The 57222-nt window shown below is 72.3% G+C and carries 49 protein-coding genes (1 of these 49 only partly in view); 30 read left to right on the forward strand and 19 right to left on the reverse strand.

The features are described 5' to 3' along the window. Positions 1–64 precede the first annotated feature (64 nt). Together ACFUJ1_RS23225 and ACFUJ1_RS23230 are read right to left on the reverse strand one after the other, a co-directional pair. Positions 65–1192: an acyl-CoA dehydrogenase family protein gene (locus tag ACFUJ1_RS23225; protein WP_378648728.1), complete on the reverse strand. Its 1128-nt coding sequence runs from the start codon at positions 1190–1192 to the stop codon at positions 65–67. A gap of 10 nt (positions 1193–1202) precedes the next feature. Then, on the reverse strand, positions 1203–2375 hold the full coding sequence (locus tag ACFUJ1_RS23230; RefSeq protein ID WP_378648730.1) for an acyl-CoA dehydrogenase family protein: 1173 nt from the start codon (positions 2373–2375) through the stop codon (positions 1203–1205). 183 nt (positions 2376–2558) lie between these two features. Between ACFUJ1_RS23230 and ACFUJ1_RS23235 the strand changes: the two genes are divergently transcribed. Beyond that, positions 2559–3329 (forward strand): hypothetical protein, encoded by a 771-nt coding sequence (locus ACFUJ1_RS23235; protein WP_378648732.1) that lies wholly within the window; start codon positions 2559–2561, stop codon positions 3327–3329. A gap of 54 nt (positions 3330–3383) precedes the next feature. Here ACFUJ1_RS23235 and ACFUJ1_RS23240 read toward each other — a convergent pair whose 3' ends face one another. Further along, positions 3384–4262, reverse strand: a complete 879-nt coding sequence (locus tag ACFUJ1_RS23240; RefSeq protein WP_378648734.1) for an SMP-30/gluconolactonase/LRE family protein — start codon at positions 4260–4262, stop codon at positions 3384–3386. Between the two features lie 65 nt (positions 4263–4327). Between ACFUJ1_RS23240 and ACFUJ1_RS23245 the strand changes: the two genes are divergently transcribed. From ACFUJ1_RS23245 to ACFUJ1_RS23260, 4 genes are read left to right on the forward strand one after another with little or no spacing between them, the layout of a single operon-like run. Then, entirely contained in the window at positions 4328–4957 is a 630-nt protein-coding gene (locus tag ACFUJ1_RS23245; protein ID WP_378648736.1) for an alpha/beta hydrolase, read from the forward strand. Between the two features lie 48 nt (positions 4958–5005). Continuing rightward, a complete protein-coding gene (locus ACFUJ1_RS23250) occupies positions 5006–5380 on the forward strand; it encodes a hypothetical protein (RefSeq protein WP_378648738.1) in 375 nt (124 codons plus the stop codon). Further along, positions 5373–6674, forward strand: coding sequence for a hypothetical protein (locus ACFUJ1_RS23255; RefSeq protein ID WP_378648739.1), 1302 nt, complete (start codon positions 5373–5375; stop codon positions 6672–6674). The genes ACFUJ1_RS23250 and ACFUJ1_RS23255 overlap by 8 nt, the downstream gene beginning before the upstream one ends. After that, entirely contained in the window at positions 6671–7438 is a 768-nt protein-coding gene (locus ACFUJ1_RS23260) for an ESX secretion-associated protein EspG (RefSeq protein ID WP_378648741.1), read from the forward strand. The genes ACFUJ1_RS23255 and ACFUJ1_RS23260 overlap by 4 nt, the downstream gene beginning before the upstream one ends. Here ACFUJ1_RS23260 and ACFUJ1_RS23265 read toward each other — a convergent pair whose 3' ends face one another. Both ACFUJ1_RS23265 and ACFUJ1_RS23270 read right to left on the reverse strand, forming a co-directional pair. Then, on the reverse strand, positions 7439–8086 hold the full coding sequence (locus ACFUJ1_RS23265; protein WP_378648743.1) for a phosphoribosyltransferase: 648 nt from the start codon (positions 8084–8086) through the stop codon (positions 7439–7441). A 12-nt stretch (positions 8087–8098) separates the two neighbouring features. Continuing rightward, complete coding sequence (locus tag ACFUJ1_RS23270; RefSeq protein WP_378648745.1) at positions 8099–8914, reverse strand: carbon-nitrogen hydrolase family protein; 816 nt, start codon at positions 8912–8914, stop codon at positions 8099–8101. Positions 8915–8975: 61 nt separating this feature from the next. On the opposite strand from ACFUJ1_RS23270, the gene ACFUJ1_RS23275 reads away from it, so the two are divergent. After that, a complete protein-coding gene (locus tag ACFUJ1_RS23275) occupies positions 8976–10919 on the forward strand; it encodes a DEAD/DEAH box helicase (protein WP_378648747.1) in 1944 nt (647 codons plus the stop codon). A gap of 85 nt (positions 10920–11004) precedes the next feature. Then, positions 11005–14130: an AAA domain-containing protein gene (locus ACFUJ1_RS23280; RefSeq protein ID WP_378648749.1), complete on the forward strand. Its 3126-nt coding sequence runs from the start codon at positions 11005–11007 to the stop codon at positions 14128–14130. Between the two features lie 104 nt (positions 14131–14234). Here the strand turns inward: ACFUJ1_RS23280 and ACFUJ1_RS23285 are convergent, their stop codons facing one another. Together ACFUJ1_RS23285 and ACFUJ1_RS23290 are read right to left on the reverse strand one after the other, a co-directional pair. Further along, a complete protein-coding gene (locus ACFUJ1_RS23285; protein ID WP_378648751.1) occupies positions 14235–15437 on the reverse strand; it encodes an amino acid deaminase/aldolase in 1203 nt (400 codons plus the stop codon). Between the two features lie 47 nt (positions 15438–15484). Continuing rightward, complete coding sequence (locus tag ACFUJ1_RS23290; RefSeq protein WP_378648753.1) at positions 15485–15964, reverse strand: TetR family transcriptional regulator; 480 nt, start codon at positions 15962–15964, stop codon at positions 15485–15487. 395 nt (positions 15965–16359) lie between these two features. Between ACFUJ1_RS23290 and ACFUJ1_RS23295 the strand changes: the two genes are divergently transcribed. Next, the gene (locus tag ACFUJ1_RS23295) at positions 16360–17112 is read left to right on the forward strand and encodes a tyrosine-protein phosphatase (RefSeq protein WP_378648755.1); all 753 of its coding nucleotides are present in this window, start codon (positions 16360–16362) and stop codon (positions 17110–17112) included. A gap of 8 nt (positions 17113–17120) precedes the next feature. On the opposite strand, the gene ACFUJ1_RS23300 is transcribed toward ACFUJ1_RS23295, so the two are convergent. Further along, positions 17121–18368, reverse strand: a complete 1248-nt coding sequence (locus ACFUJ1_RS23300) for a class I adenylate-forming enzyme family protein (protein ID WP_378648757.1) — start codon at positions 18366–18368, stop codon at positions 17121–17123. A gap of 91 nt (positions 18369–18459) precedes the next feature. After that, on the reverse strand, positions 18460–19254 hold the full coding sequence (locus tag ACFUJ1_RS23305) for an enoyl-CoA hydratase/isomerase family protein (protein ID WP_378648759.1): 795 nt from the start codon (positions 19252–19254) through the stop codon (positions 18460–18462). A 53-nt stretch (positions 19255–19307) separates the two neighbouring features. Here ACFUJ1_RS23305 and ACFUJ1_RS23310 point away from each other — a divergent pair, with 53 nt between their 5' ends. From ACFUJ1_RS23310 to ACFUJ1_RS23335, 6 genes are all read left to right on the forward strand, one after another. Next, positions 19308–20336: a glutathione S-transferase family protein gene (locus ACFUJ1_RS23310; protein ID WP_378648761.1), complete on the forward strand. Its 1029-nt coding sequence runs from the start codon at positions 19308–19310 to the stop codon at positions 20334–20336. Between the two features lie 104 nt (positions 20337–20440). Continuing rightward, positions 20441–21226: a hypothetical protein gene (locus tag ACFUJ1_RS23315; protein WP_378648937.1), complete on the forward strand. Its 786-nt coding sequence runs from the start codon at positions 20441–20443 to the stop codon at positions 21224–21226. After that, positions 21223–22293, forward strand: coding sequence for an ATP-binding cassette domain-containing protein (locus ACFUJ1_RS23320; RefSeq protein ID WP_378648763.1), 1071 nt, complete (start codon positions 21223–21225; stop codon positions 22291–22293). The genes ACFUJ1_RS23315 and ACFUJ1_RS23320 overlap by 4 nt, the downstream gene beginning before the upstream one ends. Next, the gene (locus tag ACFUJ1_RS23325) at positions 22290–23072 is read left to right on the forward strand and encodes an ABC transporter permease (protein WP_378648765.1); all 783 of its coding nucleotides are present in this window, start codon (positions 22290–22292) and stop codon (positions 23070–23072) included. The genes ACFUJ1_RS23320 and ACFUJ1_RS23325 overlap by 4 nt, the downstream gene beginning before the upstream one ends. 115 nt (positions 23073–23187) lie before the next feature. Continuing rightward, positions 23188–27075, forward strand: a complete 3888-nt coding sequence (locus ACFUJ1_RS23330) for an ABC transporter transmembrane domain-containing protein (protein ID WP_378648939.1) — start codon at positions 23188–23190, stop codon at positions 27073–27075. 118 nt (positions 27076–27193) lie between these two features. Then, complete coding sequence (locus ACFUJ1_RS23335) at positions 27194–31132, forward strand: multifunctional oxoglutarate decarboxylase/oxoglutarate dehydrogenase thiamine pyrophosphate-binding subunit/dihydrolipoyllysine-residue succinyltransferase subunit (RefSeq protein WP_378648766.1); 3939 nt, start codon at positions 27194–27196, stop codon at positions 31130–31132. A 67-nt stretch (positions 31133–31199) separates the two neighbouring features. On the opposite strand, the gene ACFUJ1_RS23340 is transcribed toward ACFUJ1_RS23335, so the two are convergent. The 3 genes from ACFUJ1_RS23340 to ACFUJ1_RS23350 form a co-directional block, all read right to left on the reverse strand. After that, positions 31200–31925, reverse strand: coding sequence for a DUF3558 family protein (locus ACFUJ1_RS23340; protein WP_378648768.1), 726 nt, complete (start codon positions 31923–31925; stop codon positions 31200–31202). Positions 31926–32006: 81 nt separating this feature from the next. Then, the gene (locus ACFUJ1_RS23345; protein ID WP_378648770.1) at positions 32007–32354 is read right to left on the reverse strand and encodes a hypothetical protein; all 348 of its coding nucleotides are present in this window, start codon (positions 32352–32354) and stop codon (positions 32007–32009) included. 25 nt (positions 32355–32379) lie between these two features. Continuing rightward, entirely contained in the window at positions 32380–35352 is a 2973-nt protein-coding gene (locus tag ACFUJ1_RS23350; RefSeq protein ID WP_378648772.1) for an ATP-binding protein, read from the reverse strand. 108 nt (positions 35353–35460) lie between these two features. Between ACFUJ1_RS23350 and ACFUJ1_RS23355 the strand changes: the two genes are divergently transcribed. The 6 genes from ACFUJ1_RS23355 to ACFUJ1_RS23380 are packed head-to-tail and all read left to right on the forward strand — an operon-like array spanning position 35461 to position 39357. Next, entirely contained in the window at positions 35461–36531 is a 1071-nt protein-coding gene (locus tag ACFUJ1_RS23355; protein ID WP_378648774.1) for a class I SAM-dependent methyltransferase, read from the forward strand. Continuing rightward, the gene (locus ACFUJ1_RS23360) at positions 36528–36836 is read left to right on the forward strand and encodes a WXG100 family type VII secretion target (RefSeq protein ID WP_378648776.1); all 309 of its coding nucleotides are present in this window, start codon (positions 36528–36530) and stop codon (positions 36834–36836) included. The genes ACFUJ1_RS23355 and ACFUJ1_RS23360 overlap by 4 nt, the downstream gene beginning before the upstream one ends. Then, a complete protein-coding gene (locus ACFUJ1_RS23365) occupies positions 36836–37135 on the forward strand; it encodes a WXG100 family type VII secretion target (protein ID WP_233020239.1) in 300 nt (99 codons plus the stop codon). Before ACFUJ1_RS23360 ends, ACFUJ1_RS23365 begins: the two co-directional genes overlap by 1 nt. Then, positions 37132–38427, forward strand: coding sequence for a hypothetical protein (locus ACFUJ1_RS23370; RefSeq protein ID WP_378648779.1), 1296 nt, complete (start codon positions 37132–37134; stop codon positions 38425–38427). Before ACFUJ1_RS23365 ends, ACFUJ1_RS23370 begins: the two co-directional genes overlap by 4 nt. Before the next feature lies 1 nt (position 38428). After that, a complete protein-coding gene (locus tag ACFUJ1_RS23375) occupies positions 38429–38944 on the forward strand; it encodes a hypothetical protein (protein ID WP_378648781.1) in 516 nt (171 codons plus the stop codon). Next, positions 38944–39357, forward strand: a complete 414-nt coding sequence (locus tag ACFUJ1_RS23380) for a hypothetical protein (RefSeq protein ID WP_378648783.1) — start codon at positions 38944–38946, stop codon at positions 39355–39357. The genes ACFUJ1_RS23375 and ACFUJ1_RS23380 overlap by 1 nt, the downstream gene beginning before the upstream one ends. Before the next feature lie 7 nt (positions 39358–39364). Here ACFUJ1_RS23380 and ACFUJ1_RS23385 read toward each other — a convergent pair whose 3' ends face one another. Next, entirely contained in the window at positions 39365–40024 is a 660-nt protein-coding gene (locus ACFUJ1_RS23385) for a TetR/AcrR family transcriptional regulator (RefSeq protein WP_378648785.1), read from the reverse strand. Between the two features lie 60 nt (positions 40025–40084). Between ACFUJ1_RS23385 and ACFUJ1_RS23390 the strand changes: the two genes are divergently transcribed. From ACFUJ1_RS23390 to ACFUJ1_RS23410, 5 genes are all read left to right on the forward strand, one after another. After that, positions 40085–41608, forward strand: coding sequence for a flavin-containing monooxygenase (locus ACFUJ1_RS23390; protein WP_378648787.1), 1524 nt, complete (start codon positions 40085–40087; stop codon positions 41606–41608). Continuing rightward, the gene (locus ACFUJ1_RS23395; protein ID WP_378648790.1) at positions 41605–42438 is read left to right on the forward strand and encodes an SDR family NAD(P)-dependent oxidoreductase; all 834 of its coding nucleotides are present in this window, start codon (positions 41605–41607) and stop codon (positions 42436–42438) included. Before ACFUJ1_RS23390 ends, ACFUJ1_RS23395 begins: the two co-directional genes overlap by 4 nt. 5 nt (positions 42439–42443) lie before the next feature. After that, positions 42444–43370: an alpha/beta hydrolase gene (locus tag ACFUJ1_RS23400; protein ID WP_378648791.1), complete on the forward strand. Its 927-nt coding sequence runs from the start codon at positions 42444–42446 to the stop codon at positions 43368–43370. Positions 43371–43494: 124 nt separating this feature from the next. Further along, on the forward strand, positions 43495–45288 hold the full coding sequence (locus tag ACFUJ1_RS23405) for an AMP-dependent synthetase/ligase (protein WP_378648793.1): 1794 nt from the start codon (positions 43495–43497) through the stop codon (positions 45286–45288). Positions 45289–45361: 73 nt separating this feature from the next. Continuing rightward, a complete protein-coding gene (locus tag ACFUJ1_RS23410) occupies positions 45362–46891 on the forward strand; it encodes a molybdopterin-dependent oxidoreductase (RefSeq protein ID WP_378648795.1) in 1530 nt (509 codons plus the stop codon). 171 nt (positions 46892–47062) lie between these two features. Here ACFUJ1_RS23410 and ACFUJ1_RS23415 read toward each other — a convergent pair whose 3' ends face one another. The 3 genes from ACFUJ1_RS23415 to ACFUJ1_RS23425 form a co-directional block, all read right to left on the reverse strand. After that, entirely contained in the window at positions 47063–48541 is a 1479-nt protein-coding gene (locus ACFUJ1_RS23415) for a DHA2 family efflux MFS transporter permease subunit (protein WP_378648798.1), read from the reverse strand. Further along, positions 48541–49230, reverse strand: a complete 690-nt coding sequence (locus ACFUJ1_RS23420) for a PadR family transcriptional regulator (protein ID WP_378648799.1) — start codon at positions 49228–49230, stop codon at positions 48541–48543. The genes ACFUJ1_RS23415 and ACFUJ1_RS23420 overlap by 1 nt, the downstream gene beginning before the upstream one ends. A gap of 78 nt (positions 49231–49308) precedes the next feature. Continuing rightward, positions 49309–50355, reverse strand: a complete 1047-nt coding sequence (locus ACFUJ1_RS23425; RefSeq protein ID WP_378648800.1) for a transporter — start codon at positions 50353–50355, stop codon at positions 49309–49311. Between the two features lie 156 nt (positions 50356–50511). On the opposite strand from ACFUJ1_RS23425, the gene ACFUJ1_RS23430 reads away from it, so the two are divergent. The 4 genes from ACFUJ1_RS23430 to ACFUJ1_RS23445 are packed head-to-tail and all read left to right on the forward strand — an operon-like array spanning position 50512 to position 53887. Beyond that, entirely contained in the window at positions 50512–51435 is a 924-nt protein-coding gene (locus ACFUJ1_RS23430) for an ABC transporter substrate-binding protein (protein ID WP_378648941.1), read from the forward strand. A gap of 7 nt (positions 51436–51442) precedes the next feature. After that, complete coding sequence (locus ACFUJ1_RS23435) at positions 51443–52570, forward strand: ABC transporter ATP-binding protein (RefSeq protein ID WP_378648801.1); 1128 nt, start codon at positions 51443–51445, stop codon at positions 52568–52570. A gap of 4 nt (positions 52571–52574) precedes the next feature. After that, a complete protein-coding gene (locus ACFUJ1_RS23440) occupies positions 52575–53216 on the forward strand; it encodes an ABC transporter permease (protein ID WP_233020260.1) in 642 nt (213 codons plus the stop codon). Continuing rightward, positions 53213–53887 (forward strand): ABC transporter permease, encoded by a 675-nt coding sequence (locus ACFUJ1_RS23445; RefSeq protein ID WP_378614591.1) that lies wholly within the window; start codon positions 53213–53215, stop codon positions 53885–53887. Before ACFUJ1_RS23440 ends, ACFUJ1_RS23445 begins: the two co-directional genes overlap by 4 nt. 44 nt (positions 53888–53931) lie before the next feature. Here ACFUJ1_RS23445 and ACFUJ1_RS23450 read toward each other — a convergent pair whose 3' ends face one another. Together ACFUJ1_RS23450 and ACFUJ1_RS23455 are read right to left on the reverse strand one after the other, a co-directional pair. Beyond that, the gene (locus ACFUJ1_RS23450; protein ID WP_378648802.1) at positions 53932–54348 is read right to left on the reverse strand and encodes a PIN domain nuclease; all 417 of its coding nucleotides are present in this window, start codon (positions 54346–54348) and stop codon (positions 53932–53934) included. Next, on the reverse strand, positions 54345–54596 hold the full coding sequence (locus ACFUJ1_RS23455) for a type II toxin-antitoxin system VapB family antitoxin (RefSeq protein WP_378648803.1): 252 nt from the start codon (positions 54594–54596) through the stop codon (positions 54345–54347). The genes ACFUJ1_RS23450 and ACFUJ1_RS23455 overlap by 4 nt, the downstream gene beginning before the upstream one ends. Positions 54597–55101: 505 nt before the next feature. Here ACFUJ1_RS23455 and ACFUJ1_RS23460 point away from each other — a divergent pair. Then, positions 55102–56280, forward strand: a complete 1179-nt coding sequence (locus ACFUJ1_RS23460; RefSeq protein WP_378648804.1) for a helix-turn-helix domain-containing protein — start codon at positions 55102–55104, stop codon at positions 56278–56280. A 58-nt stretch (positions 56281–56338) separates the two neighbouring features. Here ACFUJ1_RS23460 and ACFUJ1_RS23465 read toward each other — a convergent pair whose 3' ends face one another. Continuing rightward, positions 56339–57222 carry the 3' portion of an NADP-dependent malic enzyme gene (locus ACFUJ1_RS23465; RefSeq protein ID WP_378614595.1) on the reverse strand. 328 nt of this gene lie beyond the right edge of the window, so the window shows 884 of its 1212 coding nt (coding positions 329–1212); the start codon falls outside the window, past its right edge; the stop codon is at positions 56339–56341.

Raw genomic sequence — 57222 nt, forward strand, 5'->3', positions numbered from 1 at the left:
CAAGCCCTGGTGCGGGCCGGGGGCGGCGGGCCCGTCGCCCGGCCGCCCGCGTCCGGACACCGATCTAGAGCTCGACCAGCGTGTGGTCGGCCACCCGGTCGCTGAGCACCCGCAGGTGCTCCAGCGTGCCGCCCAGCGTCCGCTCGATGGCGGTGAGCCGCGCGACGTAATGGCTCACCGGGTACTCGGTGGTCACGCCGATGCCGCCGTGCATCTGCACCGCCTCCTGCCCGACGTGCCTGGCCGAGCGGGCGATCCGCAGCCGCGAGCGGGACGCGATCACCGGGTCCTCCGAGCCGTCGGCGAGCGCGGCGGTGAGGTACAGGCTCATGCTGCGCGCCAGCTCCAGCGAGACGTACATGTTGGCGGCGCGCTGGGTCAGCGTCTGGAACTTCGAGAGCGTGACGCCGAACTGCTTCCTGGTGCGCAGGTACTCGCTGGTCAGCCGGAGCGCCTCTTCCATGGCGCCGATGGCCTCGGCGCTCAACGCGGCGTGTGCCCGCAGCTCGGCGGCCGCGATGGCCGCGCTCGCGTCGGTCGCCGTGCCGAGCAGCTCGGCCTGCGCGCCGTCCAGGACCAGCTGGGCGCCGCGGCGCTCGTCGAGCGTGCGGTACGGGGTGCGCTGCACGCCATCGCCCGCCGGGTCGATCAGGAACAGCCCGGTGCCGCCCTCCGGCAGCGCCGCGCTGACCACGATGCGGTCCGCGCTGTCGCCGTGCGGCACCGGGTTCTTGGTGCCGGAGAGGCGGTAGCCGTCGCCGTCCGCGGTCGCGGTGGTGCCGAGCTCCAGGTCCGGCCAGCGCGAGCCGGGCTCGCCGTGCGCGAAGGCGAGCAGCAGGCTGCCCGCGGCCACCTCCGGCAGGATCGCCTGCCGCTGCTCGGCGGTGCCGACGAGGGTGATCAGCGCGCCGGGCACGATCACCGCGTCCAGCAGCGGCTCGGGGGCCAGCCTGCGGCCCACCTCCTCCAGGACCAGCATGGCCTCGACGGGACCCGCCTCGACGCCGCCGTCCTCCTCGGAGAAGGTCAGCCCGAGCACGCCGAGCTCGGCCAGCCTGCCCCAGACGTCCCGGCTCCAGCCGAGGTCGGTCTCGACGACCTTCAGCCGCGACTCCGCGGTGTAATTCTTGGCGAGCAGGTCGCGCACGGTGTCGCGGAGCAGCGCCTGCTCTTCGGTGAGCTCGAAATCCATGGCTCGCCCCTCACAGTCCGAGGATCGTGGAGGCGATGATGGTGCGCTGCACCTCGCTGGAGCCTCCGTAGATGGTGGTCTTGCGGTAGTTCAGGTAGGCCGGGCCGCTGCGCTGCGCCCACTCGGGCGAGGCGATGTCACCGGCGCCGACCGGGAGGCCGTCCGGGCCGGCGACGTCGAGCAGCAGCTCGGTCACCTCCTGCTGCAGCTCCGAGCCGCGCAGCTTGAGCACCGACGAGGCCGGGTTCGGCTTGCCCTCCTCGGAGTGCGAGACCACGCGCAGCTGGGTCAGCTCCAGCGCGAGCAGCTCGTTCTCCAGCTCGGCGATCCTGGCCGCGAAGATCGGGTCGGTGAGCAGCGTGCCCGAGCCGGACTTGGTCTGCGCCGCGAACTCCTTGGCCACCGCCAGCTTGACCTTGCTGCGGCCGACCGCGGTGATGCTCGTGCGCTCGTTGCCGAGCAGGAACTTGGCGTAGGTCCAGCCCATGTTCTCCGCGCCGACCAGCTGGTCGGCGGGCACCCGGACGTTCTCGAAGAACACCTCGTTCACCTCGTGGCCGCCGTCGATCAGCTTGATCGGGCGGATGGTGACGCCGGGGCTCTTGACGTCGAAGAGCAGGAACGAGATGCCCGCCTGCTTCTTCGGGGCGCCCGGGTCGGTGCGGACCAGGCAGAAGATCCAGTCGGCGTACTGGGCCAGGGTGGTCCAGATCTTCTGGCCGTTGACGATGTAGGAGTCGCCGTCGCGCACCGCGGTGGTGCGCAGCGACGCGAGGTCCGAGCCTGCGTCCGGCTCGGAGAAGCCCTGGCACCACCAGATGTCGAGCGCGGCGGTGGGCGGCAGGAAGCGCTCCTTGATCTCCTGCGAGCCGAAGTGCGCGATCACCGGGCCGACCATCTGGGCGTTGAAGGTGAGCGGCTCGGGGACCGAGGCGAGCTGCATCTCGTCCTGCCAGATGTGCCGCTGCATCGGGGTCCAGTCCTTGCCACCCCACTCGACGGGCCAGTTCGGCACCGCGAGGCCATTGTCGTTCAGCAGCTTGTGCGTGGTCACGACGTCCTCGCGGGAGATCTCCCGCCCGTACTTGACCCGCTCCCGGATCTCCTCGGGGATCTGCGTCCGGTAGAACGTGCGCAGCTCGTCGCGGAAGGCAACCTCATCGGAGGACAGGGATATTTTCATACAAGGCTCCCGTTGTGTCTCGTTTCATCCGACTCGAACCCTACCCCCCGGTAATACACCGAGTCGATTGGATCACACGAGGTGCGGGCGATATCGCGGTTTGCGGTGCGGAGCGGCCCGGTGGAAACCAGGCCCACCTGGTACGTTGCTGGCGAAACGGGAGCCGCATCGAGGAGTGTTCGAGTGAAGCGCAAGTCCACCGCACGGATCGCCGCGACGGCGGCGTCGCTCGGCATGACGCTCGGCCTCGCCGGGGTGCTCGCCGGCGGGGCGACCGCCGACACCGAGGCGACGGTGCGCGACCGGATCGCCGAACTCACCGCGGCGGCGGGTGAGGACGCGAGCGCGAGGGCGGGCGTCGGCGCCCTGCGCGACTACACCGAGCTGGTCGACGTGGCCGCGCTGCGCGACATCGCCAGTAATTTCACCCCGTTCGCCTACGCCGCGCCGACCTTCGGCTGCGGCAGCAACGGCCCGATCACCACGATCATCGCGGCCGGGGTGACCGACGGCACCCAGGCCAACTCGGCAGGTGCCGACCTGCGCCCCGGCCAGCTGCGGTTCACCGCCTCCCCCGCGCACTCGGGCGCGCCGCTCGCCTCCGGGCTCGCCGTCGCCTGGGTGAACGTGAACACCGGCGTCAGCGGGATGGATCCGCTGGACGACCACACCGAGCTGAACCTGCCGACGCTGTCCAAGACGGTGAACAGCGGTCCCGGCACGGTGATCGCCTCCATGTGGGGTGTCATCGACTACCCCGGCGCGCACTGCGTGATGACGCCGACGGTCGGCACCTTCGTCGTGCCGGACGTGCCCGCTCCCCCGGCCCCGGCCCCCGAGCCGGCTCCGGCTCCGCAGCCTGCGCCGGCCCCGCAGCCCGCCCCGGAGCCCGCGCCCGCGCCGCCCGGCATCCCGCTGCCCGAGCTTCCGGTCATCCCGCTGCCCACCTTCTGAGCGCGCCGAGCCGTCCTCGGCTCCCCTGCGCTACCGACCCGGGGTGAGCGGGGGTTACTCGCCCGGCGTGATCCGCAGGATCGAGCCGGCCTCGGTGCTCGCCAGCAGGGTGTCCGGGCGGGCCGGGTCGGCGGCGAGCGCGGTCAGCGGCTGGGTGCCGAGCACCGCGCAGGTGCCGCCGGTGGCCGGGTCGACGCGGACCAGCCTGCCGGTGAGCGTCGCCGCGTACAGCGCGCCGTCGTGGTTCAGCAGGTCGTCCACGTAGTCGGGAAGCCCGGCAGCGGTGAGATCCGCGACGACGGTGTGCGCGGCCGGATCCGCGAGCGGAGCGCGGGAGACCCGGCCGAGGGCGTCGCCGTTGCTGGTCACGTAGGCGGTGTCACCGTCGATGGCGATGCCGTTGGCGGCGGGGGCATCGATCGACCAGCCCGGGTCGACCGTGCCGTCGGCCCGCAGCCGGACCACGCCGGTGGCGGTGGCGACGTAGAGCTGCCCGTCCGCGCCGAAGTCGGCGCCGTTGGGCATGGTCAGCCCGGTGACGACGACCTCGGGCACCGGGGTGGCGGCGGCCGGGTCGAGCCGGAGCACGCCGCCGCGGTCTCCCGCGACCGGCGCGTCGCCGAAGACCACGTAGAGCAGGCCGTCCGGCCCGAGCCGCGGCGCGCCCGGGTACTCGACCGGAACGGTCGCGGTGAGCGCACCCGCGGCGTCGTAGCGCTGCAGCTGCTGCCGCCACAGCCGGGCGACCCACAGGTTCCCGGCCGCGTCGACGGTCAGGTTCTCCGACCAGTCCAGCACCGGAACCCCGGCGGGCACCGCCACCTCGACCCCGGCCTGTGCGCAGCTCGGTGCCGCGTGCGCGGCGGGGACGGCCGTCCCGGCGGCGAGTACCGCGGCGAGCAGGGGAAGCCGGACGGCGGTGCGGAACTTCACGAAGTGACCTCGGCTCGACAGGGCCGGGCGGATTCGGTCCCCGGCGGCGCGGGCATGATCGTCGCATGCCCTACCTCACCGGCGCACGCGGCAGGCTGCACTATCGGCGCCGTCCGCTGGCCGATCCGCGCGCGGTGCTCGTGCTGCTGCCCGGCAGCGGGCAGCACAGCGGGCACTACCACCGGTTCGCCGCCCTGCTCGGCCGGGCCGAGATCGAGGCCTGGCTCCTCGACACCGCCGGGCAGGGGCTGAGCGAGGGCGATCCGGCCGCGCCAGGCACGCTCGCCGAGCTCACCGCCGACGCCGCCGCGCTGCTCGGCGCGGTGCGCGCCGAGCGCCCGGCGGAACCGCTTGTGCTGATGGGGCATTCGCTGGGCGCGGCCACCGCGCTCGGGCTGCTCGCCGATTCCGCGCCCGCGCTCGCCGGGCTGGTGCTCTGCGGCACGCCGCCGCGCGCGATCGCCGCGCCGCCGCCGCCCGGATTGCCCGTTCTCGCCGTGCACGGCGTCGACGACCGGCGGACGCCGATCGATCCCGTCCGGGACTGGACTGCGCGCCACGAGTCGGTACATTTGTGCGAGTACTCCGACGCCGGCCACGATCTGCTGCACGAGCCGGTACACGCGAAGGTCGGCGCGGACATCGCGGCGTGGGTACAGGATGTGACGGAGGGGCGGTCGCATCCGGTTCGGTGAAACGGACGGCGCCGGCGCGACCGCGGCGCCCCGGAGAGGGGGCTTGCGATGCGATCCAAGGTGGATGTCCTGCGCACGGCGGTGGACGACGGCGAACTGTGGATCGACGGGGTCCTGGTCGCCGACGGCGCGCCGGAGCGCTGCGCGCAGCGCTACGAGCAGCTGGCCGACCGGGTCGACGAGCAGATCGCGGCGCTCGCCGCGGCGGGCACGCTGCCCGGCTTCGGCGGCCTCGCCTCCGGCGCGGCGCTGCGCGGTGGTTTCGAGGGCAAGGCCGGGAACGCGGTCACCGCGCTGCGCGAATACGCGGCGGGCGCACGGGAACTCGCGGCCACGCTGCGCGCGGCGGGCGCGGCCTACGCCGCCGCCGACGTGACCGCGGCCGGGCAACTGGCGAGCGTGCCCGCGGTGCACCATGCGTGAACTGCCCCGCTCCGCGCAGCGCGGCGAGCACCTGCGCACCGATCCCGACTACGCGCCCCGGGTGGAGACCTTCGACAACCTCTCGCACCGGGAGCTGCACGCCGCGGTGAACCTGCTCGACCCGGCCGCGCTGAACGCGGGCGGCCGGCTCTGGCGCGGTTCCGGCGCCGGGCTCGCCGCCGCCGTCGAGGCCGCGGGCGCCGAGGTGCGCGCGGCCATGGCCGATGGGTGGCGCGGGCCTGCCGCCGCGACCGCGGCCGCCGCCGTCGCGGCGTTCGAGCAGCGCGGGCGGGAACTCGCCGATGTCATGGGCGTGGTGGGCGAGCGGCTGAACCGGGCCGGTGACGCCGCCGAGGCGGTACGCGCCGGGGTCGGCGCGCCCGCGGCCGGCGAGCCGGATCTGGCGGCGGCGCTGCTGGATCCGGGGAGCGCGGCGGCCAATGTGGCGGCGCAGAAAGCGGCGGAAACGGCCAGGCTCGATGTCGTCCGGGTGATGGAGGACGTCTACGCGGGCGCCTTCCTGCCCACCGGCAACGGGATTCCGGCGTTCCCGGAGTTCGACGCGCCGGGTGGGATCGGTGCGGCGCCTTCCGCCGATGCCACGGTGAGTGCGCGCGGCGGGTCCGGCGGCGAGGCCGGAGTTGCGCCGATCGTCGCGCCCGTCGCACTCGCCACCGGCGCCACGGCGGACGACGAGGCTGCCGGGGCCGCTGCCGCGGCGGACGATTCGGCCACGCCGGCGGACGAAGCCGCGAGTACGGCGACACCGGCCGGTGCGGAGTCCGGCACGGCCGCCGCCGCCACTGAGGCGGCGGGCGTCGCACCGGCCGGCACCGTCGCGGCTTCGTTCGCCGGTACCTCCGTGCCGCACATCACCGTCCCGCACACGGCAACCCCGCACTTCGCGAGCGGCACCGCGCCGGTCTCGGCCGGCGTTCCCGGTGTCATCCCGCCGACCGTGCCCGCCGACGATCGCAAGAAGCAGCAGCAGGACGAGCGGCGTACCGCGAAACCGCGCGAGTCCAGCGGCACCGAGGCGGTCACCGGGCTCGGCGCGGGCGCCATGGGCGGGCTGCTCGGCGGCGCGCTGGCGGCCTCGGAGACGACGCGCGCGGGCCACGGGATCAGCGCGCACCTGCCGCCGCGGCCGCAGGTCGCCGACCCCGACGACGACCTGCACTTCCCGGACGAGGAGCTCACCTACCTCGAGCCGGGCGACGACAACGGCACGCTCATCGGCTCGCTCGATCCCACCACGCCCCCGGTGCTCGGGGAGTGGTCAGAGCGCGAGTGAGGCGGACGCTGACGCCGGACCAGTTCGCGCTGGCCTGGCGCCGGACCGACGGGGACCGCATCCCGTACCCGCTCGCGGTGCGGCTCTCCGCCGCCGACAATGTCGAGCGCGCCGCGCAGCTCCCCGCTCTGCACCGCTGGCGCGACGAGCACCTGGACGCCGACCTGGAGGCGGCGCTCCGCGTGCTCGCCCGCCCCGCCCTGCGCGTCGAGGTCTTCGGCTACGGGCCGGGCCGACCGGCATCGGAGGGGCTGGGAGCCCCGGTCCGGGTGCTCGGGGCGGTGGCGGGTGAGATCGCGGTCGTGGTCGCGCAGCTGCCCGGCTCCGCGCCGGACCGCGGCGGCGACCTCCGGATCGCGGTCGGCTCGGCGGGCACCTTCGCGTCCCGGATGATCACCCCGCTCCCGCGCAACCGCGCGGGCACCCTGCCCGCGCTCACCGCCCCGCTGGCCCGGGTCACCGAGGACAGCCGCGACCTGGTGACCGTCCCGGTCTCCGGCCCCTCGGTGCCGGCCCGCATCCGCAGGCTGCTCCGCGCCCCGCGCGACGGCATCGGCCAGATCGTGGTCTCGGTGCGCCGCGACGCGGGCGCGCTCGCGCCGTTCGGCGTGCTGTGCTGGATCGACGTCGCCGGGGACGGCCGCTACGCGGTGCGCACCGGCGCCGAGGTGGAGGTCACCCCGGTCACGGCCGAGAGCTTCGCGGGCAGGCTGCGGCCCATGCTCACCGCAGCGGGCCGGGTGACGCCGCGCGCGGTGTGGTGATCAGCGCGCCCGCAGTACCGCGGTGACCTCGGCGTCGGCGAGCTGGTGGAAGTCCTCGTAGGCGGTGCCGACCCCGCCGAGCTGCTCCGGCACCAGCGGGCACACCACGTCGTCGGCCTCGGCGGCGGCCCGGCGCAGCGCCTCCGGCGAGGAGACCGGCACCGCGACCAGCACCAGCGCCGGACGCTGGCGGCGCAGCACCCGGCAGGCGGCCACCATGGTCGCCCCGGTCGCCATGCCGTCGTCCACCAGCACCACCACCCGCCCGGCCCGCGGCACCGCCGCCGCCCCGGCCCGCCAGGTGGCGCGGCGCCGCTCCAGCTCGGCCCGCTCGGCGACCTCCACCCCGGCCAGTGCCACCCGCGTCAGCCCGGTCTGCGCGAGCACGTCGTCGTTCAGCACCTTTGCGCCGTCCTCGCCGATGGCACCCGCCGCCAGCTCCGGCTGCCAGGGCACCCCGAGCTTGCGGACCAGCAGGATGTCGAGCGCGCCCCCGACCACTTCGCGCGCACCGGCCGCCACCGGCACGCCGCCGCGCGGCAGCCCGAGCAGCAGCGGACCGGGGGCTCCCGCCTCCGCGACGAGGCCCCACTCGGCCAGCTCGCCCCCGAGCACACGACCGGCCGAAGTCCGATCGGTGTAGATCATCGTCCCTCGACGCTACTCCGGAACGCGCTCCACCACGGCGAATCGGCGCAGCTCCAGGCTCGGATTCGCGCGCCGGACGGCGGTGAGTTCCGCGGCGTCGACGGCGGCGGTGAGCACACCGGGCTCGGCGCCGAGTTCGGCGAGCACCGCGCCCGCCGGGCCGACGATCATCGACGCGCCCGCGCCGCGCGGCTCGGCCTGGTCGGCGGCGGCGACGTAGACGGTGTTCTCGATGGCCCGCGCGCGCAGCAGCGTCGTCCACTGGTCGACCTTGCCCGGACCGGGGATCCACTGCGCGGGCAGCAGCAGCACCTGCGCACCGGCCGCGGCCACCCGCCGCGCGCCCTCGGGGAAGCGCAGGTCGAAGCAGGTCTGCAGCCCGAACACGGTGTCGCCGACGGTGAACACCGGCGGCTCGGTGATGGCGCCGGGCTTGACCACCTCGGACTCGCGGTGCCCGAAGGCGTCGTAGAGGTGCACCTTGCGGTAGGTGGCGACGAGCTCGCCGCTCGGGTCGAGCACGACGAGGGTGTTGTGGATGCGCTCCGGCTCGTCCGGCACCTCCTCCACGATCCCGGCCACCAGGTGCACGCCGAACTCCTTCGCCAGCGCCCCGAGCCCGGTGACGAAGGGCCCCGTGAGCGGCTCGCGGACCGCGACCACCCGCTCGTCGAGCCTGGTCACCGCGTACATCGCGTACTCGGGGGCGAGCACGACGGCCGCGCCGCGCCCGGCGGCATCGGCGACCGGTTCGCGCAGCGCGCCGAGGTTGGCGGCCGGGTCGGTGGATGGCGCGAACTGGACGACCGCGACGATCGGTGACGACATGGGAACCACGGTATGGCCCGGCTGCGGGTGAGACCACCGCCACGCAGTAAACTGCTGGTCAATGAGCATCAATGAGGTCGACACCGTTCCCGGCGACAATGGGGACCCCCGCCAAGGCGAGGGTACGACCGGCGATTTCGCGACCGGCAGCCCGGTCACAGCGGCGACGCACGGTTCCACCGGCAGCACCCAGGGCGGCTCCACCGTCGAGACCAGCGCCGATTCGCCCGTCGAGACCAGCGCCGATTCGCCCGCGGAGCCCGCAGCCGACGCACCACCCACCTTCGCCGAACTCGGCATCGATGAGCGGATCCTGCGCGCCATCGCCGACGTCGGCTACGAGTCGCCGTCGCCGATCCAGGCCGCGACGATCCCGCCGCTGCTGGCAGGCGCCGACGTGGTCGGCCTCGCGCAGACCGGCACCGGCAAGACCGCGGCCTTCGCCATCCCGATCCTGATGGGGCTGGACACCGCGGACCGGAAGCCGCGCGCGCTGGTCCTCGCGCCGACCCGCGAACTCGCGATCCAGGTCGCCGAGGCGTTCGGCCGCTACGCCACGCACATCCCCGGGCTGAACGTGCTGCCCATCTACGGCGGGCAGAGCTACGGCGTGCAGCTCTCCGGGCTGCGCCGCGGCGCCCAGGTGGTGGTCGGCACGCCCGGCCGCGTCATCGACCACCTGGAGAAGGGCACGCTCGACCTCTCCGGGCTGCGCTACCTGGTGCTCGACGAGGCCGACGAGATGCTCAAGATGGGCTTCCAGGAGGACGTCGAGCGCATCCTCGCCGACACTCCGAACGACAAGCAGGTCGCGCTCTTCTCCGCGACCATGCCCGGCGCCATCCGCAAGATCTCCAAGCAGTACCTGCACGACCCGGTCGAGATCACGGTCAAGTCGAAGACCTCGACCGCCACCAACATCACCCAGCGCTGGGTGCAGGTCTCGCACCAGCGCAAGCTGGACGCGCTGACCCGGATCCTCGAGGTCGAGTCGTTCGAGGCGATGATCCTCTTCGTCCGGACCAAGCAGGCCACCGAGGAGCTCGCCGAGAAGCTGCGGGCCCGCGGCTTCTCCGCCGCCGCGATCAACGGCGACATCGCGCAGAACCAGCGCGAGCGCACCATCGGGCAGCTCAAGTCCGGTGCGCTGGACATCCTGGTCGCCACCGACGTCGCCGCCCGCGGCCTCGACGTCGACCGCATCTCGCACGTGGTGAACTACGACATCCCGCACGACACCGAGTCGTACGTGCACCGGATCGGCCGCACCGGCCGGGCCGGGCGCTCCGGCGAGGCGCTGCTCTTCGTCGCCCCGCGCGAGCGGCACCTGCTCAAGTCGATCGAGCGCGCCACCAGGCACCCGCTCACCGAGATGCAGCTGCCCAGCGTCGACGACGTGAACGCGCAGCGGGTCAGCAAGTTCGGCGACGCGATCACCGACAACCTCTCCTCGGAGAACCTGGCGCTCTTCCGCACCCTGATCGAGGAGTACGAGCGCGAGCACAACACGCCGCTCATCGACATCGCGGCGGCGCTGGCGGTCGGCTCGCACGACGGCAAGAACTTCTTCATGCAGCCCGAGCCGGAGCCGGTCGAGCGCCCGCGCCGGGAGCGCCCGGAGCGGCAGCGCAGCTTCGACGACGAGGGCGGCGGGAGCGGCCCGAGCCATCACCGCGGCACCGGCGCCGAGCTGGCCACCTACCGGATCAGCGTCGGCAAGCGGCACCGCGTGGTGCCCGGCGCGATCGTCGGCGCCATCGCCAACGAGGGCGGGCTGCGCCGCAGCGATTTCGGGCACATCAGCATCCGGCCGGACCACAGCCTGGTCGAGCTGCCCGCGAACCTGCCCGCCGAGACGCTGGAGGCGCTGCGCCGCACCAGGATCAGCGGCGTGCTGATCCAGCTGCAGCTCGACCACGGCTCGCCGCAGCACCGCGCGATGCCGCGCGGGCCGCGCCGCGAGGGTCCGTGGCGCGCGCCGGAGCGGCGCAAACCGCGGTCCTGATCCCCCGTTTCGCGCGGTGAGCACCGTAGTGTTGCCGTCGATTCGCCGACACCGGTGAGCCCGCGACGAGACAGGAGGGCCGCGTTTGCTCGTCATCGGTGACGTGGTCGTCGCCGCACCGGCCGACCTGATCGCTGCCGCGCGCTGCGAATTCACGGTGCTGCGCGCCCTGGACGCCGAGATCGCCGCGCCGCGTGCGGATTCCGCCGCCGAGCTGGACCGGTTGCTGGCCGGGAACGAGCGCACGCTTGCCGCGCTGCGCGGCGGGGCGGCCGAGCTCACCGATGCCGTGCTCTTCGACGGGCGTACCGCCGCGGGCGCGGAGCGGCTCGTCCGCGCGGACCACCGGGTGCGGTACACCCCGGTCGCCGCGGGCGCCGCCGACCCGGTGCGCGCCGCGCTCGAGCTGGCGGCCTGCGCCGACCTGCTGAGCGCCGCGGGCGCGCTGCCCGCACCGGTGCTGCGGATCGGCGGCACCGAACTCCCGCTCGACGCCGCGCTCCCGGTCTACCTGGCGCGGCGGGCGCGCTTCGAGCACATCGTCACCGAGCAGTCCGCCGAGCTGCTCCCGGTGCAGTGGGGCGACCCGCGCTACCTGGCCTGCGGGCGCTGCGCCGCCTGCCGGGCGGCGGCGCGCAGCGCGCGCGACGTCGGGCTGGTTGCCGGGATCGACCCGGGCACGGCGGCGCTGCTGCGCGCGGCCGGGATCGGCACCGTCGACCGGCTGGCGAGCTCCACCGCCGAGCTGCCCTGGCTGCCGGTGCGCACCGCGACCGCACTGCGCAGGCAGGCGCGGGTGCAGGTGCGCGCGGACGCCGCCGGGCACCCGGTCGCCGACACCGCGGGAGCCGACGCGCTCTCCGCGCTGCCGCCGAGCACGCCGGGCGATATCGGGATCGCGGCCGCGCCCGGCCCCGCCCTCCTCGTGGCGGGGCAGGACTTCGCGCTGCGAGTACCCCTCGGCGCGAACGGGTTACGGCCGGTCCTCGAGCGGCTGCGGGCCGAGATCCCCGGCGCGCACCTCTACCACCACGGCGCCGAGGTGCGCGCGCTGCTGCACGCGCACCAGACCGGCCCCGGCGACGAGGAGCTGCTCGAGGAGCTCTTCGCCGCGGACGCCGTCGTCGACCTCGCGCCCGTCGTGCGCTCCACCCTGGTCCTGGCCGGGGAGCCGGAGCCGTCCCCGGAGCCGCTGCTGCCCGGGGTCAGGGCGCCGGTCTATCGGGTGGCCCAGGTAGCGGCCGCGCTGGACCGCCTGGTCCCCCGAGACGCGGGCGAACCCGGCGCGGAGACCGACGCCGGCCGCGTCCTCCACATCCGCGCCGCCCTGCGGGCACTCGCGGACCGCTACGGCATCCCGCCCCGCCCCCCGCTCCCCCGCGCGCCCGACCCGGACGGCCCCTCCTCCCTGGAGGCGGCCCTTGCCGAATTCGCCCGCGCCCGCGCCGATTCCGGGCACCCGGCGGCGCTGCTCGCCGATGCGCTCGGCCACCACCGCAGGCAGCGCGGCCCGCTCTGGGACGCGCACCGGGCGCGCCGCGCCGACCCGGTGGCGGACTGGGCCGACGAGCCGGGCGTGCTCGTCGCCGAGTGGGGCACCGTCGACACCAAGTGGCACCGCCCCCCGCACGGCACCGGGCTGCGCCGCTACCTCACCCTCACCGGCCGCTTCGGCACCGGCGCGGGCAGCCGCCTCGGTTCCACCGTCCCCGCCCCCGGCACCCACGTGCACGCCTACTACGACCACCCCGACCCCGCCGCCCCCGGCCTGCGCACGGTCACCGCCGCGGTGGTGCTCGGCTGCGCACCCGACACCGAGTTCGCCGACACCGTCCGGCTGGAGGAGGTGCTCCCCGAGGGGAGGGAGCCCTCCGACGCCATGCCCATCGCCCTTGCCCCGCACCCCCCGCACCCGGACCACGCCGTCGACCGCGCCCTGGAGGAGCTCGCCGACACCGTCCTGGTCACCCTCCCGGACATGCCCGCGGGCGCCCCCTTCGACCTGCTCGCCCGCCGCCCCCCGCGCCTGCGCCGTGACCTGCCCGGCCTCCCCCCGGTGCACGGCGACCACGCCGCCGCCATCACCGAGGCCGTGCGCGCGCTCGACGATTCGGTGCTCGCGGTGCAGGCGCCCGCGGGCACCGGCAAGATCTCCACCATCGCGCGGGTGGTGGCCGGGCTGCTCACCGGGGACCGGTGGCGGATCGGCATCACCGCGCCGGACGGCCACCGCACCGTCGAGCAGCTGCTCGATGCCGTCGTGCGCGCCGGGGTGCTCCCCGAGCTGGTGGCCAAGAAGGACGTGATCTCGGTGGCCCCGGAGTGGGCGGTGATCGACGGCGCCCGCTACCCGCGCTTCCTGGAGACCGCGGTGAACGGCTGCGTCGTCGGCGGGCTGCCCGCCGACTTCGCCGATCCCGCGCAGGTGCCGCGCGGCGCGCTCGACCTGCTCATCGTCGCCGACGCGGGCCGCTGCGCCCCGGCCGACGCACTGGCCGCCGCGGTCAGCGCCCGCTCCCTGCTGCTGCTCGGCGACCTGGAGCACGCCGGGCCGCCGCGCTCGGCGCTCGGGCTGCGGATCGGACCGCACCGGACCGTCCCGGCCGCCACCGGCTATCTGCTCGACCGCACCCGGCGGCTGCACCCGGCGGTGTGCGGCCCGCTCTCCGCGCTCTGGTACGACGGGCGGCTCGGCGCCGAGCGGACGGTGACCGGCGGCCGCGCCCTCGACGTCGTGCCGCCCGGCATCGAGACCGTGCTCATCCCGCACCGCGGCCACAGCACCGTCTGCGAACCCGAGGCGCGGGAAGTCGTGCGCCGGGTCCGCACCCTGCTCACCGGCACCTGGACCAGCGGGAGCGGTGCCCGCAGGCTGCACCCGCACGACATCTTCGTGGTGGCGCCCTACGGCCCGCAGGTGGCGCTGATCCGGACCCTGCTGGAGCGCGCCAGGATCGACGACGTGCTGGTCGGCACCCCGGAGCGGTTCCGCGGCAGGGAGGCGGCGGTGGTGCTGGTCTCGGCGACCGTCTCGGCGCCGGTGGACGCACCCGGCGCGGTGCGCGCGCTGGTGGCCGCCCGGATGCTGCGCGCCGCGCTCGGCCGCGCCCTGTGGCACGCCACCATCATCCGCTCACCGCTGCTCACCGAGTACCTGCCCGCCGACCCGGCCGAACTGGCCGAACTCTCGGCGCTGCTGCGGCTGAGCTGAATTCACCCACACAATTCCAGGCGGAAGTTTGTGCGCAATACCGACGGTCACAGATAAATGGACCAATCGGTATGCGAACAATTCTCACCACTACCGGACCGAATTCAGCCGAAGCACTTTCCTTCGCCGCGATAGGTCGGCACCTCGGTGCGGCCGCCGTCGGCGTCGACGAGGAACAGCCGGTCGAAGCGCTCGCACAGCTCCCCCGCCTTGGCATGCCGGAACCAGACCCGGTCGCCGAGCCGCAGCCCGCGCGCCCCGGCCAGCGGGGTCTGCACCTCGCCGGCGCCCTCGGCCCCGAGCAGCCGCAACCGCCCCGGCCACACCGGCTTCGGCACCCGGGCGGCACCGGCCGGGCCGGAGGCGATGTAGCCGCCCGCGAAGACCGTCGCGATCGACGGCGTCGGCCTGCGCAGCACCGGGAGCGCGAAGTAGAGCGCGGGGCGCGGGGTGAAGGAGCGGTAGTTGTCGAAGAGCGTCGGCACGTACAGCCCGGACCCCGCGGTCACCTCGGTGACCGCCGCACTGCCCGCGCTGACCTCGACCGAACCGGTGCCGCCCGCGTTCACGATCTCCAGTTCGCCGACGACCGCCCGCACCGCGTCGACGACCCGCGCGCGCCTGCCCGCGATCTCCGCGGCCGAGGCCCGCTTCACCAGCCGCACCGCGGGGTTGGCGTCCGGCAGCCCGGCGATCTGCGCCTCGTAGGTCATCACCCCGACCACCGCGAACCCCGCGCGCTTCGCGGCGTAGGCCAGATCCGCGGCCTGCTCGGGGGTGCGCAGCGGGGAGCGGCGCACGCCGAGGTGCAGCGGGCCGATCCGCAGCGAGGCGTCCACGTCGAGGCAGACCCGCAGCCCGGCGCGGTTACCGGTGGCGGCGGCGATCAGCTCCAGGTGCGCGGGGTCGTCGATCATCAGGGTGACGGCGGCGCGGGCGGCAGCGTCGGCGGCGAGCTCGGCCAGCGCGGCGCGGTCCACCGTCGGGTAGCCGAGCAGCACATCCCCGGCACCGGCCCGGACCAGCCACAATGCCTCGCTGAGCGAGTAGGCCATGAGGCCGCGGAAGCCGCCGGAGGCGGTCAGCCCGGCGCCGAGCACCTCCTCGAGCACCGCGCGGCAGCGCACGGATTTGCTCGCCACCCGGATCGGGGTGCCGCCGGCGCGGCGCACCAGATCGGCGGCATTGGCGCGCAACCGGCTCAGGTCGAGCGCGGCAAGCGGCGGGTCGAGATCGGCCGTCGCGGCATGCAGGCGGGCGATCGGCGGGGTCGCGGCCGCGGGCCGCGCGAGGTCGATGGCGGGCACCCAGTAACTAGACCACCCAATTGGTCAAACGTCCAGCAAAGCGCCGATCAGTTCTCGACGGCGCGCGCGGCCAGGCTGCTCACCAGGTCGTCCAGCACGACGAGCATGGTCTCGTCGTCGCAGTCGGCGAGCCAGCGCAGCACGGTGCCGTGCAGCACCGAGACGGCATACGCGGCCACCGCCTGCACCGGCTCCAGCCACTTCATCCCTGACCGCTCCGCGCACAGCTCGAGGAAGGCGACCATCTGCCGATCCATCTCGGCGAAGATCCCGGCCGCGCCCGTACTCGGCAGGCAGCCCGCGCCCGCCTCCCAGCGCAGCCGCAGCGACTGCAGGGTGCCCTCGTAGGCCCGCACCTGCTTGACCGGCGCGCCCTTGACCAGCGGCCAGTACGCGCTCATCCCGGCGTGCAGCAGCACCCGGAGGCCGCGCACGCCGCCGTGATCGAGCGAAGCGGCAGCCTGCTCGACCGCTTCGGAGATCGTCGGCCGCAGCCGGGTCTTCACCATCTCTCCCCGTACGCTCAACAACGACTCCCTCGACAGAACTGGAGCACCGGAAACCGAACGCTCATCCCCGAAATTGCGGGACTCCCGGTCTATCATCCGGCAATGGTAAGTGCTTTCGGGGTTTGAGCCCAGCGCTCACCGGTTATTCCAGACTAAAAGAATGTTTTGTTATCCAACCGGAACGCCTTCGCAATCGACCATGCTCGCCGCCAACCCCGCGGGGAGCACGTTCCGGGCCGTCGGCGACCGACGGCGGACGTGGGCAGAGCATCGGTGCCGCCACGTCGATCGCCCACTCTACGGGCGAATCCGGACCACACTGTCCGGATGTGCGTGATGCCACAGGCTACATCGATTCGTTGCAGGGCATGCACCCCGGTGACACCCTGGCACCAACCGTTAGCCTGGGCAACGTGACCGTCTCGCCCTCCGCCGACCACCTGCGGCTCTCCGGCACCTTCAACTTCCGTGACGTGGGCGGGCTCCGCACCACCGGGGGCGGCACCGTCCGCTCCGGCGTGCTGCTCCGCTCCGCTTCGCTCGCCAACCTCGACGCACGGGGGCTCACGCAGCTCCGCGATCTGAACGTCACCGCGGTGCACGATCTGCGCGGCCTTCGTGAGATCGATCACTTCGGCGCCGACGTCGTCCCGGACGGCGTGCGCGTCGCCGTCACCCCGTTCGACTCCAGGATGGGCGAGGCGCCGCCGCACGACGCCAGGCAGGCCGACACCGCCCGCACGCACATGCTCGAGGTCTACCGCCTCTTCCCGGCCATGCCGGAGGCGAACCTGGCCATCCTCGAGCTGGCCGGGTCGATCGCGAACGGCACCGGGGCGACCCTGGTGCACTGCGCGGCGGGCAAGGACCGCACCGGCTGGGCGGTGGCGACGCTGCTGCGCGCGGTCGGCGTCGCCGAGGACGAGGTGGTCGCCGACTACCTGCGCAGCAACGACGCGGTGCCCGCGCTGCGCGAGATGATCGCCGCCGCGGGAGCCGAGCAGGACACCGAGGTCTCCGCCGACCTGCTCGGCGTGCGCCCCGAGTACCTGGCCGTCGCCACCGACGGCGTGCGCGAGTTCCACGGCGACCCGGAGCGCTACTACACCGCGCTCGGCCTCACCGGCGAGCTGCGCGACAGGCTGCGCGCCCGCCTGCTCGACTGAGGGCTCGCTCAGCGCGCGACGCCGCGCCGGACCAGTCCGTCCGCTTCGATGGTGACCAGGTCGCCGGTGTGGAACCAGGTGCCGGTGAAGCGGGCGGCGGTGGTCGCCGGGTCGTTCCAGTAGCGCCGGGTGACGTTGGGCCCGCGGCACAGCAGCTCGCCGTGGCCCGCGTCCGCGCGCGGCCCCCAGAGCGCCAGCTCGGTGCCGCCGAACGGGAAGCCGAGCACGCTGCCCGTCGCGCGGAACGCCGCGGCGTCGGCCGTGTCCTCGGTCGAGAGTCCGATCCCGCTGGTCTCGGTTGCCCCCCAGACCGACCACTGCCTGGCCTCGGGGAAGGCCGCGCGCAGCGCGTCGGCGAGCACGCCGGGCGCCGCGGCCCGGTCCGCCCGGTGCCCGGCCTTGCTGATCCTGGCCACGTGCTCGCGGCCGGCCCCGCCCGCGGTGAGCGCGGGCAGCAGCTCGGTGAAGATCCGCGGGGTGCCGGAGACCATGTCCACCCGCTCGGTCTCGATCGCCTCGGCCAGCCGCGCCCGATCCGGCGCGAGTACCACCGTCCCGCCCACCGCGAAGGTGGGCAGCACCTGGTCGACGCAGCCGCTCGCGTGCGCCAGCGGCAGCAGCACCAGGTTGCGCAGCCCGTCGGTGGGCAGGTCGAGCGCGGAGACGACCGAGCGAATGGCGGAGAGCAGGTTCTCGTTGGTCAGCTCGACCCCGCGCGGGGCCGGCGAGCCGCTGGTGTAGCAGAGCAGGGCGAGGTCGTTGAGCGCGGCGCCGTCGTCGATGAAGGCGGCGCCGTCCGGCATGCCGGACTCGGCGGAGTTCCTGATGCCGCCGGTGCCGAGCACGAAGTCGGCGCTGCTGTCGGCGATCACCCGGGCCGCCGCGGCGGCGGGCAGCGTGGCGTCGACCAGGACCGGCACCGCGCCGCTGAGCAGCGCGCCGAGGAAGGCCTGCACCCAGCGCGCGCCGCCGGGCAGGTGCACCGCCACCCGGTCGCCGTAGCCGATGCCGTGCTCCTGCAGCCCGCCCGCGATCCGCGAGGCGGAGTGCCACAGCTCCCGGTAGGTGAGCCGCGGCCCGCCGATCTCCACCACGGCCTCGCGGCTGGAGAAGGCGTGCGTCTGCAGGTCGAGCAGCTCGGTGAGCGCCGGGGTCAGGTTGCCGTAGCGGAGCACGCCGTCCGCGCCGCGGGCGAGCGGGTTGTCGCAGACGTGCTGCGCCGACAGCGGAAATTCGACGATGAACTGCTGCGACATGGATCCTCCGGTGCCTCTACCGTCCAGGCACCTCCGACTATATGACCCACATCACAATCTCGTGGCGATAGCCGGAGAACGTGTCCGCCGATCACCGCCCGGTGTAGGTCGCCTTCCCGGGTCCCTGCTCCAGGAAGCTGCGCACCCCGCCGCGCAGATCCGCGGTGCCGAAGAGCGCGCCGGAGACCCCGGGCGTCACCGAATCCGCGTGCGCCACACCGCCGGAGCGCCAGGCGCCGATGATCTCCTTGGTCGCGGCGTGCGCCCGGGTCGGGCCGTCGGCCAGCCGGGTGACGAGCGCCTGCGCCGCCGCCTCGACGTCCTCGTGCACCCCGTTCACCACGCCCCACTCGGCCATGACGGTGGCGGCGTAGAGATCGCCGGTCATGACGAACTCGCGGGCCCGGCCGGAGCCGGCCCGCTCGGCCAGCCGCTGCGGCCCGCCCATCGACGGGGTCAGCCCGACCACCGTCTCCACCAACCCGAACCTGGCCGTCGGCGTCGCCAGGATGATGTCGCAGGCCAGCGCGATCTCGAAGGCCGCGGTGAGGGTGAGGCCGTGCGCGGCGAAGACCACCGGGCAGGGCAGCGCCTCGAGCGGCTGGATGATCGTCTCGAAGAGCGAACGCCACAGCTCGGCGCCCTGTTCCACCGTCAGCCCCTCGAAGACGTGCACGTCGACCCCGCCGGAGACCACCTTGCCCTCGGCGCGCAGCAGCAGCGCGCGCGGCGGGCGCGCGGTGAGCTCGGCGATATCGGCGACCAGCGCGTCGAACAGCGGCTGGTCGAAGAGGTTCAGCGGCGGGTTCGCCAGGGTGAGGACGGCGAGCTCGGCGCCGGCATCGGTGCTGCGGCGTTCCAGGCGTGTCGGTTCGGTTCCGCTCATGTCGGGAGAGCGTAGGCGGTGGGTTTCCGGCCTGGCGTGCCAGACTGGGGCGCGTGACCACGTCGGCAGAGGATCGCTCCGGTTCGCAGGGCAGTTACGTGGAGCCGGGCGAGTTCAAGCGGGACACCAACTACATCACCACCCGGATCACCGCGGACGGCCGCGACGGCTACCCGGCCGAGGCCGGGCGGTACCGGCTGGTCGCGGCGCGGGCCTGCCCGTGGGCCAACCGGACGCTGATCGTGCGCAGGCTGCTCGGCCTGGAGGACGCGCTCTCGCTCGGGCTCTGCGGCCCCACCCACGACAAGCTGAGCTGGACCTTCGACCTGGACCCCGGCGGCGTCGACCCGGTGCTCGGCATCCCCCGGCTGCGCGACGCCTACCTGGCCCGCTTCCCGGACTACCCGCGCGGCATCACCGTGCCCGCCGTGGTCGAGATCGCCACCGGCCAGGTGGTCACCAACGACTACCCGCAGATCACCCTCGACTTCTCCACCGAGTGGACCGCGTTCCACCGGGAGGGCGCGCCCGACCTCTACCCGGCGCACCTGCGGGACGAGATCGACGAGGTCGCGCACAAGAACTTCACCGAGGTCAACAACGGCGTCTACCGCTGCGGTTTCGCCGGCGACCAGGACGCCTACGAGCGCGCCTACGCCCGGCTGTTCACCCGGCTGGACGAGCTCACCGAGCGGCTCGCCGGGCAGCGCTACCTGGTCGGCGACACCATTACCGAGGCCGATGTCAGGCTCTTCACCACGCTGGCCCGCTTCGACCCCGTCTACCACGGCCATTTCAAGTGCAACCGGACCAAGCTGAGCGAGATGCCGGTGCTCTGGGCCTACGCCCGCGACCTGTTCCAGACCCCTGGATTCGGCGACACCACCGACTTCGGCCAGATCAAGACGCACTACTACGCGGTGCACCGGGACATCAACCCCACCGGGGTGGTCCCGGTCGGCCCCGACCTGGCGAATTGGCGCACCCCGCACGGTCGCGAGCAGCTCGGCGGGCGCCCGTTCGGCGACGGAACGCCGCCGCCCCCGCCGCGCGCGGGCGAAGAGGTTCCGGCCTTCGGCTGAGCGCGGAACTCCGCGGGCTGGGTACTTCGTTGTCGAGGGGAGCTGTGTCGGCACCGTGCCCTACAGTTCCAACCAGCCGAGCGGGACAGGAGGAGACGCCCATGATGTTCAAGGACGCCTTCGAGAAGACGGTGGTACAGCTGCTCGACACCGGTTCGCGGCTACAGGGCCCCGCGGTGGCCAAGTACGTGGACCGGCTGCGGCGCGCCCACCCCGACGAGACCCCGGCGCAGATCATCCAGCGACTGGAGAACCAGTACCTGTTGGCCGTCACCGGCAGCGGTAGCGCGGTCGGCGCGACGGCGGCGGTGCCCGGCGTCGGCACGATGGCCGCGCTGGCCGCGGTGAGCGCGGAGACCACCTTCTTCATGGAGGCCTCCGCGGTGTACACGCTCGCGGTGGCCTCGGTGCACGGCATCACCCCGCAGGCGCAGGAGCAGCGCCGCGCGCTGGTGCTCGCGGTGGTGCTCGGCGAGAGCGGCATGGACATCGTGCAGAAGTCCATCGGGCACTCGGCCAAGAACTGGGGCACCGCCTTCGCCAAGCAGATCCCCGGGCTGCAGACCATGAACGACTCGCTGCTCAAGCGCTTCATCGTGCGGTTCCTCACCAAGCGGGCCGCGCTCATGGCGGGCAAGGTGGTGCCGGCAGGCATCGGCGCGGTGATCGGCGGGCTCGGCAACCGGGCCCTCGGCAAGACCACGGTCGAGAACTCGCGCAAGGCATTCGGGCCCGCGCCGACGCACTGGCGGGATGCCCCGCTGGTGATCGACGCCGATCCGCTGCCCGCCATCGACTCCGGCCGGGGCCAGCGCAAGTCGCCGCCCGCCCGCGCCGCCGGGCACCACCCGGCGCCCACCCGCAAGCCGCACCCGCCGACGGCGCGATGACCGGAGGCATCGGCGTCCGGGCCGCCGACGGGGTGGGCGGTTCGGACGCGGCAGACGTGGGTTCCCTCGGGGCGGAGGCGGCGCTGGCGGTGCGCGGGCTCGCCGTCCGGTACGGCGCGAGCACCGCGCTCGAGGACATCTCGTTCGCGGTGCCCGCGGGCACCGTGACGGCGGTGGCCGGGCCGCCGGGCTCCGGGAAATCCACGCTCGCCCGGGTGCTGCTCGGGCTGCGTGCGCCCACGCACGGCACGGTCGAGGCGTTCGGCGCGGCGCCGCGCACCCCGCACACCGTGAACGGCGTGCTGGTCCCGCGCGGGCTGCCGGCCAAGCGCCGGGTCCGCGACCACCTGCTCGCCTACGCCGCCGCGGCCGAGGTGCCGGACGGGCGCGCCGACGAGGTCGCCGCGCTGGCCGGGCTCGGCGACGAGACCCGCACCAGGATCGAGGTGCTCGGTATCGGCGAGCAGACCAGGCTCGCCATCGCCACCGCGCTGCTCCCCGACCCCAGGGTGCTGGTCCTCGACGACCCGGTCGACGGCCTCGACCCGGCCGAGCGCAACTGGCTCGCCGAACTGCTGCGCGCCCACGCCGCCCGCGGCGGCGCCGCGGTGGTCACCGGCCGCGGCCTGGCCGCGCTGCTCCCCGCCGCCGACGCGCTGCTGCTGCTGGCCGGCGGCGCCGTCGTCTACCAGGGCACCCCGGCCAAGCTGCGGCGCGGCTACCCGGACCGGCTGATCGTCGACGCCGCCACCCCGATCGCGCTCGCCACGCACCTCGCCGCGCGCGGCTACACCGACGCGGTGATCCGCCCGGACGGCCGGCTGGCGGTGGCCGAGGCCACCGAGGCGGTCATCCGCGAGGCGGCCGCGGCCGCGCAGGTGCGCGTCGCCGCCGTCATCCCCGACCCCATCCATCCCGACCGGGTGCTGGCCGCGCTCACCGACCGGGCCGCCACCGCGTCGCGCACGCCCGGCGGCGTCTCCGGCGTGCTCTCGCCGTTCGCCGGACACGCCGCGGTCGGTGCCGGGCGCGTCGAACCGCCAGCGCCGTACGGTGTTTCCCGATGATCGATTACCTGCCGACCGAGCTCCTGCCCGCGCTGCGCTCCGAGCTCCGCAAGCTCATCGGCGTCCCCGGCATAGGCTGGGCCGCCGCCGTCGTGGCGGGCGCCGCGCTGATCTCGACCGTCGCCGCCGCGCTGACCGCCGGGCCGCTCGACCCCACCGGCGAGCCCGCCACCGGCGCCGCCTCGATCGGGCTCTACCCGGCCTTCGCGGTGGCCGCCCTCGCCGCCGCGGTGCTCGGCGTGTTCGCCACCGCAGGCGAGTACTGGAATGGCGGCATGCCGACCACCGTGCTCTTCACCCCCAACCGGGATCGGCTGGCCGCCGCCAAGCTGGCGCTGCCCGCCGCGGCCGGGCTGGCCGCCGCCGTCGTCAGCGCGCTGATCGGGATCGGCGTGCTGGTCGGGCTCGGCCGCGGAAAGGTCGAGTTCGGGCTGAGCCTGGTCGCGGTGTTCGGCGGCGGGCTCTTCTCGGCGGTGTGCTGGGCGGTGATCGGCGCCGGGCTCGGGCTCGCGCTGCGCAGCGTGGCCGCCGCGCTCGCGGTGCTGCTCGGCTGGCTGGTGCTGCTGGAGCCGCTGATCTGGCTGGTGGCACGCGCCGCCGAGGTGGAGGGGGTGGTCGCGCTGCTGCCCGGCTCGGCGACGATCTCCACCGTCGCGGTCGGCGCCTTCCCGGAGAGCGGCTTCCTTGCCCCGACACCCGCGGCCTACGTGGTGCTGCTGCTGTGGGCCGCCGGGCTCGGCGGTTTCGGCTGGTGGACGCTGCGCGAGGCCGAGCTCTAGGTTCTCCCCCCGCCGCCGGGGAATTCAGGTGTCGGTGCCGATCGTTACCGTCGGTGAAGTATCCGCGCACCCGAGGAGGCGGCCCACGAACACCCCGACCACCGGAGCAGGCTGGATCCGCAGGCTCTGGACCCGATGTCTCGAACACCGCTCCACCGTCGTCGGCGTCGTCGCGACCATCCTGATCGGCGCACTCGTCGAGATCGCGGCACCGCTCCTGCTCAAGCGCGCGGTGGATGCCGCGGGGATCGGCGACACCGCGGTGATCGGCACCGTGGCGCTGCTGCTGGTCGCGCTGGCCGGCGCCCGCTTCGCCGCCGCCTTCGGCCGCAGGCTGCTCGCCGGGCGGCTCTCGCTCGACGTCCAGCACGGCCTGCGGCTGGATCTGCTCGGCTCGCTGCAGCGCCTGGACGGCGCCGGGCAGGATGCCATCCGCACCGGTCAGGTGGTGTCCCGCTCGATCACCGACCTGCAGCTCGTGCAGGGGCTGCTCGCCATGGTCCCGCTCTCCGGCATGGCACTCGTGCAGTTCGTGCTCGCCGCCGCCGTCATGTTCTGGCTGGCGCCCCAGCTCGCGCTGATCGCGCTGCTCGTCGTCCCCGCCATCGCGATCGTCGTCTACCGGCTGCGGCCCCGGCTCTACGCCGCCACCTGGTCGGCCCAGCAGCGCGCCGCCGAGCTGGCCCAGCACGTCGAGGAGACGGTCACCGGCGTCCGGGTGGTGAAGGGCTTCGGGCAGGAGTCGAGGATGGTCGACCTGCTGGAGCGGCACGGCCGCTCGCTCTTCGCCGAGCGCATGCGCGCCGCCAGGCTGAACTCCCGCTTCGCGCCGACCGTCGCGGCCATCCCGCAGATCGGGCTGGTCGCGGTGATCGGCTTCGGCGGGCTGCTCGCGCTGCGCGGCAGCATCGGGATCGGCACCTTCCTCGCCTTCGCCGCCTACGTCGCGACCATGACCTCCACCGCCCGCACCATGACCTCGGTGGTGATCATGGCCCAGCTCACCAGGGCCGCCGCCGAGCGGGTGAACCAGGTGATCGACACCGCCCCGACGCTCACCGACCCGCCCGCCCCGGCCACCCTGCCTGACGGCCCGCTCGGCGTCGAGATCGACGACCTGACCTTCGGTTTCGGCCCGGATCGCCCGGTGCTGCGCCACCTCGACCTCACCGTCCGCCCCGGCGAGACGGTCGCGATCATCGGCCCGGCGGGCTCCGGCAAGACCACGCTCTCGCTGCTGCTCCCGCGCTTCTTCGCACCGGAGTCGGGGCGGATCCGGCTCACCGCCCCCGGCGCCGAGCCGGTCGACATCGCCGACCTGCGCGCCACCGAGCTGCGCAGCGCCGTCGGCGTCGTCTTCGACGACCCCTTCCTCTTCTCCGACACCATCGCGGCCAATATCGCGCTCGGCCACCCCGACGCGACCGACGCCGAGATCCGCCACGCCGCCCGGCTGGCCGCCGCGGACGAGTTCATCGCCGAGCTGCCGGACGGCTACGACACCGTGGTCGGCGAGCGCGGCCTCACCCTCTCCGGCGGGCAGCGGCAGCGCGTCGCGCTGGCCCGCGCACTGCTCGCCCGGCCGCGCGTCCTCGTGCTCGACGACGCCACCTCCGCCGTCGACGCCGTCACCGAGGCCGCCATCTTCGCCGCGCTGCCCGACCGCGGGGGCCGCACCACCATCGTGCTCGCGCACCGCGAATCCACGCTGGCGCACGCCGACCGGGTCATCCGGCTCCCCGCCCACGAGCACGTCACCCCCGAGCCCATGCCGCCGGACCGCGCCCCCCAGCCGTTCACCGCTACACCCGGCGCGGGCAGCACAGAGCCGCCTGCCACAGCCCGCCCCAGCGCGGGCAGTACGGTCCCGCCTGCCACAGGCCGCCCCGGCGCGGGCAGTACAGTCCCGCCCGCCACACACCGCCCCGGAGTGGGCAGCCTAGGCTCGCCCGCCACAGGCCGCCCCGGAGTGGGCAGCCTAGGCTCGCCCGCCACAGGCCGCCCCGGAGTGGGCAGCCTAGGCTCGCCCGCCATAGGTCGCCCCGGCCCCGGTTTCGCGGGCGCGGCGGCCGGGCTCGGCGAGACCCCCGAGCTACGCCGCGCGCTCGACCGGCTGCCACCCGCCACCGAGCAGCCGGGCGCAGGCGGCGAGCGGCTGCGCGCCCCCGACCCCGGCTTCCGGCTGGCCAGGCTGCTGCGCCCGGTGCGCACGCTGGTCCTCACCGTCATGGGGCTGCTCGCCCTGGACGCACTGCTCGGCATCGCCTTCCCGCCGCTGGTCCGCTACGCGCTGGACAGCGGCGTCGGCCGCGGCGACACCGGCGCGCTGGAACTCGCCGCGCTGATCGGGATCGCGCTGGTGGCGGCGGGCTGGCTGGTCTCCGCGGTGACGACGGTGCTCACCGCGCGCACCGGCGAGCGGGTGCTCTTCGGGCTGCGCGTGCGCAGCTACGCGCACCTGCAGCGGCTCGGGCTCGACTACTACGAGCGCGAACTCTCCGGCCGGATCATGACCAGGATGACCACCGACGTCGACGCGCTCTCCACCTTCCTGCAGACCGGGGTCGCGACCACGCTGGTCGGCGGCCTCACCCTGGTCGGCATCGCGGTGGCGCTGATCGTCATCGACCCGGTGCTCGCCGTGGTTGTACTGGCGACGCTGCCGCCGCTGATCCTGGCCACGGTGTTCTTCCGGCGCTTCTCCTCGACCGCCTACGCCGTCTCCCGGGAGCGGGTCTCCGCGGTGAACGCCGACTTCCAGGAGAACGTGAGCGGGCTGCGCGCGGTGCAGGCCAATCGGCACGAGCCGCGCGCGGCCAGGCGCTTCGCCGAGTACTCTCGCGGCTACCGGGACAGCAGGGTGCGCGCGCAGACCGCGATCGCGCTCTACTTCGCCTTCGTCGTCGCCTGGGCCGACCTCGCGCTGGCCGCGGTGATCTACGTCGGGGCGCGCGAGGTCGCGGCGGGTACGGTGACCGCGGGCACGCTGGTCGCCTTCGTGCTCTACCTACAACTGCTCTTCGGCCCGGTCACCCAGCTCTCCCAGGTCTTCGACGGGTACCAGCAGGCGCGGGTCGGGCTGCGCCGGATCGGCGAGCTGCTGCGCACGCCCTCCTCGATCGCCGCCGACCCGGCGGACGCGGTGCCGATCGAGCACGGGCTGCGCGGCGCGGTCGCGCTGAGCGACGTGCGATTCCGCTACCCGGGCACCGACCGGTTCGCGCTGGACGGGGTCGAGCTGAACATCCCGGCCGGCTCCACCCTCGCGCTGGTCGGCCCGACCGGCGCGGGCAAGTCCACGGTGGTGAAGCTGCTCGCGCGCCTCTACGACCTGCCCCGCGAGCAGCCGGGCACCTCGGCCGTCGGCAGCGAGGCCGCGCCACGGCAATCGGCGGGCGGTGCGGTACAGGTCGACGAGGTCGACATCCGCGATTACCGGCTGGCCGAGTACCGCTCCCGGCTCGGCATCGTGCCGCAGGAGGCTCACCTCTTCGCCGGCGACGTTGCCAGCAACATTGCATTCGGGAAACCTTCCGCAACCGACGCGGAGATCGCGGACGCCGCCGCGGCGGTCGGCGCCGCGGACATGATCGCCGCGCTCCCGCACGGCATGCGCCAGCCGGTCGGCGAGCGCGGCCGCGGCCTCTCCGCGGGCCAGCGGCAGCTGATCGCGCTCGCCCGCGCCGAGCTGGTCCGCCCCGACCTGCTGCTGCTGGACGAGGCCACCTCCACGCTCGACCCGGCCGCCGAGGCATCGGTGCTGGCAGCGGCCACCTCGCTGGCCCGCGGCCGGACCACGGTGGTGGTCGCGCACCGGCTCGCGACCGCCGCAAGAGCCGACCTGATCGCCGTCGTGGAAAACGGACGTATCACTCAGCTCGGTCCGCACGATGCCCTTGTAGGGGCCGATGGGCCCTATGCCCGCCTCTGGGCTGCCGCTCAGGGGACCGGGGGAATATTCTCGTTGGAGGACGAGTCGTCGACAACGAGGGCCGGGGCTTGAGCGGTGGTCGGTGAATCCACCGATTTGCTGCGGGGCCTATCCTCGAACAGGGCGCACCGGCGCGTATCCGCCGGTCCCCCGCCGGGCACGTCACAAACGTCGCAGCGCGAAGAACGGAATGAGGCGAACACCTGCTGTGAGCAGTTCAACTTCCCAGTTCGGACAGAACCAGTGGCTAGTCGACGAGATGTATCAGAAGTTCAAAATTGATCCATCATCGGTCGACGAGAGCTGGCACGAGTTCCTGGCGGACTACACCCCGGAAGTCAGCGCAGATTCCGAGCAGGCGGGCCCGGCCGCCACGAGCACCGCCGGTTCCGCCTCGACCGGTAACGGGGCCGCTCGCTCCGGCGCCAACGGCTCGGCCGCGAAGGCGCAGTCCGAGGCCGCCCAGCCGAAGGCCGCGCAGGCACAGCCCGCGCAGGCGAAGGCCGCCCAGCCGAAGGCCGAGCCCGCCAAGGCTCAACCCGCGAAGGCTCAGCCGGCCGCCGCGAAGACCGAGCCCGCGAAGGCCGAGCCGGCCACGGCTCAGCCCGCCAAGGCGGCAGCAGCCAAGCCCGCCGAGGCCAAGCCGGCCGCGAAGGCGCAGCCCGCCCAGCAGGCGCGCATCCCGAAGACCACCCCCGCCCCCACCTCCAACGCGGCCCCCACCTCGGGCAAGCCCAAGCAGGAGGCCGCGGAGGACCAGTCGAAGGTGCTGCGCGGCGCGGCGGCCGCGGTCGCCAAGAACATGTCGGCCTCGCTGGCCATCCCGACCGCCACCAGCGTGCGGGCCATCCCGGCCAAGCTGATGATCGACAACCGCCTGGTCATCAACAACCACCTCGCCCGCACCAGGGGCGGCAAGATCTCCTTCACCCACCTGCTCGGCTACGCGATCGTGCAGGCGGTCAAGAAGTTCCCGAACATGAACCGGCACTTCGCCGAGGTGGACGGCAAGCCGAACGCGATCACCCCCGCGCACACCAACCTCGGCCTCGCCATCGACCTGCCCGGCAAGGACGGCAGCCGCTCGCTGGTCGTCGCCGCCATCAAGGGCACCGACGAGTTCTCCTTCGGCCAGTTCCACACCGCCTACGAGGACATCGTGCGGCGCGCGCGGGACGGCAAGCTCACCGCCGAGGACTTCTCCGGCGTCACCATCTCGCTGACCAACCCGGGCACCATCGGCACCGTGCACTCGGTGCCCCGCCTGATGAACGGCCAGGGCGCCATCATCGGCGCGGGCGCCATGGAGTACCCGGCCGAGTTCCAGGGCATGGCCGACGAGCGCATCGCCGATCTCGGCATCGGCAAGCTGATGACGCTGACCTCGACCTACGACCACCGCATCATCCAGGGCGCGGAGTCGGGTGACTTCCTGCGCACCATCCACCAGCTGCTGATCTCGGACGAGTTCTACGACGAGATCTTCCACGGCCTCGGCGTGCCGTACGAGCCGATCCGCTGGCGCAAGGACGTGCGCGAGCGCGGCGTCGACAAGAGCGCCCGGGTCCTGGAGATGATCGCCGCCTACCGCAACCGCGGCCACCTGATGGCCGACACCGACCCGCTGCGGCTGGTCAAGGAGAAGTTCCGCAGCCACCCCGACCTGGACGTCACCCAGCACGGGCTGACCCTGTGGGATCTGGACCGCGAGTTCAACGTCGGCGGCTTCCACGGCCAGGAGCGGATGAAGCTGCGCGACGTGCTCTCCATCCTGCGCGACGCGTACTGCCGCCACGTCGGCGTCGAGTACACCCACATCCTGGAGACCGACCAGCTCCAGTGGATCCAGGACCGGGTCGAGCAGAAGCACGCGAAACCCACTGTCGCGCAGCAGAAGTACATCCTGAACCGGCTGAACGCGGCGGAGGCCTTCGAGACCTTCCTGCAGACCAAGTACGTCGGCCAGAAGCGCTTCTCGCTGGAGGGCGCCGAGGCCGTCATCCCGATGATGGACGCCGTCATCGACCAGTGCGCCGAGCACGCCCTCGACGAGGTCATCATCGGCATGCCGCACCGCGGCAGGCTGAACGTGCTGGCCAACATCGTCGGCAAGCCCTACTCGAAGATCTTCACCGAGTTCGAGGGCAACATGAACCCGGCGGGCACGCACGGCTCCGGCGACGTGAAGTACCACCTCGGCGCGGGCGGCACCTACCTGCAGATGTTCGGCGACAACGAGATCGAGGTCTCGCTCACCGCCAACCCCTCGCACCTGGAGGCGGTCGACCCGGTGCTGGAGGGCCTCGCGCGGGCCAAGCAGGACCTGCTGGACAAGGGCGACGGCCCCGAGGGCTTCTCGGTCGTCCCGCTCATGCTGCACGGCGACGCGGCCTTCGCCGGCCAGGGCGTCGTCGCGGAGACGCTGAACCTCTCCGGGCTGCGCGGCTACCGCGTCGGCGGCACCATCCACATCGTGGTGAACAATCAGATCGGCTTCACCACCGCGCCGGAGAACAGCCGCTCCACCGAGTACTCCACCGACATCGCGAAATTCATCGGCGCGCCGATCTTCCACGTCAACGGTGACGACCCGGAGGCCTGCGACTGGGTGGCCCGGCTCGCGGTCGACTTCAGGCAGAAGTTCCGCAAGGACGTCGTCATCGACATGGTCTGCTACCGGCGCCGCGGGCACAACGAGGGCGACGACCCCTCGATGACCCAGCCCTCGATGTACGACGTCATCGACACCAAGCGCTCGGTCCGCAAGGCCTACACCGAGAGCCTGATCGGCCGCGGCGACATCTCGCTCAAGGAGGCCGAGGACGCGCTGCGCGACTACCAGGGCCAGCTGGAGCGGGTCTTCAACGAGGTCCGCGAGCTGGAGAAGTTCCCGCCGGAGCCGAGCGAGTCGGTCGAGGACGACCAGAAGGTGCCGTCGACCGTGCAGACCGCGGTGGACAAGTCGGTGCTGCAGCGCATCGGCGACGCCTTCCTGAACGTGCCGGACGGCTTCAACGTGCACCCGAGGGTCAAGCCGGTGCTGGAGAAGCGCCGCGAGATGGCCTACGAGGGCAAGGTCGACTGGGCCTTCGCCGAGCTGCTCGCCTTCGGCACCCTGATCGACGAGGGCAAAGCGGTCCGGCTCACCGGCCAGGACTCCCGCCGCGGCACCTTCACCCAGCGGCACTCGGTCATCATCGACCGCAAGACCGCCGAGGAGTACACCCCGCTGCACAACATCGGCAGCGAGAACCCCGGCTGGTTCGCGGTGCACGACTCCGCGCTCAGCGAGTACGCCGCCGTCGGCTTCGAGTACGGCTACTCGCTCGGCAACCCCGAGGCGCTGGTGCTCTGGGAGGCGCAGTTCGGTGACTTCGTCAACGGCGCGCAGTCCATCATCGACGAGTTCATCTCCTCCGGTGAGGCCAAGTGGGGCCAGCTCTCCGACGTCGTGCTGCTGCTGCCGCACGGCCACGAGGGCCAGGGCCCGGACCACACCTCCGGCCGGATCGAGCGCTTCCTGCAGCTCTGCGCCGAAGGCTCGATGACGGTCGCGGTTCCCTCCACCCCGGCGAACTACTTCCACCTGCTGCGCAGGCACTCGCACGACGGCATCCGCCGCCCGCTCATCGTCTTCACCCCGAAGTCGATGCTGCGCAACAAGGCCGTGGTCTCGGATGTGAAGGACTTCACCGAGTCCAAGTTCCGCTCGGTCTTCGACGAGCCCGCCTACGAGACCGGAACGGGCGACCGCTCCAAGGTCAAGCGGGTGCTGCTCACCAGCGGCAAGCTCTACTACGAGCTGGCCGCCGAGAAGACCAAGCAGAAGCGCGAGGACGTCGCGATCGTCCGGGTCGAGCAGCTCTACCCGCTGCCCAAGTACCGGCTGAACGAGGCGCTCGACGGCTACCCCAACGCCACCGACCTGGCCTGGGTCCAGGAGGAGCCGGCCAACCAGGGCGCCTGGCCCTTCTACGGCCTCAACCTCCCCGAGCTGCTCCCCGAGCGGTTCGGCCGCCTGCGCCGCATCTCCCGGCGCGCCATGTCCGCCCCGTCCTCGGGGTCGAGCAAGGTGCACGCGGTGGAGCAGGCGGAGATCATCGAGGAGGCGTTCGCGCCGACCAAGTAGTAGTTTCCGAGCTGTTCGCGGGCCGGGGTACCTACAGGTACCCCGGCCCGCTCGCTTTCCCCGGCTCCTATTGCGCCTGTGCAGACAGATCGCTGGCGTTGCCCGCTTCGGTGGCGGCGTAGGCGGCGCCCGCCTTGCGGAACATGTCGGCCATGGACTGCGCGGTCTCGATGTGCTGACCGAGCGCCGCGCTCAGCGAGCCGGAGCCGGGACCGCCGACGCCGAAGGAGTCGAGGTTCACGATGCTGGCGGTGCGTCGGCGGAGCGAGATCAGCTCCTGCACATACCGATCGCATTCCGCTGCGCACGCTTCCGCGACACCCGACGCGATACGCAGCTCGCCTGCTGCGGCCCGGCCGGCCAGAGCCTCGAACTCTCCGGGAATCCATTGATCGATCGCGCGCGCTGCGCGGGTGACCAGCCCGCATGGCTCCGCAAAGCTTTTTCCCAGCTGATCGTCGATGACGAAGATCTGGATCGTGCCCTGGGTGGTGCCGTAGAAGGCGTTGCAGTTCTTCGCCTCCGAGGCCGAGCCCTGCACGAAGAGCGTCGCGTCGCGACCGGGCAGCTCAGCGGGGCGGAAGTCATGGAACCGGCTGTTGTTGCGAAACTCCTCGAGACTTCTGGTCGTCGCGGAAACGCGCAGTGCATAGCCGTCCGCGCCCCATAAACACCCCGACCACCCCGTTCGCGGCACCCCGAACGGATTGTCGTTCTTCTGCGCCGGATCGGCCCCCTCCGTCGACGACTCACACCCCGCCAGCAGCGGCCCCAGCGCAAGCGCCGCGACCACTATCGCCCACCGCCGCATTTCCAGGCCCCTCCCGCCGAAAATCGTGTGCCAAGCATAGCGACGTCGACGATCCGACCGGTCTCACCCGTTGTAGACCTCCACGTACGCGTTCGTGACCACCGCAACGACTCCCGGGCCCATGCCCGTGCACCCCGCGGTCACCCGCTGCCCCTCGGGCGTGAACGGGTAGCTGAGCACCGGGTAGGGGCCGATGGCGTAGAGCGGGAACGGCCCGCTGGCGTAGAGACCGAAGCAGTCGACGTGCAGGACATAGCCGGAGCCACCGTCTGGCTGGCAGGTGGCCGAGGCATCGAGGAGGGTGCGCTCGACGGCGCAGTTCTGGGGGGCGGCCTGGGCCGGGCCGGCACCGAGGGCGAAGAACCAGGCCAGGCCGACGGCGGCGACAGCAAAGTGAAGTGTTCTCTGCACGCGGTTCCTCCCGCTCGACGGAGTGCTACCGGTCCAGCGTGCCCTCGACTGCGGCAAATCGGTCGAGTTCGCCGATGAGCGTGTCGGCGGCAGCGGCGAGTGTGCGGTGCTCGCCCGCCGCGAAGGACGCGTCGAAGGCGCTGCCCAGCGATGCCCTGGCTCGGGCGAGGGCGGCGTCGAGGCGCAGGCGTTCGGTTCCGGCCGCGTCGGTGACGCCGGTGGCGGCGGCGAGCTCGGCCACGGCCGCGGCGGCGCCGAGGCGGTCGAGGAGCGGGACGAGGTTGCGGAGGCAGGTGCGGAGGAGTTGGTCACTGCCTGCACCGGACCAGTAGCCGACGGCGGCGCGAGCGTCGGCGAGGGTGGCGCGGTCCAGCGCGGCGGTGCGGGCGCGGACGGCGGTCGCGGCGGTGCGGCTGACGCCGGCGATGATCCGGTTGTGCACGGATTCGGCGCGGGCGACGGCGTTTTCGAGTGCGGCGAGGGCGCGGGCCGGGTCGGTGTCGGCGTGCAGTTCACCTTCGGTGTAGGCGACCCAGGCGAGGCTGGTCGGGTTGCCGGAGCTGCGCGCCTCGGCGGCGGCGCGGGCGAGCAGCGGGTCGGCGGGGCGGCCGCTGTAGGCGGCGGCGAGGGTGTGCGCGATGGTGGCGAGGGTGGCGGCGACCTGGTCGCCGCGGGTGCGGGCGCCGCGGTGGGCGCGGTCGTTCAGCTCGGCGACGGTGTCGAAGTCGCCGTCGGCGAGGGCCTGGTCGGAGAGTGCGTCGAGCGCCACCGATTCGGCGCGGCTGCCCGGCTCGGCGGCCTCGAGCGCGGCGGCACCGCGGCGGCGGGCCTCGGCGGCATTGCCGACCAGCCAGTGGTGCAGCGTCGCCGCCGCGTGCACGCCCGAACTCGCGCGGCGCTCATCGATATCCAGCGCCCAGCCGAGGATATCGGCACGCAACCGCAGGTAGGACCAGTGCCGGTAGGCGGTGACGATGCGGCAGGCGGTCTCCGGCTCGGCGTCGAGTGCCCAGCGGAAGGCGATGGCGGCGTCGGGAACCAGGTCGTCGAGCCGCAGCGACCAGCGGGGTTCGTCGGGTTCGCGGAGTCCGGTGTCGGCGTCCTCGACCGCCGCAGCGAGCCAGGCGGCGTGTGTACTTCGAGCGGCGGCGAGTTCGGCGGCGGGGGTCTCCGTGTGGACGAAGGTGCGCAGGGTTTCGAGCATGCGGTAGCGGCCGGTCCCGGTCGGGCCGGGGCGCACCAGGAGGGAACGTTCGGCGAGGCGGGCGACCAGCTCGGCGGCGTCCGGGCCGGGCGAGTCCACCGGCCGTCTCCCCTCGCGCGGCCCCTCGAGGTCGACGGTGCGCGGCGCCCCGGCGAGCACGGCTGTGGCGGCGGCCAGATCGAACTCCCCGGCGAAGACGGCGAGGCGGCGGAAGGCGCGCGCTTCGGGCGGCTCGAGCAGGTCGCAGGACCAGGCGATGGTCGCCGCGAGGGTGTGCTGGCGGCGACCGGCCAGCGGTGAACCGGCGCGCAGCAGGTCGAGGCGGTGGGTCAGGTGGGCGGCGAGATCGTCCAGGGTGAGCGCGCCGAGCCTGCCCGCGGCGAGTTCGATGGCGAGCGGCAGCCCGTCCAGGCGGCGGACCAGGTCGGCGACGGTGCGGCGGACGGCGGGGTCGGCGCGGCACGCGGCGAATTCGGGGGCGGCGGCGGTCGCGCGCTCGACGAAGAGGGTGACGGCGGGTGCGGCGGCGGAGTCGGGGTTCGGCAGTTGCAGCGGGGGCAGCGGCGAGACCTGCTCGGCGGAGATACCGAGGCGCTGCCGGGAGGTGGCGAGTACGCGCAGGCCGGCGGAGGCGGTGAGGGCCTGTTCGGCGATCGCGGCGGAGGCAGCGAGCAGGTGCTCGCAGTTGTCCAGCACCAGGAGGCCGTTCAGCTCCGCGAGCCGGTGCCGCAGTGCGGTCTCGAAGACGGCGCCGGGGCGCACCTCCACGCCGATGGCGTCGGCGACGGTGCGGGCGACCGCGTCCGCGGTCGTCACCGCGGCCAGATCGGCCCACCAGTGCCGGTGCCCGGCGGTGGCGACGGCGGCGAGACTGGTCTTGCCGACGCCGCCCGGGCCGACCACGGTCACCGCGCGGTGCAGCTCGAGCAGGGTGCGCAAGGCGGTGAGCTGGGCGTCGCGGCCGATCAGCGTGCGCGGTGCGGGGGCTCGCGTGCCCGCGGGGTCGGGGCTCGGCGCACCGCCCCCACCCGCAACGGCATCACGCACGCTCGTCTCCTGCCGCAGCACCCGCCCGTGCAGCGCGACCAGCGCCGGAGACGGGTCCAACCCCAGCTCGTCGGCGAGCGCCCGCCGATACCCGTCGTAGACCCGCAACGCCCCGACCTGGTCACCGGGCGTGAGCGCCTCGATCAGTAACCGCACCCGACGCTCCCGCAGCGGCGCCGCCGCGAGCAACGCCCGCAACTCCGCAAGAACTTCCGCACCGCGACCGAGCGCCAGCAGCGCACCGGCCCGCTCCTCCCGCGCCACCTCGAACCGCTCACTCAGCTCCACCGCCTCCGCATACGCGGGACCAGCGGCGAACCGCCCCCACGGCTCCCCCCGCCACAGCCCGAGCGCACTCTCCCAGCGCACCAAAGCCGCCGCCGGTGGCTCCGCAACCGGCACGGTCGTGCAGGTCAGGAACTCGTCCGCATCGAGCACAACTCCCTCCCGATCGAGGCAGTACCCGGCATCGGAGCGTCGCAGCACCGCGCCTCCGACGACCCGCCGCAACCGCGCGACCGTCGTATGCAGCGCGGCTCGCGGATCACCGGGCGCCGACTCCGGCCACAGCTCCGCTACCAGCCGCGGAACGGAGACGACCCGCCCACGTGCCAGCAACAGCAGCGCGAAGAGCAGCCCCGGCCGACCGGCCGGAAACGGCCCGTCGCCGAGTCGCAATTCCCCGAGCACCCGGATCTCGAGCACAGCGCACCTCGTGGTCAGCGCGGAAACGGTCGCGTTCAGCATGCCGACTGTCCCGGGCCCGGGCCACCCCTGTCAGCGCGGTGACAGCCGACTGTCAGCACCGGAGCGCACGGTAGAGGCGTCCAGAACCCCGACCTCCCGGAGCAGACCATGAAATCGGACGAGCTCGCCGACCACCTCTTCACCGCCGTCCTCGGCACGTTCGACGTGCTCGCCGTGCACATCGGCTCCACCTTCGGCCTCTACGACCTGCTCGCCGCGCAGCCGCGCACCTCCGCCGAGGCCGCCGCGGCGGCGGGCATGGCCGAGCGGTACTGCCGGGAATGGCTGGAGCAGCAGACCGTCGCCGGGCTCGTCGAGGTCGACGACCCCGCACTGCCCGCGCACGAACGCCGCTACACGCTGCCCGCCGAGCACGTCCCGGTGCTCTGCGACCGCGACAGCCTGAGTTACTTCACCCCGTTCGCCAGGATCGTCGCTGCCGCGGCCGTGCAGCTGCCCGCGCTGCTAGAGGCCTACCGGACCGGCGGTGGCGTCGGCTGGCACGAGTATGGGGCGATCATGCGGACCGGCCAGGCCGATGCCAACCGGCCGCTCTACCTGCACGTACTCGGCTCCGAGTGGCTGCCCGCTCTACCGGAGACGCACACCGCGCTCACCGCGGGCGGCCGGGTCGCCGATATCGGCTGCGGCGACGGCTGGTCCTCGATCGGCATCGCGCTCGCCTACCCCGACGCCGAGGTGGACGGCTTCGACCTCGACCCCGCCTCGATCGAGGCCGCCCGCGCCAATGCCGCCGCCCACGGCATCGGCGACCGGGTGCGGTTCCACCACACCGACGTCGCCGAACTCGCAACCCCCGACCGATACGACCTGGTCACCGCCTTCGAATGCGTCCACGACATGCCCGACCCGGTCGGCGTCCTGCGCGCCGCCCGCACCCTCGCGAAGCCCGACGGCACCGTCCTCGTCATGGACGAGCGCGTCCCGGAGACCTTCTCCGGGCCCGGCGACTCCGTCGAGCAGCTCATGTACGGCATGTCCCTGCTCATCTGCCTGCCCGACGGCATGTCGCACCCCGGCTCCGTCGGCACCGGCACCGTCATGCGCCCGGACACTCTGCGCCGCTACGCCCGCGAGGCAGGCTTCGCGCAGGTCGATGTACTCGATATCGAGCACGACCTCTTCCGCCTCTACCGGCTGCTACCGTCGGAGGGGTGAGTGACACCGGGGGAACACAGGTCACCGTCGTACCGGAAAAAGTGCGCGAGGTCGGCCAATACGTCTACGACCTCGCCGAAACCCTGCGCGGCGCCCTGCAATCCGCCGCCCGCGACGTCGACCGCCTCACCACCGAGAGCTGGACCGGCGACGCCGCCACCGAATTCGGCACCGGCTGGACCGACGTCCGCGAGGGCGGCACCGCGATCATCGACGCGCTCGCCGTCCTCGCGGAGAAGCTCGGGGTCAGCGCCGCCAATTACGAGAAACAGGAGTCGGATTCCACGACCCTGCTGAACATGTAATGGGCTCCCAGTTCTCGGTCGACCTCGAAGAGCTCGACAACATCGTCACCCGCGTCTCCGCGCTCGCCACCTTCATCGCCGACAACCTCGACGAGGTCGACGACCGGATCGCCACCCTGACCGGCACCGGCTGGGAAGGCGTCGCGGCCGCCGCCTATTCCGACGCACACCGCCAGTGGTCCGCCGGCGCCAGGGAATTCGTCACCGGTCTCCGCGATATGAGCGATGCCGCGCGCACCATGCACACCCGCTACACCCGGGCCAACGACCTGAATCGGCGGATGGTCAACGGCGGATGAGTCAGACCGTCGACTGGCAGGTGTACTACGACGCCGCGCAGAAGTGCCACGACCTGGCCGGTGAGATTCGTAAAGCGGATGCCCCGCTGCACGCGGTCCTGAAGAACGACTGCGCCGGAATGGCCGGCGACGCGCCCGGCTGCAGGGAGTGGGCAGGCGCCTACGACGGCGTCGCCAACGACACCCTCCAGACCTGCACCAATACCGCCGACGCGCTGACCAACCTCGGCTACGTCTTGTTCGCCTTCGGCTACAACCACGGCATCGCGAACCGCAGCAACCCGGCACCACCGCGCCCCAGCGTCGAGCAGGTCGACATCTACCGGGTCTCGCTACCGACGGCCGTCGGCGACAACGGTCTCGGAACCAGCCGCGACGACAACGACAGCGAAGGAATCTTCGACCTCTTCGCGGACAAGATCGTGGAAGCATTCGGCAAACTGCCCAACGGCAGCATCCCCGAATTGGCGAAGGCGTCCACGGGCTGGCAGACATTCGCCGGACACGCGACCCTCGGCGGGGCTGCCGCGCAGGTAGCCGCGATCCGGGCCATGTTCGACACCATCGCCGACCCGAATCTCGGGCCGGTCCTGGACGGCCTCGACACGCTCAGGACCTCGACCGAACAGCTCGCATCAGCTTCGCTGATGATCTCCGAACAGGTCACCGCGTATCACAAGGCGACCGAGACGGTGCGCAACCAGATCTCTTCCGACGTACAGGTCGCGGCTGTCGCCCTGACCGCGACGGTGGTCGCGGCCGCAGCCACCGCATTCTTCACCTTCGGTGCCAGCGCCGTCGCCGGTGCCGGCGGTGCGACGGCACTCGTCGTCAACACGGTGAACACGATCCGCACCGTCTATCAATCGAGCAACCTGATCAAGATTGTCGGCCTCGGCGCGGCAACGGCGACGGCCCTGGTCACGGTGAACGCGTTCAAGGACATCCCCAGCTTGACCGAGGTCGGCACCGGCTTGGCCGCGATCATCGGTATGCGGGTATTTCTCGATGACGACGGGGATATCAACCCCGGCAGCCCGAGCGGCGCCTTCACGAGCGCCTCGATGACAACCAAGGTCGGGAAGATCGCCAGCCACTATGGCGTTCCACCGGCTCAGGTCCGCGATGCGATCCACGAGGTGAAGCGGTACGGCGACTGGCGCGGCGACGGTGGGAACAAGAACCCGGATGTGGTGGTCGATCTCGAGTCCGGCGAGGTGTATGTGAAGATGCCGAACGGCCAGCCGTCGGAAGACAGTATCGGCAATATCCGCGACTACCTGGAAGATTGAGATGCCCAAGTCTTCGGCCATCGTCGAGTACGACGATCGTTGGATCATCAATCCGCTGCGGAACCGCACATTCACCGGGATCGATGTCGACGCGGCCGCGGTCGTGTTCCGCTTCGATTCCGGATTCGTGCTGCGTACGTCGGTCGAGGCGGAACTGTCGGCACGATCTATCGCCGATGGCGCCGTCGATCGGCATCCCCTCGACTTCTGGAGCCGGGAAGATACCGCACGCAACCTGTCATCCACAGTCGTCTCCCCGGTCTTCTTCAAGAAGGGCAGTCTCCGTCTCGGCTTCGCGAACGGATGGAACCTCTTCGTCTCGCCGACGAAACCGGAGGTTCCCGCGGAGCTCTGGCTCGAAGAGCAGTTGGTCTGGAGCCGCGCCGGTCTTCTCGACAACGTGCCGTTCCCGGTCGTGCAGATCGACCGATGGACCGGACAGGAGATCACCGCGCCCCCGTGGCCGGAGCGCCCGGCTGAGCTCGATCTGAGCAGCTCGGACGACATCAACGGGTAATGGACGCGAAGTCAGAGAACTCTCTGCTGCATGCGATCTCGGACGACTGGACTCCGCTCGGCGAATTCGACGTCGCTCTGTCCACGCTGGAGCCGGAGCACTACAGCCGCGCTTTCGTACTCGACGCAATTCGGCATATTGGTGACCGAGGGTGGATTCGATTCGGCTCCTTCACCGGCAATGGGTGGGAACCGTGGGACATCCCGGTCGAGCGCGCCGTCGCCCGGATTGCCGACGGCTACGAAGGGCGCGTCGGGTATCTGCGCATGGACCCGATCGAGGTAGGCCGGAGCGAGATCCTCAGGGCGGAGATCACCGAGGCCGGACTGGAGCGGCTCCGGCAGCTCAGGGATCCGTACGACCTCTACGGCGACCCGTGGGCGGACGACCCGCTCTCACGCGCCGACCCATGAGCGCCGCCTAACCCCCCACGACCTCTCCCCGCAACGCCTCCCCCAACCCCGGACTCAACGAAAAGGCGAACGCGACCAGCGAATCGACGAGCAGCTCGATCAGCTCCTCGCGCGAAACCGCGTCCGTGCGCAACCAGGTCAACGTCGTCTCCTCGACGAACGCGATCCACCCGCGCATCCCGAGCAGCAACCGCGGCCGCTCCGCTTCGCCGATGTGCACCGGCGCCTCGGCCAGGATGATCCCGATGATGGCGTCGCGCGTCTGGTCGACCAGCGGCGCGAGTTCCGGGCTCATGCTGGTGGGCCCGCGGAGGAGCGCGGCGTACGAGGTGCGGTTCTCGCTGACGTAGTCGATGTAGCGCTCGATGGAGTCGCGCAGTTTGGCGTAGATGCCGAGCCCGGGGTCGGGGGTGACGCGCTCCAGGAGCTCGGCGTTGGCGTGGTGGACGATCGCCAGGTGGAAGTCCTGCTTGGTCGGGAAGTAGTGGAAGAGCAGGCCGCGGGAGATGCCTGCCTGTTCGGCGATCTCGCTGACCGAGATGTCCTCGATGGCGCGCTGGCCGAGCATGCGGGCGCCGAGGGTGACGAGTTGCAGGCGCCGCTCGTCCGGGCTCAATCGGACACGTTTCGTGCTCTCCCCTTGGCTTCTGCTCTTCACCGGGCTCATCCTACTGACCGATGCTCAATACTGTTGACTGCTGCTCAATAAACTCGTACTCTCGGTTACATGAGTCGCAAGGTTACAGACAAGGGTGTCGAGCGGCGGCACGTGCGCACCATCGTCGTCGGCAGCGGATTCGCCGGGCTGGGGCTCGCGATCAAGCTGAAGCAGCAGCATCGCGACGACTACCTGGTGCTGGAGCGGGGCAGCGAGGTCGGCGGCACCTGGCGGGACAACACCTACCCGGGCGCCGCCTGCGACGTCCCGTCGCACCTGTACTCGTACTCCTTCGCGCTCAACCCGGACTGGACGCGCTCGTTCTCCAAGCAGGGCGAGATCCAGCAGTACATCCGCGGCGTCGCCGAGAAGTACGGCGTGCTGGACAAGCACGTCTTCGACTGCGATGTCACCTCGGTGCGCTGGAACGCCGAGACCGCCCGCTGGGATATCGAGTCGAGCAAGGGCTCCTTCACCGCCGACACCGTGGTCTCCGCGGTCGGCGCGCTCTGCGAGCCCGCGCTCCCGGACATCAAGGGCATCAACGACTTCGAGGGCGAGATCTTCCACTCCGCCCGCTGGAACCACGACGCCGACCTGACCGGCAAGCGGGTCGCGATCATCGGCACCGGCGCCTCGGCCATCCAGATCGTGCCGACGATCGCCCCGAAGGTCGCGCACCTGGACGTCTACCAGCGCACCGCGCCCTGGCTGCTGCCGCGCTTCGACCGGCCGTACACCACGCTGGAGAAGCTGGCCTTCAAGCACATCCCCGGCGCGCAGCGGCTCTCCAGGGCGGGCATCTACGCCGCGCGGGAGACCCAGGTGGTGGGGCTGGCGAAGTTCCCCGCGCTGATGAACATCTTCGAGTTGATCGCCCGCGCCAAGTTGCGCCGCGAGATCTCCGACCCGGCGCTGCGCGCGAAGGTCACCCCGAACTTCCGGATCGGCTGCAAGCGCATGCTGATCTCGAACGACTACTACCCGGCGCTGGACCGCGACAACGTCGACGTGATCACCGACGGCATCGCCGAGATCCGGGCGAACTCCATCGTCACCAGGGACGGCACCGAGCGCGAGATCGACGCGCTGATCGTGGCGACCGGCTTCCACGTGACGGATTCACCGACCTACAACGCCATCGTCGGCCCGGACGGCCGGACCCTCTCCGAGGTCTTCGACCAGCAGGGGCAGCAGGCCTACAAGGGCGCCGCGATCGCCGGCTTCCCGAACCTGTTCTTCCTGGTCGGCCCGAACGTCGGGCTCGGCCACACCTCGATGGTCTACATGATCGAGTCGCAGATCAACTACGTCTCCGACGCGATCGGCGCGGTCGCGCGGCAGGGGCTGCGCACGGTCGAGGTGCGCCGCGAGGCGCAGGAGAGCTACAACGCCGAGCTGCAGCAGAAGCTCGCGGGCACGGTCTGGAACACCGGCGGCTGCGCCAGCTGGTACCTGGACAAACACGGCAACAACACCACGCTGTGGCCGGATTTCACCTTCCGCTTCCGCAGCCAGACCAAGAAGTTCGACGTCGAGGCCTACTCCACAACGCGGGCCGCGGCAGATCAGAAAGCAGTGGTACCGCAGTGAGCAGCAAAGACGCGTACTTCACCGGCAAGGTCTGTGTGATCACCGGCGCCGGTTCCGGCATCGGCCGGGCGCTGGCCGAGAACCTGGCGCGGCGCGGGGCCAAGCTCGCGCTCTCCGACATCGACACCGAGGGGCTGGCCGAGACGGTCCGGCTCTGCGAGGCGCTGGGCGCGCAGGTCAAGTCGGACCGGCTCGACGTCTCCGAGCGCGAGGCCGTGCTGCTCTACGCCGACGCGGTGAAGGCGCACTTCGGCGTGGTGCACCAGATCTACAACAACGCGGGCATCGCCTACCACGGCGACGTGCTGCACTCGGGGTTCAAGGACATCGAGCGGATCATGGACGTCGACTTCTGGGGCGTGGTGAACGGCACCAAGGCGTTCCTGCCGCTGCTCCTGGAGTCCGGCGACGGCCACGTCGTCAACGTCTCCAGCCTGTTCGGGCTGATCGCGGTGCCCAGCCAGAGCGCCTACAACTCGGCCAAGTTCGCGGTGCGCGGCTTCACCGAGTCGCTGCGCCAGGAGATGCTGCTCGGCAAGCACCCGGTGCAGGTGACCTGCGTGCACCCGGGCGGCATCAAGACCGCGGTGGCCCGCAACGCCACCTACGCGGAGAACGTCGACGGCACGGACGCGGCCTCGCTCTTCGACAAGAAGCTCGCCATGCACACCCCGGAGATGGCCGCCGAGACCATCACCGATGGCGTGCGCAGGGGCCATGGCCGGGTGCTGATCGGCTGGGAGGCCAAGCTGCTCGACCTCTTCGTGCGCATCACCGCCTCCGGTTACCAGCGGATCTCCGCGCGAGCGCAGCGCGGCGTCCTGCGGTGAGCGACGTGCGGGAACTGAACCTGCCGCTCCCGGTGGCGCGGGCCCTGCTCACCCCGCTCTACTGGGCGTCGCTGCACGCCAGGCTGCCGTTCCCGGTGCAGCGCAAGCTGCTCGACATCTCGTCGCACGCGCAGCTGCTGCCCGCGGGCACGGTGGTCCGCAGGATCCGGCTGGCCGGGCGGCCCGCCGAGCGGCTCACCGTCACCGCCACCCCGACCGACACCGAGGCGGGGGCGATCCTCTACCTGCACGGCGGCGGCTACGTGGTCGGCTCGCTGGCCACGCACCGCTCGCTCGGCGCCCGGCTCGCCCGCGCCGCGGAGTGCCCGGTGTACGCGCTGGACTACCGGCTGGCCCCGGAGCACCCGCTGCCCGCCGGGCTCGACGACGCCGAGGCCGCCTTCCTCGAGCTGGTCGCCAAGCACGGCTACCGCCCGGAGCGGATCGCCATCTCGGGCGACTCCGCGGGCGGCGGGCTCGCGCTCGCGCTGGCCCAGCGGCTGATCGCGAAGCACGGGATCACCCCGGGCGCGCTCGGGCTGATCGCGCCATGGACCGACCCGAACGAGGTCCCGGAGCGCAACCGCGACCTGGTGATCAGCAAGCCCTGGTCGCGGCTCTGCGCGGCCGCCTACCTCGGCGCCGCCGACGGCACCGACTTCGGCTACGCCCCGCTCACCGGCGTGCTGCACGCGCTGCCGCCCACCTACATCCAGGTGGACGAGAGCGAACTGCTGCACCCGCAGTGCGTCGCGCTGGCCGAGGCGCTGCGCGGGGCAGGTGTGCACGTGCGGTTCACCGAGACCCGCGGGCTCTGGCACGTGGCGCAGCTGCAGGCCGGGCTGGTCGGCCCCGCCGCCGCCGTACTGTCCGAAATGGCCGAGTTCCTGAGTGACGCACTACACCCGGCCGACCTGCGGGAACTAGGATAGCTCCAGCGGTTCCAGCAGACCGGGTGGCTTGCTGCTCGCTCGGCGCCGAAGCGGTGGCCGAGCTCACCTGCCCGCCCGGGGTGTCGTAGATTACTGGCGAGTAAACCCACGTGGAAGGGCACAGATGCGAGAGTTCGAAGTCCCGGCTTCCTACCGAATTCCGGACGACGCGAACAATTCCGACAACGTTTTCCGGCACGCCGAGCGGACGCCCGACGTGGTGGTCTTCAACGTCCCGAACGGCACCAACACCTGGCGTGACGTGACGGCGGCGGAGTTCGCGAAGACGGTCACCGGGGTGGCGAAGGGGCTGATCGCCTCCGGCGTCGAACTCGGCGACCGGGTCGCGATCATGGCCGCGACCCGCTACGAGTGGGCCGTGCTGGACTTCGCCATCTGGGCCGCCGGCGGCGTCACCGTCGCGATCTACGACAGCTCGGCCGCCGAGCAGGCCACCTGGATCCTGCAGGACTCGGCCACCAAGCTGCTGGTGATCGAGAACGCCAAGCACCGCGCGGTGATCGACGAGATCGCCGACGGCGCGCTGCCCGACCTGCGCGAGACGCTGGAGATCGACGGCGGCGCGATCGAGACGCTGACCGGCCGCGGCGCCGAGCTCGACGACGACGCGGTGCACGAGCGGCGCAAGCAGGTGAACGCGGCCTCGCCCGCCACCCTGATCTACACCTCGGGCACCACCGGGCGGCCCAAGGGCGTCATGCTCACGCACGCCAATCTCTACGCCGAGTCGCAGTCCGACCGGATCGCGCTCGGCAAGTACGTGACCGAGGGCAAGAAGACCCTCATGTTCCTGCCGCTGGCGCACGTCTTCGCCCGCGCGGTCGCGCTCGCCGCCTTCGACGCGAAGGTGGTCGTCGCGCACAGCGCGGACTGGACCACTCTGGTCGAGCAGTTCGGCGCGTACCAGCCGCACTTCATCCTCTCGGTGCCGCGGGTGTTCGAGAAGGTCTTCAACAGCGCGAAGCAGAAGGCGCACGACGGCGGCAAGGGCAAGATCTTCGACGCCGCCGCGGCGACCGCCATCGAGTGGTCCGAGGCGCAGGAGAAGGGCGGCGCCGGCCTGGTGCTCAAAGCCAAGCACGCGGTCTTCGACAAGCTGGTCTACAGCAAGCTGCGGGCCGCGCTCGGCGGGCGCTGCGAGGCCGCGGTCTCCGGCGGCGGGCCGCTCGGCGCGCGGCTCGGGCACTTCTTCCGCGGCGTCGGCGTCACCATCTACGAGGGCTACGGCCTCACCGAGTCGACCGCGGCGGTCACCGTGAACACCCCCGAGCACATTCGGGTCGGCTCGGTCGGGCGGCCGATCGAGGGCCACGCGGCCAAGATCGGCGAGGACGGCGAGCTGCTGCTCAAGGGCTCGGTCATCTTCGGCGGGTACTGGGGCAACTCCGAGGCCACCGAGGACGCCTTCGTCGACGGCTGGTTCAAGACCGGTGACCTCGGCGCCATCGACGGCGACGGCTTCGTCACCATCACCGGCCGGAAGAAGGAGATCATCGTCACCGCCGGTGGCAAGAACGTCTCCCCCGCCGTGCTGGAGGACGCGCTGCGCGCGCACCCGCTGATCAGCCAGGTCATGGTGGTCGGCGACGGCAAGCCGTTCATCGCCGCGCTGGTCACGCTGGACCTGGAGGCGCTGCCCGGCTGGGCCGAGCGGAACGGGCTGCCCGCCGATACGTCGGTGGCCAAGCTCGCCGAGAACCCCGACCTGGTCGCCGAGATCGACGCGGCGATCGCGGAGAGCAACAAGAAGGTCTCCAAGGCCGAGCAGATCAAGAAGATCAAGGTGCTCGACGTGGACTGGACCCAGGAGGGCGGGCAGCTCACGCCGAAGATGTCGCTCAAGCGGGCCGTTGTCATGAAGGAGTTCGCCACCGAGGTGGAGAAGATCTACTCCTGACGATTCTGTGAACAGCGCCGTCGCCGGAACTTTCCGGCGGCGGCGCTTTCCGTTGGCTGCGTACAGTCGGGACATGATTGTGCGGGCCGCCGCCGGTGTCGCCGCCGGCATCGTGACACTGGGAACCGCTGAGCTGCTCACCGGTGTGCTGAACCCGAAGGGCTCTCCGCTGCTCGTGCTCGGGGACGCGGTGGTCGAGCACGCGCCGAGCGGGCCGCGCGAGTGGGCCATCGAGACGTTCGGGACCGCCGACAAGGGGGTGCTGGTCGTCGCCATGCTGGTGGTGGCGGTGCTCGTTTCGGCGGCCGCCGGGGTGCTCGGGCGGGCCGGGGCCGTTGTCCTTGCGGTGCTCGGGATCGGGGTGGCCGGGCTCGCTGTCGCGGCGGCGGGGGTTTACGCGGCGGTGCCGACGGTGATCGGGGTCGCCGCCGGGGTCTTGCTGTTGCTGTGGGCAGTCGACGGATTGCGGCCGGACGGCCTCGCGGCCGAAAGCGGTCCCGAGGGTGGCGAACCGGTGGGCGAAGCGGCGGGCGGGGCGGATCGGCGACGGGTGCTGCGCGGGCTCATGCTGGCGACGGGGGCGGGAATCGCCGCGGGGCTGGCGGGGCGCGCGCTGGCCGCGTTCCGGACGGATGTGTCCGGTGAGCGCGCGGGCGTCACGCTGCCACCGCCGCGGGAACCCCTCCCGGACACGCCGTTCGGCGCCGACCTGCGCACCCCGGGAATCACCCCGTACCTCACCCCGAATGCCGACTTCTACCGCATCGACACCGCGATCACCGTCCCGCAGGTATCGATCGAGGACTGGTCGCTGCGCATCCACGGCATGGTCGAGCGCGAGATCACCCTGCGCTGGGACGATCTCGCGAGCCGCCCCGCGGTCGAGCGGCTGACCACGCTCGCCTGCGTCTCCAACCCGGTCGGCGGCGACCTGATCGGCAACGCGCGCTGGCTCGGCTACCGGCTGGACACGCTGCTCGCCGAGGCGGCGCCGCTGCCCGGCGCCGACATGGTGCTCTCCCACAGCGCCGACGGGTGGACCGCGGGGAGCCCGCTCGGCGCGCTCACCGACGGGCGGGACGCGCTGCTCGCCATCGGCATGAACGGGGAGCCGCTCCCGGTGGCGCACGGGTATCCGGCGCGGCTGGTGGTGCCCGGGCTGTACGGGTACGTCTCCGCCACCAAGTGGGTCACCGAACTGGAGGTGACGCGGTTCGATCGGGCCACCGCCTACTGGACCAAGCTCGGCTGGGCCGCCGAGGGGCCGATCAAGACCGGGACCAGGATCGATACCCCCGCGGCGAGTGCCAGGGTGAAGCCGGGGCGGATTTCGGTCGCCGGGGTGGCGTGGGCGCAGCATCGCGGGATCGCCGCGGTCGAGGTCCAGGTGGACGACGGGCCGTGGGAGCAGGCGCGGCTCGCGACCGATGTTTCGATCGACACGTGGCGGCAGTGGGTCTACGAGTGGAACGCCACGCCCGGCCCGCACACGCTGCGGGCTCGGGCGACCGACGGGGCCGGGGTCGTGCAGACGGCCGAGGTAGCGGCGGCTGTTCCCGACGGGGCCAGCGGATATCCGGCGGTTTTCGTCCGGGTCGGTTGAGAAGGAAGTTCTTTCACGGGGCTCCGCCCCGCACCCCGGCAGCCGCTGCCGCGCAGGATCTGCCCGGCGGCGATGGGACGTGGCGGCGAAGCGGTGCGGCAGCACCGCCGCGCTCGCCCGGCCTGCGGCGAGCGTTCGCGATACCGTCGCGCGGCGGTGCGAGCCGGGGGTCTAGGCGGCGGAGCCCGCCGGTTCCGTTTCCTTGGGCGCGATGCCCGCACCGCTCGCACTGCGATCGTGCCGGACGAAGAGGGCGGAGGCGACGACACCGATGAGCAGCACCGCGGCGGGGAGCAGGATGGACTCGGCGAGCGCGGTACTGAACTTGTCCCGCACGAACTCCGGGACCGGCCCGCCCATACCCTCGGCAGCGGGCCCGCCACCGAGCCCGGCCGCCGCGATCCGCGCGCTGATCAGCGCGGAGATAGCGGCGCTGCCGAGCACCGAGCCGACCTGGCGGGTGGTGTTGTAGATCCCGGCGCCCGCGCCTGCCTGCTGCACCGGCAGGTTGTGCGTCGCGGTCGAGGCGAGCGGCGCCCAGATGCAGGCATTGGCGAGGCCGGCGACCACCCCGGCGACCATGAACCAGACGAGTGAGCTGTCCGGCGTCATCACCACGGCGAACGAGAACACCGCCGCCGCGAAGAGCGTGAAGCCGATGGTCGGCACCACCCGCGGATGCAGCCGGTCGGAGAACTTGCCGATCACCGGGGCCAGGAAGCCGGTCGCGATCGCCATCGGCGCGAAGACCAGCGCCGAGCGGGTCGGGGTGAGCTCGCGCACCGCCTGCAGGTAGAAGTAGGCGGGCACCATGAGCGAGGTCACCGCCGCGCCCATGGCCGCGATCGCCAGGTTCGAGAAGGCGAAGTTGCGATCCTTGAACAGGCTCAGCGGCACCAGCGGCTCGCCGGTATTGCGCGCCTGGTTCCAGATGAAGAAGGCGAGCACGATGAGCCCGCCGCCGATCATGGCCCAGATCAGCCCGTCCCAATCGCGGGTGTTGCCCTCCTGGATCCCGAAGACCAGCAGGAACATGCCGACCGCGCTGAGCACGACGCCGGGGATGTCGAACCGGTGCCGGTTCGTCGGCAGCGACGGCACCAGCCAGAAGGCCAGCGCGAAGGCGATGATGCCGACCGGCACGTTGACGAAGAAGATCCACTCCCAGCCGAGGCTGTCCACCAGCACCCCGCCCAGGATCGGGCCGACCAGGGTGGCCAGCCCGGCCACGCCGCCCCACAGCCCCATGGCCGCGCCGCGCTTGTCCGGCGCGAAGGTGCGGGTGATCACGGACATGGTCTGCGGCGTCATCAGCGCCGCGCCGATGCCCTGCGCGGCGCGCGCGGCGATCAGCATGCCGATGGTGCCGGAGAGGCCGCACCAGAGCGAGGCGGCGGTGAAGACCGTGAGGCCGACCAGGTACAGGTTCTTGGGGCCGAAGCGGTCGCCGAGGCGGCCGGTGATGAGCAGCGGCACCGCGTAGGTGAGCAGGTAGGCGCTGGTCACCCAGATCACCGAGGAGATCTCGGCGTTCAGCTCCTCCATGATGGCCGGGTTGGCGACCGCGACGATCGTCATGTCCAGCAGGATCATGAAGAAGCCCACCACCATGGCAAGCAGCGCATGCCACGGATTGCGGGTTTCGGACATCAGGAGCTCCTCGTTCGGGGCGTCGCCCCCGGCTCGGCCGGGAGCGGTGGTGGGTCCGCGCGGGCCGCGGTGGCCCAGGCGTCGATGGGAACCGCGATCCGGCGGCCGGTGCCTGGATCGAAGCGATCCCAGGCCAGGGTTCCGTCGTCGAGATCGCCGAGCAGGGCGTCCACCCAGCCGATCTCGGCCTCCCGCATGGTGCGCAGGTAGGTGAGCACCATCCAGTAGCGGCGCGGGAGGGCATGGTCGCCCGCCCAGACGCCCAGTGCGCGAATCTCGTCGAGATCGCCGCCGAGCTGCGCGCGGCGCTGTGCCAGCAGTTCCCGCACCTGCTCCTTCGGCAGGTTGTGGGCCTCGGCCAGCGCGAGCGGGAATTCGGGGTATTCGGCGGCGGGGGTGCGCAGCAGTTCGGCGACTCGGTCGCGCAGTGCCGCGCGGCCGGCGGCGGTGATCCGGTAGGTGGTGCGCTCCGGGCGACGGCCGTCGCGGTCGACGCCATCGGCGCGGATCAATTCGCAGCCGGTGAGCCGGGCGACGGTGTGGTAGAGCGAGCCGGGGCGGACCTTGACCAGGCGGTCCATTCCCCGCTCGAGCAGGGTCTGGTGCATGTCGTAGGGGTGCCGGGGGCGTTCGTCGAGCAGCGCGAGGACCGCGACGGCCAGTGGCGTCACCGTGCTGCGCGCTCCCATGGGTGATCCTTCCGTTCCGAATACTCCAGACGGAATATACGCCTGGGCAACGACAGGAAGCGATCGGTTAATTCCGGGTCAGAGCGCGTGCGCGTCCAGCCAGCTCCTGGCCAGATCGGCCGGGGACTCCCCGGCCTCGGCGCGCTGCACCAGCGCGACCAGGTCGTCGGTGGTGAGTTCGCCCGCCACCTGGTTGAGGCGCTCGCGGCCGCGGTCGTCGATGATGCCGTCGCGGAAGATGGGGACGACGTTCTCCGCGGGGACGGTTGCATCGGCGATGACGGTCGATCCGGCGGTGCTGTCGGCGGGGACCGGGCCGGCCAGGATGCCGGACTGGATGCGGCCCTCCAGGAGGGCAGCGCGCAGAGCGGCCGGGTCGGCGAAGCGTTCGGTGGTGGCAAAGGTGCAGTTCGGGAGGGTTTCCGGCGGGGCAGGGTCGAGGAGGCCGGGGGCGGGGGCGAGTCCGCCGGTGCGGCCCGCACAGGCCGCGGTGACGGACTCGGCCTCGGTGCGGTCTCCGAGGCGCGCGGCCTCGGTGCTGACCAGGAGCCGGGGGCGCAGGTCGGTGCCGTCGGCGGGGTCGGAGATGACGAGGCCCTGAGGGAGGGAGCGGGCCAGCGCGGCCGCCGCGGTTTTCGCCGGGTCGGCGGATGTTCCGGGCGCGTCCGGGGCAGGTGCCTCGGCACCGGGAGCACCGCCCCCGAGCGCGCCTCCGTCAGGCACCGGCACGCTTCCATCGGGCGCAGGCGCGCCTCCACCGGGCGTGGGCGCACCGCCATCGAGCGGGGGCGCACCGCCATCGGGCGACGCAATTGTGCTGAGCGCGGTGGCGTCGAAGAAGCGGGTGAGGGCGCCGGTGTGGTCGGCGAGCAGGTCGATCGCGCCGGAGTCGAGCGCGGCCAGCCGGGCTCCGCGGTCCCCGGGGGCGGGAACGACCTCCGCCGGTATTCCCCCGCGGGAGAGCGCACCCGCATAGATCTCGGCGAGCACCGCCGACTCCGCGGTGTCCCCCGCACCGACCGTCACCACGGACTCCCCCACCCCGTCACCACAGGAAACGACGGCGGCGAACGCGAGAAGCACCGGGATCAGCGCCGTCCTGCGCACCCACGCGGGCAACTCCATTCGGCGACACCAACTCTCTCCAGCCGACGCGAACACCGCCGAGCGGGCAGTATGGACTATCGGCGAATGTACCGGGGCAGCCCGGCACCGCCGCCGCCCCGTACCCGGACGCAAAGGACCCCCGTGGCACGCACGCTCCCGACTTCCGCTCACCGGATGCTCACCGCCGCGCTCGCCGTCGCGGTGGCCGCGACGCTCGCGGCCTGCGGCGGCAACTCCGACCCGCTCTCCGGCGGCGGCAGCTGCGAGGGTGACGCCATCACCGTCGGCTCCGCGAACTTCCCGGAGTCCGAGACGGTCGCCGAGATCTACGCGGAGGCGCTGCGGGTCAACGGCTTCGAGGTGGACACCAAGCTCGGCATCGGCAGCCGCGAGGCCTACATCCCCGCCCTGCGCGACTGCTCGATCTCCGTGGCGCCCGAGTACGTCGGCAACCTGCTGCAGTACTTACAGCCCGACGCCACCGCCACCACCCCGGCCGACGTGGAAGCCGCACTGGCAGGCGCGCTCGGCGACCAGCTCGCGCTCGGCCAGCCGGCCCCGGCCCAGGATTCGGACGCCGTCGTGGTCACCAAGGCCACCGCCGACCGCTGGAACCTGCGCTCGATCGGCGACCTGGCATCGCACTCGGCCGAGATCACCTTCGGCGCGCCCGCCGAGTTCGCCGAGCGCCCCGGCGGGCTGCCCGGCCTCGCGAAGAACTACGACGTGCAGATCGCCGCGGACAAGTTCGTCCCGATCGCCGACGGCGGCGGCCCGGCCACCGTCCGCGCGCTGGTGGACGGCCAGGTGACGGCGGCCAATATCTTCACCACCTCTCCCGCCATCACGCAGAACAACCTGGTGGTGCTGGCAGACCCCAAGCAGAACTTCCCCGCGCAGAACGTGGTGCCGCTGCTGAACGCGGCCAAGAAGACGGATGCCCTGGTCGCCGCGCTGGACGCGGTCTCGGCGAAGCTCACCACCCAGGAGCTGATCGAGCTGAACACCGCCGTCTCCGGCGACGCCAAGACCGAGCCGAAGGCCGCCGCCGCGGCGTGGCTCGCCGAGCAGGGGCTGAACAAGAAGGCGGGCGGTTGATCCGACCGTGTCCGACATCGAATTCAGCGACGTCAGCAAGACCTACCCGGACGGAACGCACGCGGTCGCGCAGCTGAACCTGGCGATCGAGTCCGGCTCGTTCACGGTGTTCGTCGGGCCGTCCGGCTGCGGCAAGACCACCTCCATGCGGATGATCAACCGGATGATCAGCCCCACCTCGGGCACCATCACGGTGGGCGGCGCCGATATCGCCGGCGTCGACCCGGTGAAACTGCGCCGCGGCATCGGCTATGTGATCCAGGGCGGCGGGCTGCTGCCGCACCGCACCGTCGTCGACAATGTGGCGACCGTGCCGGTGCTGCAGGGCACCTCGCGCAAGCAGGCGCGCGCGGCGGCGCTCGAGGTGCTGGACCGGGTCGGGCTCGATCGGCAGCTCGCGCAGCGCTATCCGGCGCAGCTCTCCGGCGGCCAGCAGCAGCGGGTCGGGGTGGCGCGCGCGCTCGCCGCCGACCCGCCGGTGCTGCTCATGGACGAGCCGTTCAGCGCCGTCGACCCGGTGGTCCGCGCCGAACTGCAGGCCGAGATGCGCCGCCTGCAGGGCGAACTGAAGAAGACCATCGTCTTCGTCACGCACGACATCGACGAGGCCATCACGCTCGGCGACAAGGTGGCGGTGTTCGGCCGCGGCGGCGTGCTGCAGCAGTACGACGCGCCGCGCACCGTGCTCGCCCAACCCGCCACCGATTTCGTGGCAGGCTTCGTCGGGCGCGACCGCGGCTACCGCGGGCTCTCCTTCCGCAGCGCCGAGCGGGTGCCGCTGCGCGACATCGCCACCGCCACCGAGGCCGAGGCGGCGAAGCTGGCGCCCGGCCCCGGCGAGTGGGTGCTGATCACCGACAGGGCCGGGGCGCCGGTCGGCTGGCTGGACGCGGGCGGCGCCGCCGGGCTGCACGCCGGGCGCGACCTGGCCGACAGCATGGCGGCGGGCGGCTCGCTCTTCGCGGTCGGCGGCGACCTGCGGCAGGCGCTGGACGCGGCCATCTCGTCGCCCTCCGGCGTCGGCGTCGCGGTGGACGATTCCGGCGCGGTGCGCGGCGGGATCAGCGCCGACGACGTGCTCGCCCTGCTGGCCGAGCAGCGCGCGGCCGAGGATTCCGCGCGCGCGGGAGCGTGAGCGCATGCGCTACCTCCTCGAGAACGCGACCGAGATCTGGGGCTACACCAGGGAGCACCTCTACCTCGCGCTGATTCCGCTGCTGGTGGGGCTGGTGATCGCGGTGCCGGTCGGCACGCTGGTGCGCCGGGTGCCGTGGCTGCGGCGGGTGACCGTCACCCTCTCCGGGCTGGTGTACACGGTGCCGTCGCTTGCGCTGTTCGTGATCATCCCGCCGATCGTCGGGATCGCGACCATCGACCCGCTGAACGTCATCATCGCGCTCACCCTCTACTCCACCGCGCTGCTGGTGATCGCGGTCCCCGCCGCACTGGACTCGGTCCCCGCCGCGGTACTCGACTCCGCCGACGCCGTCGGCTTCGGTCCGCTGCGCCGCACGCTCACCGTCGACCTGCCGCTGGCGCTCCCGGTCTTCGTCTCCACGCTGCGGGTGGTGGTGGTCACCAATATCGCGATGGTGTCGGTGGGTGCGCTGGTCGGCGTCGGCGGGCTCGGCAAGCTCTTCACCCAGGGGTACCAGCGCGACTACCCGGACGAGATCATCGCAGGCATCGTCGTCACGCTGGTGCTCGCGCTGATCTTCGACCGGGTGGTCTACCTGCTCGGGCGGCTCGCGACGCCCTGGGTCACCAAGGGGGCATCGTGAATCTCTTCCTGGACGCCTGGCAGTACTTCACCGACCCCGACAACTGGGGTGGACCAGCCGGAATCGACCAGCGGCTGCTGCAACACCTCTGGTACAGCGCGCTCGCGATCGGGCTCTCCGCGGTGATCGCGGTGCCGCTCGGGCTCGCGGTCGGGCACTACCGGCGCGGGGCCGCGGCGCTGGTCGGCTTCGCCAACGCCATGCGCGCGCTGCCCACCCTCGGCCTGCTCACCTTCCTGGTGCTGCTCATGGGCCTCGGGCTGATCCCGCCGCTGCTCGCCCTGATCACCGTCGGCATCCCCCCGCTGCTCGCCGGGGCGTACGCGGGAATCGCCAACGTCTCCCCCGAGGTGGTCGACGCCTCCCGCGCCATGGGCATGACCGAGTGGCAGGTGCTCTTCCGGGTCGAGGTACCGAACGCGCTCCCGGTCCTGCTCACCGGGTTACGCGGGGCGACGTTGCAGGTAGTCGCCACCGCCACCATCGCCGCTTACGTCAACCTCGGCGGGCTGGGCCGCTACATCTTCGACGGGATCGGGTTGCACCGCTACGACCGCGTCCTCGTCGGCGCCATCCTGGTCGCCCTGCTGGCGATGATCCTGGACGGGCTGCTGGCGCTGGCGGTCTGGGCCGGGGCGCCGGGGACGGGGCGGCTCCGCCGCCGTGCTTGATCCGGCCCGGTCCGGATCCGCCGCGTGACAGCGGTGTCGGTCGCTCAGTCGGCGGTGCCGGGCTCGACGACCCACTCGGCTCGCACCGTACTCACCGAGGAGATCATGTCGAAGTCGCCGTCGTAGTGCAGAACCGTGGCACGGTGCCGCTCGGCCGCTGCCGCGATAAGGACATCGGCCAACGACAGTGCTCGGTGAAAACCGGCGTCGAGCGCCAGAGCCTGAATCTCGAGCGCGCGCTCGAATTCCTCGTCATTGCAGGGCAGGTAATCGAATCCGCGGAGCAGGGTACGCAGACGCAGCGCCTCGGACTTGCCCCGCGCCGAGAAGAGCACCTCGTACTCGGTCGGTGCGCACACCGCGAGGAGCCCCGCGTGGTCCAGCGCATCGAGTCGCTTCCGCACCGCAGGCGTACTGCGGCGGGCCAGCGCCGACTTGTCGATCAGGTAGCGCCCCTTCACGCCACCGAGGCTCCGTCGCCGCGATCGAGGGAGCCGTCCGGCTTCCGCGGTCCGGTCTGTGCCCGGATCTCCGCGAACACGTCCTCGAACTCACCCTCGTCCATGGCATCGAAAAGCTCCCGACGCAACCGCAGCTTCACCCCCTCCTCCATCGCCGCCCGCACGGCCGCCGCCTTGGTCGTCACCCCGTACACCCGCATTGCCTGCTCGACGATCTCGTCGTCGAGATCGATGACAGTCCTGGCCATCGGTCCTCCCTAAGCCACTCACCTGCGATATCGATTCGGACCATAAAATGATATCGCATGGGGTCTGGTCTCGTTCCCTCGCGGTTCGAGCCGAGCACCGGGAATAGGGCGGCTCTGCCGTCAGCGGAACACCGCGGTGTCGTAGACAACCCGAACACCCCACCACGGGCACCTCTCGGCCCTCGTCCCGACGGCATGGGCGGCGATGACCCCCGATTCGACCGGCGCCGGATGCGGTCCGCCCGGGCACGCGACCCGCACGATGGTCGCGCCCCTGGCGACTACCGCGCCGCACAGCGACGCCGGTATCCACGGGCCGTGCTCGCACCCCATGTGTTCGTTCCGCATCGAACCCCCTTCGTTCTCGGACGGCGCCCACTTTCGCACTCCGGTGCGGCGTCGAACTGACAGTTCTGTGGGAGTCCTCCGGTCGGCCGGGGTAGCACCGTGGTCAGGGGTCGTACCCTGGGGAAAAGGGAGCGGATCATTCCGAAGGGGGCCCGTCGTGTCGGACAGCACTGTCGGCAAACGCATTGCGGCGCAACGTAAGATCGCCCGGTTCACGCAGGCGAAGCTGGGCCGTGTCGCCGGTTACAGCACCAGCATGGTGAGCAAGGTCGAGCAGGGGCGGGAGGCGCCGTCGGACGGTTTCGTCGCGGCGGTCGCGCGGGCGCTCGACACCGCTCCGGAGCGGCTCACCGGCGGTCCGCCGTGGACGGTGATCGAGGAAGACGGACCGCTGGAGGGGATCGGCGAGCTGCGCGCGATCCTCGCCGAGGGCCAGTACGTCACCGCGACCGAACCGCCCCCGCTGGCGCACCTCGCCGCCGGGATGGACGCCATCGACCTGGCCTACCGCAACGATCAGGGCCGGGTCGCGATGGCGCAGCTACCAGCCGTACTGCGAGCGCTCTACGGCGCCCTGCACGCCGCCCCCGCCGATCACCGGGCGCCGGTTTACACGCTGCTCGCCGCCGCCTACTACACCGCCCAGCGGCTGCTCCGCCGGTTCGGGTTCCTGTCGCTGGTCCCGACCGCTCTGGACCGGCTGGACTGGTCATCGGCCGACGCTGACGACCCGCTGTACGCGGCCCTGGCCAAGGTCGAACGGGCCCGCATCCTCATGTATCACGACGGCGGCGAACTCGGGATGCGGCTGGTCGAGCAGTCGCTGGACCTGATCGAGGGTGCCACCCCGGGGGCGAACGCGGTTCGCGGGTTCGCACACCTGAGCGGTTCCGTCGTCGCCGCGCGCGGTCTGCGTCCCGGTATCGCCGCCGAGCACATCGCGCACGCGCGGGAGCTGGCTCCGCTCATGCACGGTGAGTCCGACCTGTACGGCACGCTTTTCGGCCCGGCGAATGTCGGCATCCACGCATGCGCGGTGGCGCTGGAGTCCGGCGAACCGGATCGCGCGGCGCGGGAGGGTGCCGCGCTGGTACTCCCACCCGGGCTCGCGCCGCCGCGGGCGGGCCACCACTGGCAGGACGTAGCGCGGGCGAACCTGCTGGCCGGGCGGCCGGGCGACGCGCTCATCGCGCTGCGGCGAGCAAGGGAGGTGGCGCCGCAGCAGACTCGGCTGCACCCCTCCGTGCGCGAGACCTATCTCGGCATCGTGGCGGCGGAGCGGCGCCGCAGCGAGAGCACCGGCGCCTTCGGCGCCTGGCTGCGAATCACGCCGTGAACGCGGAACTCCCGCCCGAGGCAGATACCTCGAACGGGAGTTCCGGTACAGCGAAAGATCAGGCGACGCCCTCGGCGCGGGCGGCGGCGGCGACCGCTTCGGCGACGGCGGGGGCGACCCGCGGGTCGAGCGGGCTCGGCACGATCTTGTCCGGCCCGAGCTCGTCGGCGACGACGCCGAGGATGGCGTTGGCGGCGGCGAGCTTCATGCCCTCGGTGATCCGGCGGGCACCCGCGTCGAGCGCGCCCTTGAAGACGCCGGGGAAGGCGAGGACGTTGTTGATCTGGTTCGGGAAGTCGCTGCGGCCGGTGGCCACGATCGCGGCGTACTTGCGCGCCACCTCGGGGTGGATCTCCGGGTCCGGGTTGGACATGGCGAAGACGATGGACTCCGGCGCCATCGAGGCGATGAGCTCCTCGGCGATCAGCCCGGCGGAGAGCCCGAGGAAGACGTCGGCACCGGCCAGCGCCTCGGCGGCGCCGCCGTTCAGCCCGCGCGGGTTGGTGCGGCCCGCCAGTTCGGACTTGACCGCGTTCAGGTCGCCGCGCTCCCGGCTCACGATGCCCTTGGAGTCGAGCACGGTGACGTCCGCGACGCCGGCCAGGAGCAGGATGTTGGTGCACGCGACGCCCGCCGCGCCCGCACCGGAGACGACAACCTTGAGGTCGGCGATGTCCCGGCCCTGCACCCGCGCGGCGCCGTTCAGCGCGGCGAGCACGACGATGGCGGTGCCGTGCTGGTCGTCGTGCATGACGGGGCAGTCGAGCGCCTCGATCACGCGCTGCTCGATCTCGAAGCAGCGCGGGGCGGAGATGTCCTCCAGGTTCACCGCGCCGAAGCTGGGGCGCAGCCGGATCAGGGTCTCGACGATCTCGTCGACGTCCTTGGTGTCCAGCACGATCGGGATGGAGTTCAGGTCGGCGAACTTCTTGAACAGCGCGG

It is taken from the genome of Nocardia sp. NPDC057227 (genome assembly GCF_042669725.1).
In the GTDB taxonomy this organism is placed as follows: Bacteria; Actinomycetota; Actinomycetes; order Mycobacteriales; family Mycobacteriaceae; genus Nocardia; species Nocardia asteroides_A.

Excerpts from the sequence above, each read along its gene's own strand:
- ACFUJ1_RS23225 (WP_378648728.1), bottom strand. The coding sequence starts at position 1,192 with ATGGATTTCGAGCTCACCGAAGAGCAGGCGCTGCTCCGCGACACCGTG.
- ACFUJ1_RS23230 (WP_378648730.1), bottom strand. The coding sequence starts at position 2,375 with ATGAAAATATCCCTGTCCTCCGATGAGGTTGCCTTCCGCGACGAGCTG.
- ACFUJ1_RS23245 (WP_378648736.1), top strand. The coding sequence starts at position 4,328 with ATGCCCTACCTCACCGGCGCACGCGGCAGGCTGCACTATCGGCGCCGT.
- ACFUJ1_RS23250 (WP_378648738.1), top strand. The coding sequence starts at position 5,006 with ATGCGATCCAAGGTGGATGTCCTGCGCACGGCGGTGGACGACGGCGAA.
- ACFUJ1_RS23255 (WP_378648739.1), top strand. The coding sequence starts at position 5,373 with ATGCGTGAACTGCCCCGCTCCGCGCAGCGCGGCGAGCACCTGCGCACC.
- ACFUJ1_RS23265 (WP_378648743.1), bottom strand. The coding sequence starts at position 8,086 with ATGATCTACACCGATCGGACTTCGGCCGGTCGTGTGCTCGGGGGCGAG.
- ACFUJ1_RS23270 (WP_378648745.1), bottom strand. The coding sequence starts at position 8,914 with ATGTCGTCACCGATCGTCGCGGTCGTCCAGTTCGCGCCATCCACCGAC.
- ACFUJ1_RS23275 (WP_378648747.1), top strand. The coding sequence starts at position 8,976 with ATGAGCATCAATGAGGTCGACACCGTTCCCGGCGACAATGGGGACCCC.
- ACFUJ1_RS23300 (WP_378648757.1), bottom strand. The coding sequence starts at position 18,368 with ATGTCGCAGCAGTTCATCGTCGAATTTCCGCTGTCGGCGCAGCACGTC.
- ACFUJ1_RS23305 (WP_378648759.1), bottom strand. The coding sequence starts at position 19,254 with ATGAGCGGAACCGAACCGACACGCCTGGAACGCCGCAGCACCGATGCC.
- ACFUJ1_RS23315 (WP_378648937.1), top strand. The coding sequence starts at position 20,441 with ATGTTCAAGGACGCCTTCGAGAAGACGGTGGTACAGCTGCTCGACACC.
- ACFUJ1_RS23320 (WP_378648763.1), top strand. The coding sequence starts at position 21,223 with ATGACCGGAGGCATCGGCGTCCGGGCCGCCGACGGGGTGGGCGGTTCG.
- ACFUJ1_RS23325 (WP_378648765.1), top strand. The coding sequence starts at position 22,290 with ATGATCGATTACCTGCCGACCGAGCTCCTGCCCGCGCTGCGCTCCGAG.
- ACFUJ1_RS23335 (WP_378648766.1), top strand. The coding sequence starts at position 27,194 with ATGAGGCGAACACCTGCTGTGAGCAGTTCAACTTCCCAGTTCGGACAG.
- ACFUJ1_RS23350 (WP_378648772.1), bottom strand. The coding sequence starts at position 35,352 with ATGCTGAACGCGACCGTTTCCGCGCTGACCACGAGGTGCGCTGTGCTC.
- ACFUJ1_RS23355 (WP_378648774.1), top strand. The coding sequence starts at position 35,461 with ATGAAATCGGACGAGCTCGCCGACCACCTCTTCACCGCCGTCCTCGGC.
- ACFUJ1_RS23365 (WP_233020239.1), top strand. The coding sequence starts at position 36,836 with ATGGGCTCCCAGTTCTCGGTCGACCTCGAAGAGCTCGACAACATCGTC.
- ACFUJ1_RS23370 (WP_378648779.1), top strand. The coding sequence starts at position 37,132 with ATGAGTCAGACCGTCGACTGGCAGGTGTACTACGACGCCGCGCAGAAG.
- ACFUJ1_RS23375 (WP_378648781.1), top strand. The coding sequence starts at position 38,429 with ATGCCCAAGTCTTCGGCCATCGTCGAGTACGACGATCGTTGGATCATC.
- ACFUJ1_RS23380 (WP_378648783.1), top strand. The coding sequence starts at position 38,944 with ATGGACGCGAAGTCAGAGAACTCTCTGCTGCATGCGATCTCGGACGAC.
- ACFUJ1_RS23385 (WP_378648785.1), bottom strand. The coding sequence starts at position 40,024 with ATGAGCCCGGTGAAGAGCAGAAGCCAAGGGGAGAGCACGAAACGTGTC.
- ACFUJ1_RS23390 (WP_378648787.1), top strand. The coding sequence starts at position 40,085 with ATGAGTCGCAAGGTTACAGACAAGGGTGTCGAGCGGCGGCACGTGCGC.
- ACFUJ1_RS23405 (WP_378648793.1), top strand. The coding sequence starts at position 43,495 with ATGCGAGAGTTCGAAGTCCCGGCTTCCTACCGAATTCCGGACGACGCG.
- ACFUJ1_RS23410 (WP_378648795.1), top strand. The coding sequence starts at position 45,362 with ATGATTGTGCGGGCCGCCGCCGGTGTCGCCGCCGGCATCGTGACACTG.
- ACFUJ1_RS23415 (WP_378648798.1), bottom strand. The coding sequence starts at position 48,541 with ATGTCCGAAACCCGCAATCCGTGGCATGCGCTGCTTGCCATGGTGGTG.
- ACFUJ1_RS23420 (WP_378648799.1), bottom strand. The coding sequence starts at position 49,230 with ATGGGAGCGCGCAGCACGGTGACGCCACTGGCCGTCGCGGTCCTCGCG.
- ACFUJ1_RS23425 (WP_378648800.1), bottom strand. The coding sequence starts at position 50,355 with ATGGAGTTGCCCGCGTGGGTGCGCAGGACGGCGCTGATCCCGGTGCTT.
- ACFUJ1_RS23430 (WP_378648941.1), top strand. The coding sequence starts at position 50,512 with ATGCTCACCGCCGCGCTCGCCGTCGCGGTGGCCGCGACGCTCGCGGCC.
- ACFUJ1_RS23440 (WP_233020260.1), top strand. The coding sequence starts at position 52,575 with ATGCGCTACCTCCTCGAGAACGCGACCGAGATCTGGGGCTACACCAGG.
- ACFUJ1_RS23455 (WP_378648803.1), bottom strand. The coding sequence starts at position 54,596 with ATGGCCAGGACTGTCATCGATCTCGACGACGAGATCGTCGAGCAGGCA.